This is a genomic window from Mycolicibacterium sphagni, assembly GCF_002250655.1.
GTDB lineage: Bacteria > Actinomycetota > Actinomycetes > Mycobacteriales > Mycobacteriaceae > Mycobacterium > Mycobacterium sphagni.
The window spans coordinates 115,343-173,013 of the sequence record NZ_NOZR01000008.1 but is presented as its reverse complement, the minus strand read 5'-3'; the positions used below and the strand labels follow the sequence as shown (position 1 = coordinate 173,013).

Annotated in this window: 53 protein-coding genes, 2 tRNA genes and 1 pseudogene (2 of these 56 running past the window's edge); 25 read left to right on the top strand and 31 right to left on the bottom strand. The window is 66.9% G+C overall.

Going from position 1 to position 57,671, the window contains the following annotated elements; translation table 11 throughout:
• Nucleotides 1-408, bottom strand: partial view of a benzoylformate decarboxylase gene (gene mdlC / locus CG716_RS11985; RefSeq protein ID WP_094479713.1) — the 5' end (the start) only. 1,206 nt of this gene lie to the left of the window's left edge; only the first 408 of its 1,614 coding nucleotides appear in the window; its start codon is at nt 406-408; its stop codon lies beyond the left edge, outside the window.
• 203 nt (nt 409-611) lie between these two features.
• Complete coding sequence (locus tag CG716_RS11980; RefSeq protein WP_094479864.1) at nt 612-1,415, bottom strand: alpha/beta hydrolase; 804 nt, start codon at nt 1,413-1,415, stop codon at nt 612-614.
• Nucleotides 1,416-2,033: 618 nt separating this feature from the next.
• On the opposite strand from CG716_RS11980, the gene CG716_RS11975 reads away from it, so the two are divergent.
• From CG716_RS11975 to CG716_RS11960, 3 genes are all read left to right on the top strand, one after another.
• Entirely contained in the window at nt 2,034-3,020 is a 987-nt protein-coding gene (locus CG716_RS11975; RefSeq protein ID WP_094479862.1) for a helix-turn-helix domain-containing protein, read from the top strand.
• Nucleotides 3,021-3,344: 324 nt separating this feature from the next.
• Nucleotides 3,345-3,749: a DUF6841 family protein gene (locus CG716_RS11970; protein ID WP_133066926.1), complete on the top strand. Its 405-nt coding sequence runs from the start codon at nt 3,345-3,347 to the stop codon at nt 3,747-3,749.
• 321 nt (nt 3,750-4,070) lie between these two features.
• Entirely contained in the window at nt 4,071-4,886 is an 816-nt protein-coding gene (locus tag CG716_RS11960; RefSeq protein ID WP_094479707.1) for an alpha/beta hydrolase, read from the top strand.
• A gap of 100 nt (nt 4,887-4,986) precedes the next feature.
• Here CG716_RS11960 and CG716_RS11955 read toward each other — a convergent pair whose 3' ends face one another.
• The 5 genes from CG716_RS11955 to CG716_RS11930 form a co-directional block, all read right to left on the bottom strand.
• A complete protein-coding gene (locus CG716_RS11955; RefSeq protein ID WP_094479705.1) occupies nt 4,987-6,648 on the bottom strand; it encodes an FAD-dependent monooxygenase in 1,662 nt (553 codons plus the stop codon).
• A 1-nt stretch (nt 6,649) separates the two neighbouring features.
• Nucleotides 6,650-7,294: an NAD(P)-dependent oxidoreductase gene (locus tag CG716_RS11950; RefSeq protein ID WP_165774118.1), complete on the bottom strand. Its 645-nt coding sequence runs from the start codon at nt 7,292-7,294 to the stop codon at nt 6,650-6,652.
• 1,115 nt (nt 7,295-8,409) lie between these two features.
• Nucleotides 8,410-8,781, bottom strand: coding sequence for a SpoIIAA family protein (locus CG716_RS11940; RefSeq protein ID WP_094479699.1), 372 nt, complete (start codon nt 8,779-8,781; stop codon nt 8,410-8,412).
• A 26-nt stretch (nt 8,782-8,807) separates the two neighbouring features.
• Entirely contained in the window at nt 8,808-9,215 is a 408-nt protein-coding gene (locus tag CG716_RS11935) for a hypothetical protein (protein WP_094479697.1), read from the bottom strand.
• An 81-nt stretch (nt 9,216-9,296) separates the two neighbouring features.
• Nucleotides 9,297-10,265, bottom strand: coding sequence for a TerC family protein (locus CG716_RS11930; RefSeq protein WP_094479695.1), 969 nt, complete (start codon nt 10,263-10,265; stop codon nt 9,297-9,299).
• A gap of 237 nt (nt 10,266-10,502) precedes the next feature.
• On the opposite strand from CG716_RS11930, the gene CG716_RS11925 reads away from it, so the two are divergent.
• From CG716_RS11925 to CG716_RS11905, 5 genes are all read left to right on the top strand, one after another.
• Nucleotides 10,503-14,408 carry a Pls/PosA family non-ribosomal peptide synthetase gene (locus tag CG716_RS11925; protein ID WP_094479693.1) on the top strand — a complete coding sequence of 1,302 codons (3,906 nt, stop codon included), beginning with the start codon at nt 10,503-10,505 and terminating at the stop codon, nt 14,406-14,408.
• Nucleotides 14,405-15,742 carry a M1 family metallopeptidase gene (locus CG716_RS11920; RefSeq protein ID WP_094479691.1) on the top strand — a complete coding sequence of 446 codons (1,338 nt, stop codon included), beginning with the start codon at nt 14,405-14,407 and terminating at the stop codon, nt 15,740-15,742. Before CG716_RS11925 ends, CG716_RS11920 begins: the two co-directional genes overlap by 4 nt.
• Nucleotides 15,743-15,810: 68 nt before the next feature.
• A complete protein-coding gene (locus CG716_RS11915) occupies nt 15,811-17,025 on the top strand; it encodes a polysaccharide biosynthesis protein (protein ID WP_094479861.1) in 1,215 nt (404 codons plus the stop codon).
• 25 nt (nt 17,026-17,050) lie between these two features.
• Nucleotides 17,051-17,752: a polyprenyl-phospho-N-acetylgalactosaminyl synthase PpgS gene (locus CG716_RS11910; protein WP_094479859.1), complete on the top strand. Its 702-nt coding sequence runs from the start codon at nt 17,051-17,053 to the stop codon at nt 17,750-17,752.
• A complete protein-coding gene (locus CG716_RS11905) occupies nt 17,749-18,087 on the top strand; it encodes a DUF2304 domain-containing protein (protein ID WP_094479689.1) in 339 nt (112 codons plus the stop codon). The genes CG716_RS11910 and CG716_RS11905 overlap by 4 nt, the downstream gene beginning before the upstream one ends.
• Here the strand turns inward: CG716_RS11905 and CG716_RS11900 are convergent.
• Complete coding sequence (locus CG716_RS11900) at nt 18,084-19,025, bottom strand: NAD-dependent epimerase/dehydratase family protein (protein WP_094479857.1); 942 nt, start codon at nt 19,023-19,025, stop codon at nt 18,084-18,086. The genes CG716_RS11905 and CG716_RS11900 overlap by 4 nt on opposite strands.
• On the opposite strand from CG716_RS11900, the gene CG716_RS11895 reads away from it, so the two are divergent.
• On the top strand, nt 18,991-20,856 hold the full coding sequence (locus CG716_RS11895; RefSeq protein ID WP_420093187.1) for a hypothetical protein: 1,866 nt from the start codon (nt 18,991-18,993) through the stop codon (nt 20,854-20,856). The genes CG716_RS11900 and CG716_RS11895 overlap by 35 nt on opposite strands.
• A gap of 27 nt (nt 20,857-20,883) precedes the next feature.
• Nucleotides 20,884-21,249 carry a carboxymuconolactone decarboxylase family protein gene (locus tag CG716_RS11890; RefSeq protein ID WP_094479685.1) on the top strand — a complete coding sequence of 122 codons (366 nt, stop codon included), beginning with the start codon at nt 20,884-20,886 and terminating at the stop codon, nt 21,247-21,249.
• A gap of 3 nt (nt 21,250-21,252) precedes the next feature.
• On the opposite strand, the gene CG716_RS11885 is transcribed toward CG716_RS11890, so the two are convergent.
• Together CG716_RS11885 and CG716_RS11880 are read right to left on the bottom strand one after the other, a co-directional pair.
• Nucleotides 21,253-21,325, bottom strand: a tRNA-Thr gene (locus CG716_RS11885).
• A gap of 30 nt (nt 21,326-21,355) precedes the next feature.
• A complete protein-coding gene (locus CG716_RS11880; protein WP_094479683.1) occupies nt 21,356-22,570 on the bottom strand; it encodes a DNA polymerase III subunit delta' in 1,215 nt (404 codons plus the stop codon).
• A gap of 93 nt (nt 22,571-22,663) precedes the next feature.
• On the opposite strand from CG716_RS11880, the gene CG716_RS11875 reads away from it, so the two are divergent.
• Complete coding sequence (locus CG716_RS11875; RefSeq protein ID WP_094479681.1) at nt 22,664-24,259, top strand: adenylate/guanylate cyclase domain-containing protein; 1,596 nt, start codon at nt 22,664-22,666, stop codon at nt 24,257-24,259.
• Between the two features lie 81 nt (nt 24,260-24,340).
• Here CG716_RS11875 and topA read toward each other — a convergent pair whose 3' ends face one another.
• The 3 genes from topA to CG716_RS11860 all read right to left on the bottom strand — a co-directional run bounded on the left by topA (nt 24,341) and on the right by CG716_RS11860 (nt 28,166).
• Nucleotides 24,341-27,124: a type I DNA topoisomerase gene (gene topA / locus CG716_RS11870; protein ID WP_165774117.1), complete on the bottom strand. Its 2,784-nt coding sequence runs from the start codon at nt 27,122-27,124 to the stop codon at nt 24,341-24,343.
• A gap of 112 nt (nt 27,125-27,236) precedes the next feature.
• Nucleotides 27,237-27,815 (bottom strand): hypothetical protein, encoded by a 579-nt coding sequence (locus CG716_RS11865; protein WP_094479677.1) that lies wholly within the window; start codon nt 27,813-27,815, stop codon nt 27,237-27,239.
• 147 nt (nt 27,816-27,962) lie between these two features.
• Nucleotides 27,963-28,166: a cold-shock protein gene (locus CG716_RS11860; protein ID WP_003925183.1), complete on the bottom strand. Its 204-nt coding sequence runs from the start codon at nt 28,164-28,166 to the stop codon at nt 27,963-27,965.
• A gap of 291 nt (nt 28,167-28,457) precedes the next feature.
• Between CG716_RS11860 and CG716_RS11855 the strand changes: the two genes are divergently transcribed.
• Nucleotides 28,458-30,785, top strand: coding sequence for a DNA 3'-5' helicase SftH (locus tag CG716_RS11855; protein WP_094479675.1), 2,328 nt, complete (start codon nt 28,458-28,460; stop codon nt 30,783-30,785).
• 234 nt (nt 30,786-31,019) lie between these two features.
• Nucleotides 31,020-32,027 carry a PAS domain-containing protein gene (locus CG716_RS11850; protein WP_094479673.1) on the top strand — a complete coding sequence of 336 codons (1,008 nt, stop codon included), beginning with the start codon at nt 31,020-31,022 and terminating at the stop codon, nt 32,025-32,027.
• Here the strand turns inward: CG716_RS11850 and CG716_RS11845 are convergent.
• The 7 genes from CG716_RS11845 to ssd are packed head-to-tail and all read right to left on the bottom strand — an operon-like array spanning nt 32,024 to nt 36,481.
• A complete protein-coding gene (locus CG716_RS11845; protein ID WP_234817815.1) occupies nt 32,024-32,404 on the bottom strand; it encodes an Rv3654c family TadE-like protein in 381 nt (126 codons plus the stop codon). The two genes, CG716_RS11850 and CG716_RS11845, sit on opposite strands and share 4 nt — an antisense overlap.
• On the bottom strand, nt 32,355-32,645 hold the full coding sequence (locus CG716_RS11840) for a TadE family type IV pilus minor pilin (protein WP_207760649.1): 291 nt from the start codon (nt 32,643-32,645) through the stop codon (nt 32,355-32,357). The genes CG716_RS11845 and CG716_RS11840 overlap by 50 nt, the downstream gene beginning before the upstream one ends.
• Before the next feature lie 35 nt (nt 32,646-32,680).
• Nucleotides 32,681-32,884 carry a DUF4244 domain-containing protein gene (locus CG716_RS11835; RefSeq protein WP_165774125.1) on the bottom strand — a complete coding sequence of 68 codons (204 nt, stop codon included), beginning with the start codon at nt 32,882-32,884 and terminating at the stop codon, nt 32,681-32,683.
• 15 nt (nt 32,885-32,899) lie between these two features.
• A complete protein-coding gene (locus tag CG716_RS11830; protein WP_207760648.1) occupies nt 32,900-33,478 on the bottom strand; it encodes a type II secretion system F family protein in 579 nt (192 codons plus the stop codon).
• The gene (locus tag CG716_RS11825) at nt 33,475-34,254 is read right to left on the bottom strand and encodes a type II secretion system F family protein (protein ID WP_234817814.1); all 780 of its coding nucleotides are present in this window, start codon (nt 34,252-34,254) and stop codon (nt 33,475-33,477) included. The genes CG716_RS11830 and CG716_RS11825 overlap by 4 nt, the downstream gene beginning before the upstream one ends.
• On the bottom strand, nt 34,251-35,417 hold the full coding sequence (locus CG716_RS11820; RefSeq protein ID WP_094479669.1) for a TadA family conjugal transfer-associated ATPase: 1,167 nt from the start codon (nt 35,415-35,417) through the stop codon (nt 34,251-34,253). The genes CG716_RS11825 and CG716_RS11820 overlap by 4 nt, the downstream gene beginning before the upstream one ends.
• Complete coding sequence (gene ssd, locus CG716_RS11815; protein ID WP_094479667.1) at nt 35,414-36,481, bottom strand: septum site-determining protein Ssd; 1,068 nt, start codon at nt 36,479-36,481, stop codon at nt 35,414-35,416. The genes CG716_RS11820 and ssd overlap by 4 nt, the downstream gene beginning before the upstream one ends.
• A gap of 493 nt (nt 36,482-36,974) precedes the next feature.
• Between ssd and CG716_RS11810 the strand changes: the two genes are divergently transcribed.
• Nucleotides 36,975-37,778, top strand: coding sequence for an HAD-IB family hydrolase (locus CG716_RS11810; protein WP_094479665.1), 804 nt, complete (start codon nt 36,975-36,977; stop codon nt 37,776-37,778).
• 367 nt (nt 37,779-38,145) lie between these two features.
• Here the strand turns inward: CG716_RS11810 and CG716_RS11800 are convergent, their stop codons facing one another.
• On the bottom strand, nt 38,146-38,892 hold the full coding sequence (locus CG716_RS11800) for a Fic family protein (RefSeq protein ID WP_094479663.1): 747 nt from the start codon (nt 38,890-38,892) through the stop codon (nt 38,146-38,148).
• A gap of 108 nt (nt 38,893-39,000) precedes the next feature.
• On the opposite strand from CG716_RS11800, the gene acs reads away from it, so the two are divergent.
• Entirely contained in the window at nt 39,001-40,989 is a 1,989-nt protein-coding gene (gene acs, locus CG716_RS11795; RefSeq protein ID WP_207760656.1) for an acetate--CoA ligase, read from the top strand.
• Nucleotides 40,990-41,011: 22 nt separating this feature from the next.
• Here acs and CG716_RS11790 read toward each other — a convergent pair whose 3' ends face one another.
• Nucleotides 41,012-41,722: a S1 family peptidase gene (locus tag CG716_RS11790; protein WP_094479845.1), complete on the bottom strand. Its 711-nt coding sequence runs from the start codon at nt 41,720-41,722 to the stop codon at nt 41,012-41,014.
• 170 nt (nt 41,723-41,892) lie between these two features.
• On the opposite strand from CG716_RS11790, the gene CG716_RS11785 reads away from it, so the two are divergent.
• A complete protein-coding gene (locus tag CG716_RS11785; RefSeq protein ID WP_094479661.1) occupies nt 41,893-42,399 on the top strand; it encodes a phage holin family protein in 507 nt (168 codons plus the stop codon).
• Nucleotides 42,399-43,355 carry an alpha/beta fold hydrolase gene (locus CG716_RS11780; RefSeq protein ID WP_094479659.1) on the top strand — a complete coding sequence of 319 codons (957 nt, stop codon included), beginning with the start codon at nt 42,399-42,401 and terminating at the stop codon, nt 43,353-43,355. The genes CG716_RS11785 and CG716_RS11780 overlap by 1 nt, the downstream gene beginning before the upstream one ends.
• Here the strand turns inward: CG716_RS11780 and marP are convergent.
• Genes marP through nth form a run of 4 tightly spaced genes read right to left on the bottom strand, consistent with a single transcriptional unit; the run spans nt 43,348 to nt 46,805 of the window.
• Nucleotides 43,348-44,535: an acid resistance serine protease MarP gene (gene marP, locus CG716_RS11775; protein WP_094479657.1), complete on the bottom strand. Its 1,188-nt coding sequence runs from the start codon at nt 44,533-44,535 to the stop codon at nt 43,348-43,350. The two genes, CG716_RS11780 and marP, sit on opposite strands and share 8 nt — an antisense overlap.
• Nucleotides 44,532-45,305, bottom strand: coding sequence for an NUDIX hydrolase (locus tag CG716_RS11770; protein ID WP_094479655.1), 774 nt, complete (start codon nt 45,303-45,305; stop codon nt 44,532-44,534). The genes marP and CG716_RS11770 overlap by 4 nt, the downstream gene beginning before the upstream one ends.
• 23 nt (nt 45,306-45,328) lie before the next feature.
• A complete protein-coding gene (locus CG716_RS11765; protein WP_094479653.1) occupies nt 45,329-45,970 on the bottom strand; it encodes a TlpA family protein disulfide reductase in 642 nt (213 codons plus the stop codon).
• Between the two features lie 22 nt (nt 45,971-45,992).
• Entirely contained in the window at nt 45,993-46,805 is an 813-nt protein-coding gene (nth, locus tag CG716_RS11760; RefSeq protein WP_420093186.1) for an endonuclease III, read from the bottom strand.
• A 93-nt stretch (nt 46,806-46,898) separates the two neighbouring features.
• Between nth and CG716_RS11755 the strand changes: the two genes are divergently transcribed.
• Together CG716_RS11755 and crp are read left to right on the top strand one after the other, a co-directional pair.
• Nucleotides 46,899-47,198, top strand: a complete 300-nt coding sequence (locus CG716_RS11755) for a hypothetical protein (protein WP_094479649.1) — start codon at nt 46,899-46,901, stop codon at nt 47,196-47,198.
• 101 nt (nt 47,199-47,299) lie between these two features.
• Nucleotides 47,300-47,974, top strand: coding sequence for a cAMP-activated global transcriptional regulator CRP (crp, locus tag CG716_RS11750; protein WP_005138643.1), 675 nt, complete (start codon nt 47,300-47,302; stop codon nt 47,972-47,974).
• Here the strand turns inward: crp and CG716_RS11745 are convergent.
• Genes CG716_RS11745 through CG716_RS11735 form a run of 3 tightly spaced genes read right to left on the bottom strand, consistent with a single transcriptional unit; the run spans nt 47,971 to nt 49,416 of the window.
• A complete protein-coding gene (locus CG716_RS11745) occupies nt 47,971-48,741 on the bottom strand; it encodes an MBL fold metallo-hydrolase (RefSeq protein ID WP_207760655.1) in 771 nt (256 codons plus the stop codon). The genes crp and CG716_RS11745 overlap by 4 nt on opposite strands.
• 25 nt (nt 48,742-48,766) lie before the next feature.
• Nucleotides 48,767-49,258: a RidA family protein gene (locus tag CG716_RS11740; RefSeq protein ID WP_094479645.1), complete on the bottom strand. Its 492-nt coding sequence runs from the start codon at nt 49,256-49,258 to the stop codon at nt 48,767-48,769.
• Nucleotides 49,255-49,416, bottom strand: coding sequence for a Sp36 family protein (locus CG716_RS11735; protein ID WP_005138621.1), 162 nt, complete (start codon nt 49,414-49,416; stop codon nt 49,255-49,257). The genes CG716_RS11740 and CG716_RS11735 overlap by 4 nt, the downstream gene beginning before the upstream one ends.
• Nucleotides 49,417-49,478: 62 nt before the next feature.
• On the opposite strand from CG716_RS11735, the gene bagA reads away from it, so the two are divergent.
• Together bagA and bagB are read left to right on the top strand one after the other, a co-directional pair.
• Nucleotides 49,479-50,501 (top strand): ATPase BagA, encoded by a 1,023-nt coding sequence (gene bagA, locus CG716_RS11730; protein ID WP_094479643.1) that lies wholly within the window; start codon nt 49,479-49,481, stop codon nt 50,499-50,501.
• The gene (gene bagB / locus CG716_RS11725; RefSeq protein ID WP_094479641.1) at nt 50,502-51,635 is read left to right on the top strand and encodes an ATPase BagB; all 1,134 of its coding nucleotides are present in this window, start codon (nt 50,502-50,504) and stop codon (nt 51,633-51,635) included.
• A gap of 61 nt (nt 51,636-51,696) precedes the next feature.
• Here the strand turns inward: bagB and CG716_RS11720 are convergent, their stop codons facing one another.
• Nucleotides 51,697-52,050, bottom strand: coding sequence for a WhiB family transcriptional regulator (locus CG716_RS11720; RefSeq protein ID WP_094479639.1), 354 nt, complete (start codon nt 52,048-52,050; stop codon nt 51,697-51,699).
• A 292-nt stretch (nt 52,051-52,342) separates the two neighbouring features.
• Between CG716_RS11720 and ponA2 the strand changes: the two genes are divergently transcribed.
• The 4 genes from ponA2 (at nt 52,343) to CG716_RS11700 (ending at nt 57,271) form a co-directional block, all read left to right on the top strand.
• On the top strand, nt 52,343-54,778 hold the full coding sequence (gene ponA2 / locus CG716_RS11715) for a transglycosylase/D,D-transpeptidase PonA2 (protein WP_094479637.1): 2,436 nt from the start codon (nt 52,343-52,345) through the stop codon (nt 54,776-54,778).
• 74 nt (nt 54,779-54,852) lie between these two features.
• Nucleotides 54,853-55,809 (top strand): metallophosphoesterase, encoded by a 957-nt coding sequence (locus tag CG716_RS11710; protein WP_094479635.1) that lies wholly within the window; start codon nt 54,853-54,855, stop codon nt 55,807-55,809.
• Between the two features lie 25 nt (nt 55,810-55,834).
• Nucleotides 55,835-56,953, top strand: a complete 1,119-nt coding sequence (gene cds1 / locus CG716_RS11705; RefSeq protein ID WP_094479633.1) for an L-cysteine desulfhydrase Cds1 — start codon at nt 55,835-55,837, stop codon at nt 56,951-56,953.
• 244 nt (nt 56,954-57,197) lie between these two features.
• Nucleotides 57,198-57,271 (top strand) — tRNA-Pro (locus CG716_RS11700).
• A gap of 209 nt (nt 57,272-57,480) precedes the next feature.
• On the opposite strand, the pseudogene CG716_RS31325 reads toward CG716_RS11700, so the two are convergent.
• Nucleotides 57,481-57,671 (bottom strand): annotated as a pseudogene (locus CG716_RS31325) (tyrosine-type recombinase/integrase); its annotated part runs 238 nt beyond the window's last position; the annotation flags it as partial.

The window sequence follows — 57,671 nt, the reverse complement described above, 5'->3', positions numbered from 1 at the left end:
CTGCGCGCGCTTGGGTTCATAGGCCCACTTCACCCACGGCTGCGGCAGAAGAGTCTCGTCAGGGTTGCTCAAATATGGTTCGCACAGCACCATTTCGCGGGTCTGCTGACCGGCGGTGACGATCAGTGGCGTGTTGCCCTTGAACGCCGCCACCAGGCTGCCCATCGCGTTTCCGGTGCCCGCGGCGGTATGGACGTTGACCAGGGCGGGTTTGCCGGTCGACTGGGCGAAGCCGTCGGCCATGGCCACCACCGAGGCCTCCTGCAGCCCCAGCACATAGGTGAAATCGTCGGGAAAGTCCTTCAAGAACGTCTGCTCGGTGGAACCCGGGTTGCCGAACACCGTCGTCAGCCCGAGAGTACGGAGCAGATCGTAGGTGACCTCGTGGACGGATTTCTGGTCAGACATCGGTTTGCCCTTCCGTCGTGGATCGAGTGGCTGCGTGCTGCACCGTGCTAATCCCGGCGATCCCATCGTGCCGTTCGGTGGACGGGTTATCGCGACGCTAGTGCGCCCAGCGGGCCTGGATGCGCTCATGGGTGCACGGTTTGTGCGTTCTCGTGCACGAGTCGGCGGCTGCAGACGAACACCAAGGCCATCGGTCCGTCGGCTCAGAGCCCCTGGTGGCCGAGGAATTCCACGACGGTGTCAGCGATTTCACGCCATCCGTGGTCGATGGGCAGAGAATGGCCGCGTCGGTCGAAGATGGCGAGTTGGGTGACCCCGCTGTTGCGGCGTTGAATCTTGTAGGCCGAGTACACAGCCGCAGCAGGCACTGTGCGGTCGGTGCTGCCGGCGATCATCAGTAGGGGTCCACGTTCGCTACGGGTGTCCACAGTGGTGTCCCGATGGATTGCGAGGTTGGCCAGCATCGCCTGCCGCAGCGCCACAGCGGGTGCGGGGATGCTGAAGGCGTGAAAGAGCCGGTCCGATTCGGCTCGCGATAGAGCGCTGGCGACGTTGTGGTGGTAGCTCCCGGCGGTGTGCGTCCAAGTCTTGGTCCGAAGTGCGCGCTGGCCGCAAGACTTGACGGCGATACGGGTTTGGGCGAGCGACACCCGAAGGACCCCGGGGAACGGGGCGGGTTCCATGGCAACGGCGGCTCGGGCGAATCCTCGCCCGAGCAGGCGTTGTGCGATCAGCCCACCGACACAGTGCCCGACCACCACCGGCGTTGCGGGCAGGTCGGCGATGATGGCCTGGTAATGCTCGGCGATGGCGCCGATCCGGTAATCGTTCATCGCCTCTGGGTGGCGACGCGTCTCCAGCACAGTGGCGGCCTCACCGGGCCACCTCGGCGCAATCGCCGGGTAGCCGGCCGCGTCGAACAACTCAACCCAGTTCTCCCAGCCGCTGGAATGCATCCACAACCCGTGGATGAGCACCACCGGCGTGGGTGGCGCCTGAGCCGACATGCGCACCTCCCCCGCGGGTGACGCAAGCTCGGCCCCGATGGCATCGATCCGCTGCCGCTGCCGTGAACGTAAGCCAATCAATGCGTGGCGGTGTGCGCGGTAGTGCACGACATACGCCAACTTGCGCACAGAAGCCTGTGAGCGCATCGCTCAACCGTCCCCCGCTAGCCCTGCGGTTTTATATTGACGCTGAGAGGGTCCATGGTGACCGCCAGTGTTCATGGTTTTCAGCCGGCGCTTCCGCGACGCCTGCGGAATCACTCCCCGCGATTGGCGTCACCTGGCCGGGCGCAACGACCACACCACAGAGAGTGGGTGGTGCTGCCCAGCAGCATGTCCCGTCTGTGCGTCGCGCTCACGTAGGGACATGGCATGAAGACACCATCTGGCGCCAGATTGGGTGAAGTCCGCCCGGCACCGAAGGAATGGTTGGCATAAAGTCGCCCAGTACCGGACGGTGGGGCGATGTCGCCCCGATGGCCCATGTCTGTCAACTAGTGCACAGAACGCTGTGGACCGACGGCGGCCCGCGCGCGTGGTCCGGGTTCTGGATTTAGGGTGTGACGTCAGAGGTCGATGATCGTCGGCGCAGTCTGTGGCGGCTACGACAGGATGCACATGGCGGTAGTGCTTGACACCGATGAGCTGCCCGAGGCCGATCGCGCCGACGCGGTGATGTCCGCGATGAACGAATCCTTCGTGGCAACCTACGTCCCCCCCGAAAACCCCGCAGCGACCGTCTCGGCCCGCATGGAAGTGTGGGACTTTGGCTCCACCAGCATCTTCCGATCGGCGATGTCGGGGCAACGCCTCATACGCACCGCCAAACGCACGCGGAGCCACCCGTCGTCTACATTGTCCCTGGCCGTGCAGCAGATCGGTGAGTCGGTGTTCGATCAGGCTGGGGAGCAGCGGATCCTCGACACAGGGTCGCTTCTCGTGCACGATGACAACTCGCCGTATGAGTACAGCTGGACAGGTCTCGGCGCCTGCACATGCTTGTTCGTTCGCCTTGACGACCTGGGACTCCCTGCCGATCTGATCCGCGACGCCGGTACCCGCCTGCGCGCCAGCCCGATCTACAACTTGATGGTGGACCACGTCCTCGGGATGACCCGCAACGCCGATGCACTGAGCGCAGACCCCGCGGCCGCTGCGCTGGGGGTTGTCAGCATCGAGCTTGCCCGGGCGTTGGTGGCATCGGCCGCCCACGACACCCGCCACCGCCGCGACGCCATGGCCGCTACCCTGCTCACACAGATCCGCGCCTACGTCGGAAAGCACCTTGCGAACCCCGGTCTTACGCCAGCCATCATCGCTGCGGCGCATCATATCTCGGTCCGCCACCTCTACAAGCTGTGCGCCGGCGCTGACTTCAGTCTGCATGACTGGATCACCACCCAGCGGCTGGAAGGAGCTCGCAACGAACTCGCCGGCCTGGAGAGCCGACACCGCTCCATAGCTATGGTCGCCCAACGCTGGGGGTTCTCCAACCCGACGCACTTCAGCCGCCGCTTCCGCGACGCCTACGGAATCACCCCGCGCGACTGGCGCCGGCTGGCCGGCCGCGACGATGTCGCAGAGGACTCCTCGTCCAAGGCCTGAGCACACTGGTGTCATGCTTGCGCACAATCCGCCCGACCTAGATTCGTCGACCGCTACCCGGAAGTAAAACGGCTGCGCAAGAACACAATCCGGAACTGGTAAATAGTCTCGACACCTTCACCACCGCCAACGGGCACACAGACCTTAAGGCCCGACCGAGCCCTGAGCGAGTCCGTTCTAGGCCGTGCACGGATCGGATGAAAGCGTGCACAAACGATCGGATCCCGGCGCCATCGCCGATCTAGCGTGTGGGACGGACCCGGCTTTGCACAGTTGTGACTGGCCGCGACGGTGAATGAAACGAAGCGACCAGGAGTGGACCTGATGAGCCAAGACGACGATGCCCAAGAGATCACGGCCCGCTACCGCGCGTATTGCGACGCCTGCCAAAGCGCCCAATTGGACAAGGTGCCGTCCTTCTGGGGGCTTCCAGCCCTGTTCGTCGTCGACACCGGAGCATCCGAGATCATCAACACCGTCCTGAACACACCGGATGAGCTGATCGCCTTGTACAGCAAAGAATTCGGCGCATCAACTGGCGTGGACCGAACCGTCATCGATAGCAGCGAGGTGGTGTTCTACGGGGAGCGGCTCGCAACGATCAAGACGTCATTGCGTCACTTGGCCGGCAACACATTGCACGACACCCAGGACGCCATCTACGGCTGCCGCAAGTTCGACGGGGAGTGGCGCTTCGTCTCTCATCTCAGCGTCGAAGTCACGCAGTGAGGCCAGATCCACTTGCGGCTCATCTACGGCGGCATGGGCGTAGTCACCACCACCGGGGCCGACACCATCGGCGCCGACCGAGGTGCAGACGACTGCCGATGCGCTGGGCAGGCACGACCGGGTGATCAGGGTCGTCGGTGACAACGCCCAAGAGTCCACCGCCGGGCAACTGGTAGCCGCCGCCCAAGATCAATTCGGCCGCCTCGATGGGGCGTTGATCAGCGTGGGCGGTTCTTCTAACTCGCGGCTGCGGAGCACCTTGATGGGCAGTTGCAGGCAAGTATTTCGACTCCAAAACCATGCAGTGGAAGGGAACAAGAAATGAGCACTTCATCCGTCAAGGCCAACCCCGTGATCTTCATCCACGGCCTGTGGATCCACTCCAGCGCGTGGCAGCCCTGGATGGAGCTCTTTACCGAGCGCGGTTACACAGCCTCGGCGCCCGGCTGGCCCGGCGACAGTGAAACGGTCGCCACGACAAGGGAAAACGCCGATGACCTCAACGATGTGGGCATCGCGCAGATCGTTGACCACTATGCCGAATTGATAGGGGCGGGAAAACACGAGGTCAAACCGATCATCGTTGGTCACTCGTTCGGCGGCCTGATCGCCCAAGAATTGCTCGCGAATGGACATGCTGTCGCCGCCGTCGCGATCGACCCAGCGCCCATCAAGGGAGTCACGGCACTCCCCCTGGTGCAACTGCGCTCAGCGTTTCCCGTCCTGGGCAACCCCGCAAACCGACACCGCACCGTGGCGTTGAGCGCCAAGCAATTTCAGTACGCGTTCGGCAACACCCTCAGCGAGGACGAGTCCAACGAACTGCACGACCGCTGGACCATTCCAGGGCCCGGGCGCCCCCTGTTCGAAGACGCCACCGCCAACTTCTCCAAGCACTCACCAGCCAAGGTCGACACCCACCTGGTAGACCGAGGACCATTGCTGTTGACGTCTGGCACCGAGGATCACACCGTGCCGCTGAAGGTCACCAAAGAGGTGTATGCCCTGTATGCCAAGGGCAAGTCCGACACCGACTTTCACGAGTTCGAGGGCCGCGGCCATTCCCTGACAATCGACAACGGATGGCGAGACGTCGCCGAGGTCACGTTAGACTGGCTCGCCAGTAAGGGATTCTGAACGAACACAAGCGATAGCCGATACATCCGCTCGCGAGCGCGACACCGGCGGCGACTCCTTGGGGAGAGACGTACTGCAGGAGTTACCGCCTGGCCGCGCGTCAACTGCCGACGAAATGCCGTTTCACGTAGTCCATCAAGTCTGACTCGTCAGTGGCGGGACCGACGAACGCGAGGTAGCCGTCGGGCCTGACGAGATACAGACCAGCTGATCGTGCGCCGTAGGTTGCGTGCGTCCCCACTTGAGGATCGCGCAACACGATCACGTCCTGGCACACAACGTCAGACATTCCTTCGGCGACGACGAGCAGTGCACGAAGCAATCCTCGACTACGCGATTGTGTTCGCCGTGCCAGGTCGGCCAATGCGTTCGCATCGCCACATCCACTGTGCCCCTGGAAGATCAACAGCCGGAACTCGGTAGACTGGAAATAATTGAACAACGAGGTCGGATGCCCAGACTGATCGAGGACGACGCCATCAGGCGCGCGGTCACCAGCCTGAGGGCCGGTCCCGGCGCGATCATGCTGCTCGGAGAGCACCGACGACCGATAGTTGACACCCAGTTGCGAGCCGCGCTGCAACGCGGCGTCGAGGACTCGCTCACGTAGCGAAGCGTGGCTCAGCAGTGGGAACGCCAGATGGTTCATCAGAAACTCCGCGACCGGATTGTGCGACATCACCAGTCGCTGATTGATGTCGGTTTCCTTCAGCACCTGACGTGCGACGGGAAGTCGTTCGGCTTCGTAGGTGTCGAGCAATCCCTCGGGTGCCCCGCGTTGGATCACCATCGCCAGCTTCCACGCGAGGTTGTAGCTGTCCTGCATGCCGGTGTTGAGTCCTTGCCCACCCACCGGACTGTGAATATGAGCCGCGTCGCCCGCAATCAACACGTGGCCCTTCCGGTAGTGCTCGACCATCCGGTGATGGACGCGGAAGTTGGACAGCCACAACGGTTCGCCGATTTCGATGCTGGTGTCGTGGCCCCGGTCGGCGAGTAGACGTTGGAAGACCTCGACCGATGCCTGCGGCACCTGGTCGGCCGCATCGGTGTCGACTGCGGCCAACAGCCTCCAGACCCCGGGTTCACGAAACGGGATGGCGGCGAGCAGGCCCTCGTCGTTCAGCCATAGCATCGCCAGCCCATCGGGAAGATCCCCGCGCAGATGGACATCGGCCAGGATCAGGTTCTGCGGGTACTGCGCGCCCTCGAAGGCCAGGTCGAGCCGCTTGCGCACCACGCTGTGCGGCCCATCGCAACCCACCAGCCAGCGAGCTGTGATGTGTTCCAACGAGTTCGCCTGCGGACCGGCCACATCGGCGACGACACCGTCTGCGGTCTCGTCGAAGCCGAGTAGCTCACGGCCGCATTCGACGCCGCCGCCGAGTGCGGTGAGTTTCGCGCGCAGCACAGCCTCGATCACTGCTTGATTGACGATGGCGACGCGAGGAAAGGGCTGATCGGCTCGTGCGGACGGCACCGCCATCTCCAGCCGAGCGACCTCGGCCCCGTGGCGCATCACCAGGACTCCGCGGACGGGGTTGGCCCCCGCCAGTACCTGCTCGGCCACACCGAGCGAGTCCAGCACCTCAATCGAACGCGGCTGTAAGCCGTTGGCGCGGGACGTGTTCGGGAATTCGGTGAGCTTGTCGACGAGCCTGCAGGCGATCTGACGTCGGCGCAGTTCACAGGCCATCATGAGCCCGACCGGACCTGCACCGACGATGAGTACGTCGGTATTGCTGGAAGTGGGAGCACCCATGCTAAGTCCCTTTTCCTGGTCCGATGATCGCGATGCCACGGTGGTGAAGGGGATCGTGGACCTCCGCGAGCATGAAGTCGGCGACGTCGGCGCGGCTGATCCTGGGCATGCCGTGCAGTGTCAGGGCTTCGCCGTGGCGGTAGATACCCGTTCGGGGGCCGTCGGTGAGCGACGGCGGATACACAATGGTCCAGTCGAGATCGCTGGCCACCAGAAAGTCTTCAGCCCGGGCCTTATCGGTCCCGATGGCTCGCCCGACCGTTCGGAACGCCAACCGGAACGACCGCGGTGCGTGATCGGCGCTGCGCCCGACGCCGAGCGCGGACAGCAAGACGACCCGGTTCACCCCCTGCGCCGACATCGCCGGAATCAGAGCGTCGATGGTGGCACGCATCAAATCAGTCGACAGAATCGAGCGTGTTGCCTTCGGCCCCAGCGCGCACAGCACCGCGTCGACGCCGTCAAGTGCTGCAGTCAGGGCCACTTGGTCAGTGGCATCGCCGGCAATCCACTGCAGTCGTGGATTCGTCGCTGCCCCAGCGCTCGGATGCCGGGTCAGGGCCGCGACCGTGTCATCCCGCGCGAGGGCCTGGGCGATGAGTTGGGCGCCGGTTCGTCCCGTCGCACCCAGCACGAGCAGCTTCATCGCTGCTGCGGCAACGTCGCAGCTTCTGGATCTGCTCGACGACCGGGTGGTTGTCGCGCCGGACGCGGCCGACAGTCGAAGTAGTTGCCGCCTCGGTCCGATATCTTTGGCATGAATGTCGCCTATCTCGTTGCCATGCAACGGAATTCTGGGTCTTGATCCGTCGCCCATGGCGGCATCGACCGAGCTGCGTCCCGCACGGTGGACATCGTGACAATCCAATCTCTCGCGCCAAGTCCTCCCGGGATCATTGAGCGACGCTAGCGCGACGGGCCACCCACCGGTCCGTTCGTTGGTGCACATTTCTTGCGTTCTAGTGCACGAGTGCGCGGCCCGTAATCGCGTGCGGCTCCACCACCCACTAGCCCCCGTCCAGCGCTATGGAAAAGTCATCCGGCTACCGGGTCTTCGTGTCGCATCTCAGTGTCGAGGTCACCCCCGGTGTGTGCAACGCCGGACCGTTCGGCCCACGTCATCGAGCGACGCTGCCAGATCGCTACCGGGCTCGTCTCACGCAGCACAGCTGTGGGTTTGATTGGTGCGAAGAAAATCGAGGCCGAGGTCTGCTCCACGGCCGGTTTCCGGCCCGAACTGCCTATTGGGGGCGAAGACCTGGCGACATTACGCGCCCCGGATGATGCGCATTGCGAGAGCCATGATTCGTCATCCCTCCCAATTCGATTCACGTTGGTTACGTTCGCCGGGACCCGTCTCCAATCCCGCCAGAATACGAAGTGACGTCAGTGGACCCGCATCGCGCAGCCCCGCCCATTCCCCACTCGCACCCGCCGCCGCACGAAGAAGTCGCGATACTCCTCAGGAATCACCACTGCACATTAGTTCGCCGTAAACCTGTCTGCACGAGCGCCGACGTTGCGCGCGCTCCCTCCACGCACACCGAGGAATCCGGGCTGTGGCGGGCCAACAAGTTCAATGTCTCTGGCGCCCAGAGATATTCGGCGCATCGGTAGCGAACGACACGGTGTCACCGAGAAGGGTGTCATTCGCCGACGAGGCTCCGCGGTACCCTTTGCCCCGTCTTGTCTCGTCGGACCTCGGACGGGTCTGACGAATCGGTGGCCACAGGGTGGTGGCGAGTTCGTCGGAGCGGGTAGCTAGCCAGCCGCCCACTGTTTGGCGCGTTCGAGATCGGCAAGACCGAACACCTCGAGCTCGCCTGGCACCAACCACCCCACCAGGTGAATGGTGTGCACCACCCACTCCTTGTCGCTGACCACCGCGACGCGCTTGAAGTCGGCGTGCCGGCTGAACAGGGCCCCCAGGCCCAGCTTGAGGTCTTCGACCAGCCCGCCAGGACCGAAGCCCTCGTAATCGGAATCGATGACCTCCACGATCCTGATGTCCTCGCCGGCCTTCAGCAGGTCGGCCATCGCGGGCTTGAATGCCTTCAGGTCGTCGCCGCTCACCCGACCCGACACCTTGATGCCGGTCACCCCTGCTGGCACGTCCGCAAGTACTTCGATCATCTGCCCCAGCGTAGGCGCGGGGGAGCTCAGGCGGCCGAGATCCGCAATCGATCCTGGATGCGGCTCAGCGCGGCGTGCGCCCACCGATGCTGGTCGTCGTCACCGACCGGGATCAGGGTGACGCCGTCGGCCACCCCGGCGACGAAGAGGTCGGCGACCAGGCCGGCGAGCCCGTCGACCGTTCCGGCATAGCGCACGCCCGCGTCGCCCTCGTGCTCGGAGATCACCGCCAGCGCGGTGCGCGGGTCGTCGGCGACCGACACCGCGAGATCGAGGACGACGGCGACGTCAGCGGGCAGCCTGCGGCGGCGCCGTGCGGCCTCCTGCAGATCGGGGGCACTCAACCGCACCACCGGGCGCTCGCCCTCGGTCAATTCCGTCAACTCCGTCCAGGCACCGTCGGTCTCGGCGATGAACACCCGCAACTCCGGCATGTCCGCCACGCTAAGGCCACGGGCGAACACCGGCAACGGTTGCAGTCACGCGGACCCGAATCCCGATGAAAGTCCGGTTGCTCAGCGTTTGTCGATCACTTTGGTCTTGATCAGGCTGGCAACCATCGTCAGGAACAACGTCAACACGATGACGGCCAGGCTCAGCAGCGTCGGAATCTGCGGGACGCTGACGTGCTCACCGCCGTTGATGAACGCCAGCTCGTTCTCGTGCAGCGCATGCAGAACCAGCTTGACGCCGATGAAGAACAGAATGAAAGCCAGCCCCTGCGACAGGTAGACCAGCCGGTTGAGCAGATCTCCGAGCAGGAAGTACAACTGGCGCAAGCCCATCAGCGCGAACAGGTTGGCCGTGAACACGATGTAGGGCTCGCGAGTCAGGCCGTAGATCGCCGGGATGGAATCCAGCGCGAACAACAGGTCGGTGGTGCCCAGCGCAACGATGACCAGAAACACCGGGGTCATCAGCCGCCTGCCGCCCTCTTTGAGGTAGAGCTTCAGGCCATCCCAGTTGTCGGTGGTCTTGAAGTGCTTCCTGGCCAGCCGCACCACAACGTTCTCGGCTTCGTCGTCGTGCCCAGTGTTGCGAGCCAGCCTGACGGAGGTGTACACCAGGAACGCGCCGAAGATGTAGAAGATCCACGAAAACTGCTGGATGGCAACGGCGCCCAGCGCGATGAAGATGCCCCGGAAGATCAGGGCCAGCACGATGCCGACGAGCAGCGCCTGCTGTTGATAGACCTTCGGCACTTTGAAGCTGGCCATGATGATGATGAAGATGAACAGGTTGTCCACCGACAGGCTGTATTCGGTGAGCCAGCCGGCGTAGAACTCCAGGCCGAACTGCGCGCCGTGGAAGTTCCACACCCACAGGCCGAACGCGATGGCCAGGCCGACGTAGAACGACAGATAGATCGCGCACTCGCGCATCGTGGGTTCGTGCGGGCGGCGGGCGATGAAGATGATGTCGAACAGCAGAACGGCCACCGTCACGCCGATGGTGACCAACCACTCGAGCGCTGAAACATTCATGGGAGACCTCCGGGCGTCAAGAAACGTCCGAGGTCTCTTCCACCGCCGAAGCGGCCCGCGGTACCGGACGGCCAGCGTTGGCCGCCGTGGTGACGACACCGCGACGAAGGAATACTCCCCTCTTCCCCCGCAGTCTTTCAGGTCAGCGCGGCCCGCAGCAAACCGGGCGCAGGATCGACCGGCCACCGGCCGCGTCCCGCACCCCGATGTCAACTGCGCGGCCTAGGATCCACAGTCGTGGCGACGCCGGAGATTCCCCCGCAGTACCTGCTATCGGAGCAGGCGCCACCCCCACGCACCCTCATCGACATCCTCTACGACACCGCCAATCGCTACCCCGAGGCAGCGGCCATCGACGACGGCGCGGTGCAGCTCACCTACGCCGAGCTGATCGCCGACATCGAGGAGAGCGTCGAGTGGCTGGCCGCGCGTGGCATCGGCCGTGGCGACCGGATCGGTATCCGGATGCCGTCCGGCAGTTACGCGCTGTACGTGGCGATCCTGTCGACGCTGGCGGCCGGGGCCGCTTACGTCCCGGTGGACGCCGACGATCCCGACGAGCGGGCCGAGCTGGTGTTCGGTGAGGCCGGTGTGGTCGCCATCATCACCGAGGCCGGCCTGACCCGCGGTCCGGGCTCCTCGCGCGGCTGGCGGGCCACCGCGCCGTTGGGCCGCGATGACGCCTGGATCATCTTCACCTCAGGATCGACGGGAACCCCCAAGGGCGTGGCGGTGACGCACCGCAACGCGGCGGCGTTCGTCGACGCTGAAGCGCGGATGTTCCTGAAGCACAGCCCGATCTGCCCCGGCGATCGAGTACTGGCCGGCCTGTCGGTGGCGTTCGACGCCTCGTGCGAGGAGATGTGGCTGGCCTGGCGGTACGGCGCGTGCCTGGTGCCGGCACCGCGCGCCCTGGTGCGCAGCGGGATGGACCTCGGGCCGTGGCTGGTGTCGCGGGACATCACCGTGGTGTCCACGGTGCCTACGCTGGCCGCGCTGTGGCCGGCCGAGGCGCTGGAGGCGGTGCGGCTGTTGATCTTCGGCGGCGAGGCGTGCCCGCCCGAACTGGCCGAGCGCCTCGCGGTCGAGGGACGCGAGGTGTGGAACACCTATGGACCGACCGAAGCGACGGTGGTGTCCAGCGCGGCGCGGCTCGACGGCCAAAGCGCGGTCAGCATCGGCCGTCCGCTGCCGGGCTGGGACCTGGCCGTCGTCGACAAGGAAGGGGCTCCGGTCGCTCTCGGCGAGGTCGGCGAGCTGGTGATCGGCGGGGTCGGCCTGGCGCGCTACCTGGACCCGGAGAAGGACGCCGAGAAGTACGCACCGATGCCGTCGCTGCAATGGGCGCGCGCCTACCGCAGCGGTGATCTGGTCCGGCTGGAGGACGACGGGCTGTACTTCCAGGGCCGCGCTGACGATCAGGTCAAGGTCGGTGGGCGCCGCATCGAACTCGGCGAGGTCGACTCGGCTCTGGTGAACCTGCCCGGTGTCAGCGGCGGGGCGGCCGCGGTGCGGCGCACCGCCAGCGGCACCCCGATGCTGGTCGGCTATATCGCCAGCGCAGATCCGGATTTCGACCTCGCCGCCGCCCGCGTCCACCTCGCCGCGAGCCTGCCCGCTGCCCTGGTGCCACGGCTGGTGTTGCTCGACGAACTGCCCACCCGGACCTCGGGCAAGGTCGATCGCGCCGCGCTGCCCTGGCCGCCGCCGGGCTACCAGGACAAAGAGCCTGATCTGGGTGGCACCATGGGCTGGCTGGCCGGGCTGTGGCGCGACGTCCTGGGTGCGGTGGTGGACGGCCCGGAGGCGGATTTCTTCGCCCTCGGTGGCGGCTCGCTCTCGGCAGCGCAGCTGGTGGCCGCACTGCGGGAGCGCTACCCCCAGCTGACCGTCGCCCAGCTCTACGACCATCCCCGGTTGGGATCGCTGGCCGAGTTCCTCGACGAGCTCGCCCCCGCGGTCGCGGTCACCCCGCGCGACGTCGACCCCACGCCGGTGACCACGCAGGCAGCACAGGTGCTGCTGTCGGTTCCGCTGGCGACCCTGACCGGCCTGCAGTGGGTGACGTGGCTGGCTCTGGTCAACAATGTGGCCGCCGCCGTGCATCCGTTGCCGTGGCTGGTGGCAGTCAACTGGTGGTGGGTGGTGGCGGCCTTCGTCTTGTTCGTCACCCCGATCGGGCGGATGGGCATCGCGGTGCTGGGCGCGCGGATGTTGTTGTCGGGCCTCGAGCAGGGCACCTACCGCCGCGGCGGATCGGAGCATCTGCGGGTGTGGCTGGCCGAACGGCTGGCCGACGCCAGCGGCGCGGAGAACCTGGCGGGCGCACCGTGGCTGGTGTATTACGCACGGGCGCTGGGTAACAAGGTCGGCAAAGGCGTGGATCTGCACTCGGCGCCTCCGGTGACCGGGATGATGCGCCTGGGCCACCGGGTGTCCATCGAACCGGAGGTCGACCTGACCGGCCATTGGATTGACGGCGACCTCTTCCACGTCGGCCCGATCACTGTCGGCAACGACGCGTCCATCGGGGCCCGTACCACCTTGTTTCCCGGCGCGGTCATCGGCAAGAACGCCGATGTGGCGCCCGGCTCGGGTGTCGTCGGCAGGGTCAAGAACGGGCAGTTCTGGAAGGGTTCACCGGCGGTGAAGTCCGGCAAAGCCCGCCACCCATGGCCCGAATACCGGCCCCCGCGGGCCGCCCACTGGGTCGCCATGTACGGCGTGACGTCAATGCTGCTGGGCTCGGTGCCATTGGTGTCGCTGGGAGTCGGTCTGGCCGTGTTGGTGTGGCCGGCACGACACAGCGCGACGCTGATGTCGGCGATCGGTGCCGCCGCACCGTGGATCCCGGTGGCCGCACTGGCCGCGCTCGCCGTGTACGCCGGGGTCACGGTGTTGGGGGTCCGCATCCTGGCGCTCGGCCTGCGCGAGGGCTACCACCCGGTGCGCAGCCGGATCGGTTGGCAGCTGTGGGCCACCGAACGCCTGATGGACGCCGCCCGCAACTACTTGTTTCCCGTGTACGCCAGCCTGCTCACCCCGTGGTGGTTGCGGCTCCTCGGCGCGAAAGTAGGCCGCAATACCGAGATCTCGACCGCGCTGCTGACCCCGAAGTTCACCGTCGTCGAAGACGGCGCCTTCCTGGCCGACGACACCATGGTCGCCTCCTATGAACTCGGCGGCGGCTGGATCCACGTGGCCAAGGCCACCGTCGGCAAGCGGGCGTTCCTGGGCAACTCCGGCATCACCCAGCCCGGCCGCCGGGTGCCCGACGACGGTCTGGTCGCCGTCCTCTCGGCGACGCCGCACAAAGCCAAGGCCGGTTCGTCATGGCTGGGCAGCCCGCCGATCCGGTTGCGCCGCCACGCCGACGAAGCCGACGCATCGCTGACCTACAGCCCGCCGCTGCGGCTGAAGGTGTTCCGCTCGGCGGTCGAAACGTGCCGGCTCATCCCGGTGATCGTCAGCTTTGCGATCGGGGTCGCGGTGTTGATCGCGTTCCAGGCGCTGGCGTACAAGTTCAACTACGGCTGGGCCGCCCTGGCCGGTGGCATCGTGTTGCTGACCGCGGGCGCGCTGGCCGGCGGCATCGCCGTGGCCGCCAAATGGCTTGTGGTGGGCCGGATCCGGAGTGGTGAACAACCACTGTGGTCGTCGTTTGTCTGGCGCAACGAAGTGTCGGATACTTTCGTCGAAACCGTGGCCGGGCCGTGGTTCGCCCGCGCGGCCAGCGGCACGCCGGTGATGAACCTGTGGTTGCGGGCGCTGGGCGCGACGATCGGCCGCGGTGTGTGGTGCGAGACGTATTGGCTGCCTGAGGCGGATCTGGTGACATTGCAGCGTGCCAGCACCGTCAACCGCGGCTGCGTGGTGCAGACGCATCTGTTCCACGATCGGATCATGCGGATGGACACCGTGGTGCTCGACGAGGGCGCCACGCTGGGACCGCATTGCGTGGCCTTGCCCGCCGCCAAGCTCGGCGCGGGCGCCACCGTCGGCCCAGCGTCGCTGGTGATGCGCGGCGACGTGGTGCCGCCGTCGACCCGCTGGCAAGGCAATCCCATTGCACCCTGGGTGATTTCGCGGAAGAAGTCTCGGGACGCCGGCAGCACGGGTAAACCCGAGGACAGCGCCGCGTGAAACATCCCGCCAAGAAGGCCGCCAAAAAAGGCGGCCCACCCGTCATCGACCCGTATCTGCCCAACAACGGCAACTTCGGCTACCGGGTGTCGCGCTACGAATTGGACCTGGAGTACAAGGTCGCGATCAACCGGCTCACCGGCACCGCCACCATCACCGCCGCAACGCTGGCCTCGCTGAAAACATTCACCCTGGACCTGTCCGACGCGCTGTCGGTGACGAAGGTGACAGTCAACGGCCGTCGCCCAGCCCATTTCAGCTCCTCGAACGGAAAGTTGCATATCGCGTTGTCCGCGCCGCTGCCGGCCGGCGCGGCGATGTCGATCAGTGTGCGCTACGGCGGATCGCCGCGGCCAATCCGAAGTTATTGGGGCGAAGTCGGTTTCGAGGAGCTGTCGAACGGCGTGCTGGTCGCCGGGCAACCGAACGGAGCCGCGTCGTGGTTTCCGTGCGATGACCATCCCAGCGCGAAGGCCAGCTATCGCATCCAGATCAGCACCGACAGCCCGTATCGCGCGGTGGCCAATGGCGAACTGGTGTCGCGGCGGGTCCGTGCCGCGCACACCGTGTGGACCTATGAGCAGCCGGAGCCGACGTCGACCTATCTGGTGACCTTGCAGATCGGCATGTACGGTGCCAACAGACTGCCCAAAGAGAAGGTGCCGATGCAGGGGGTCCTACCGGATCGCTTGCGCGCCAACTTCGCCCACGACTTCGGGCGCCAGCCGCAGATGATGAAGCTGTTCGTCAAACTGTTCGGCCCCTACCCGCTGAGCAACGGCTATACCGTCGTGGTGACCGATGATGATCTCGAGATACCACTTGAGGCACAAGGCATTTCGATCTTCGGCGCCAATCATTGTGACGGCAGCCGCCGTTCTGAACGCCTGATCGCCCACGAACTGGCCCACCAGTGGTTCGGCAACAGCGTCACGGTGCGACGCTGGCGCGACATCTGGCTGCACGAGGGATTCGCCTGCTACGCCGAATGGTTGTGGTCGGAGAATTCCGGCGGCCAGACCGCCGACCAGTGGGCGCGCCACTACCACTCGAAGCTGGCCTCGGCACCACAGAACCTGCTGCTGGCCGATCCAGGACCGCGCGACATGTTCGACGACCGGGTCTACAAGCGCGGCGCACTCACGCTGCATGTGCTGCGCCGCACCATCGGCGACGACAAGTTCTTTGCGCTGCTCCGGGATTGGACCAACCGTTACCAGCACAGCACCGTGGTGACCGACGACTTCACCGGCCTTGCCGCCAACTACGCCGACGAATCGCTGCGTCCGCTGTGGAACGCATGGCTGTTCTCGACCGGGGTGCCGAAGCTGTGACCGACGCGGGCGCCTCCTTCGAGGCGCTGAGCGCCACCGGAGCCCATCCGATCAACGGGACCGGGGCGATGACCCGCGGCACGGTGGTCCGGGTCGGGGCGGCAACCGCGATCTCGGCGCTGTGCGGCTACGCCGTGCTGTATTTGGCCGCCCGCGCACTGAATCCGGCTGGCTTCTCGGTGTTCGGGGTGTTCTGGGGGGCGTTCGGACTGGTCAACGGCGCGGCGTACGGGCTGCTGCAAGAGGCCACCCGGGAAGTGCGGGCCGCGCACTACGTCGACATCGTCGACGGGCCCCGCGCCCATCCCATGCGGGTGGCCACGGGCGTCGGCGTGGTCGCCGTCATCGTCATGGCGGCCACGTCCCCGCTGTGGGCACCGCACGTGTTCAGCGAATCCCGCCCGTTGTCGGTCGCGCTGCTCTGCGTGGGCCTGGCCGGATTCTGTCTCCATGCAACGCTTTTGGGGTTGCTCGCCGGCACCGGACGGTGGGGCGGCTACGGGGCGCTGATGGTCGTCGACGCCGTGATGCGGGTGGTGGTTGCCGCGCTGGCCTTCGCGGTGGGCTGGGGGCTCAACGGTTTCCTCTGGGCCACGGTGGCCGGCGCGGCGGGATGGCTACTGGTGCTGGCGGTCTCGCCGGGGGCGCGCGCCGCGGCGGAGCTGCGCACACCGGGCGACACCGCGACCTTCCTGCGCGGCGCGGCCCACTCGATCGCCGCTGCCGGCGCGAGCGCGGTGCTCGTCATGGGGTTCCCGGTGTTACTCAAGGCGACTTCAGGCGGTGAGCTCGGCGCGGCCGGCGGGGTGGTGATCCTGGCGGTGACGCTGACGCGGGCGCCGCTGCTGGTCCCGCTGACCGCGATGCAGGGCAATCTGATCGCGCACTTCGTGGACCACCGCGGGCACCGGCTCAAGGCGCTCATCGCCCCCGCGGCCGTGGTGGTCGGCCTCGGTGCCGTCGGCATCCTGGCCGCCGGACTGCTCGGCCCGTGGCTGATCCGGGTGGCGTTCGGCGACCAGTACGGCCCCGGCGGGGCGCTGCTGGCCTGGCTGACCGGGGGGGCGGTGGCGATCGCCCTGTTGACCGTGACCGGGGCCGCGACGGTGGCGGCCGCCCTGCACCGGGCCTACTCGATCGGCTGGGTGGGGGCAACGGTCGCCTCGACGGCACTGCTGACGCTGCCGCTGAGTCTGACCGATCGCACCGTGGTGGCGCTGCTGTGCGGGCCGCTGGTCGGAATAGCCGTCCATTTGGCAGCGCTGGCCCGCGCCGCGCGCTGAACCCACGGTGAACGGCGTGTACCTTGTGGTCATCGACACGCCTTACCCCGACGCCTGGATCATCGTGCCGGCGTTCAACGAAGCGACGGTCATCGGTGACGTCATCGCTGACCTGCGCCAAGTCTTCGACCACGTGGTCTGCGTCGATGACGGCAGCAAGGACGACACGGCCGATATCGCGCTGCGCGCCGGCGCCCATGTGGTGCGGCATCCGGTGAATCTCGGGCAGGGCGCAGCGATCCAGACCGGCGTGGAATACGCGCGTAGCCAACCCGGCGCTGCGGTGTTCGTCACCTTCGATGCCGACGGGCAGCACCGCGTCAAGGATGTCCTCGTGATGATCGACCGGCTGTCCAAGGGCGACGTCGACGTCGTGATCGGCACCCGGTTCGCCGGCTCCACCGTCAGCCAGACCCCGCCACTGAAGCGGCTGGTCCTGCGCACCGCGGCGCGGCTGAGCCGGAGCAGTCAGCGGCTGCGGCTGACCGACGCGCACAACGGGCTGCGGGTGTTCAACAAGACCGTCGCCGACAATCTCAGCCTCACGATGAACGGGATGAGCCACGCAGGAGAGTTCATTGCGCTGATCGTCGAAAACCACTGGCGGGTAGCCGAAGAGCCGGTCGAGATTCTCTACACCGAGTACTCGATGTCCAAGGGGCAGCCGTTGCTCAACGGCATCAACATCGTCTTCGACGGGTTTCTACGCGGAAAGATGCGCCGATGAACTGGATCCAGGTGTTGCTGATCGCGGCGGTGGTCGCGCTGCTGGTCTACCTGCTGCGGTCGCGCACCAACGCCAAGGCCAAGGCGTGGGTCAAGGTCGGTTACGTGCTGTTCGTGATCCTCGCGATCTACGCGATCCTGCGGCCGGATGACACCACCGTGCTGGCCAATTGGCTGGGGGTGCGGCGCGGTGCCGACCTGATCACCTACGCACTGATCATCGCGTTCGTGTTCACGACGATGAGCACGTATCTGCGGTTCAAGGAACTCGAACTGAAGTACGCCCGGCTGGCGCGTGCCGTCGCGCTGGACGGTGCGCGCACTCCGGACCGTTAGGCCTGCTGGCCTCGGAAGTACTCGACGGTGCGGCTGATGCCCTCTTCGAGGCGCACCCGCGGACGCCAGCCCAGCACCATCTCGGCTTTGCGGACATCCAGGCACGACCGCTTCAGGTCGCCCAGCCGCGCCGGCGCGATCTCCGGGGCGTCCGGCGCGCCGACCACCTTGGCGACCACCGTGTGCAACTCCCGGTCGCTGGTCTCCACCCCGGTGCCGACGTTGAACCGTTGCCCACACCCAGCCGCGCCGGCGGCCCGGACGAAAGCGTCGACGACGTCGTCGACAAAGACATAGTCGCGGGTGTTCGACCCGTCGCCATAGACCTTGGTTGACCGTCTGGCGAGCATCGCACTGGCGAAGATCGCAACGACCCCAGCCTCGCCGTGCGGGTCTTGCCGCGGGCCGTACACGTTGGACGGCGCGATGAATGAGCAGTCCAGGCCATAGAGGTGGCGGAAGGTGTTCAGGTAGATCTCCCCGGCGACCTTGCCGGCGGCATAGGGCGAGGCGGGATCGACCGGGGCGGTCTCGTTGGTCGGGTAGCTCGTCGGCACGCCGTAGATCGAGCCGCCCGAGGAGGTGTGGACGATCTTGCGGACGCCCGTCCGCCGGGCCGCCTCGGCCAGCCGCACGGTGCCGACGACGTTCACCTCGGCGTCGAACTCAGGTTCCTCCACCGAACGACGCACGTCGATCTGGGCAGCCAGGTGGTGCACGACTTCCGGTTTGTACTGCTTGAACAGGCCGATCAGATCCGCATCGGCGATATCAGCCTTGGCGAACTGGAAGCCGTCGTTGGCGGTGGCTCCCCGCAGGTTCTCGGTGCGGCCCCGGCTCAGATCGTCGAGCCCGATGACGGTGTGGCCGTCGGCGAGCAGGCGGTCAACCAGCGTGGAGCCAATGAAGCCGGCAGCGCCCGTGACCAGTACCTGCATGTCGGCCACCCTACCGAGAGCCCGTACAGTCGAGCCGATGGCAGTTCCGACCCGTGTGGCGCGCATGCCACCGGTCGCGGTGGCGGCCGTCATTCTCATCGCCGTCCAGTTGGTGGTCCGGGCGGTCTTGGGGTTCGGCGGCTACTTCTACTGGGATGACCTGATCCTGATCGGCCGGGCCGGCACTCAGAGCCTGCTGTCCCCGGCGTATCTGTTCGACGACCATGACGGCCACGTGATGCCTGGTGCGTTCCTGGTGGCCGGCGTCATCACCCGACTCGCCCCGCTGGTGTGGGCGTGGCCGGCCGTCAGCCTGGTGGTCTTGCAGCTGCTGGTGTCGCTGTCGGTCCTGCGGGCGCTGCACGTGATCCTGGGTTGGCGTCCGGTGTTGTTGATTCCCTTGTGTTTCGCCCTGTTCACTCCGCTGGGCGTGCCTGGATTCGCCTGGTGGGCGGCGGCACTGAACTCGCTGCCGATGCTGGCCGCGCTGGCCTGGGTGTGTGCCGACGCGATTCTGTTGGTGCGCACCGGCAGTCACCGCTATGCCGTTACCGGGGTGCTCGTGTACCTGGGCGCACTGCTGTTCTTCGAGAAGTCCGCCGTCATCCCGTTCGTGGCATTCGCGGTGGCCGCGCTGCTCGGCTACCTGCAGGGCGACGGCGCCGCGGTGCGCACGGTCTGGCGTCGCGGCCTGCGATTCTGGGTGGCCGCGCTGGCGCTCACGGCGGCGTGGGTCGGCGTCTACCTACTGGTGGTCGACCACCGGCGGTGGAGTTCAGATCTGGCGATGACGTGGGATCTGTTGCGCCGCTCGGTCACTCACGGGATCGTGCCCGGACTGGTCGGCGGTCCATGGGAGTGGCAGCGGTGGGCTCCGGCCTCACCCTGGGCGGTCCCGCCGGTGTCGGTGATGGCGCTGGGGTGGCTGGCGTTGGCCGCGGTCCTGGTGGTGTCGCTGGTGCGCAAACAGCGCATCGGCCTGGTCTGGCTGGTGGCGGCGGGGTATGCGCTGGCCTGCCAGGTCCCGATCTATCTGCTGCGCTCGTCGAAGTTCACGGCTCTCGAATTGGCCCAGACCCTGCGGTACTTCCCCGATCTCGTGATCGTGCTCACGCTGCTGGCCGCGGTCGGGTTCTGCGCACCCAACCGTGCCGGGTCGACCTGGCTGGACGCATCCCGCGCCCGCACCGCGGTGGTGAGCATCTCGGTGCTGGCATTCGCGGCCAGCAGCCTGTATTCGACCTCGACGTTCCTCAGCAGCTGGAAGGACAACCCGGCACAGCCCTACCTGCAGAACGCGATTCGCGGGCTGGCGCAGGCGCGGGCCTCCTCGTCGGCTCCCCTGCTCGACCAGGAGGTCGACCCGCTGGTGATGCAGCGCGTCGCCTATCCAGAGAACCTGGCCAGCCACATGTTCGCCCTGATCCGGGACAGACCCGAATTCGCCAAGTACACAACGCAATTGCGCATGCTCGATTCCAGCGGACGACTGGTGGACGCCAACGTCACCTGGACGCGCACCATCGTGATAGGCCCGGTGCCGGGGTGCGGCTATTTCGTGCAGCCGGACGCCGCGGTGCAGATGCCGCTGGACGGGCCCCTGCTGCCCGCGGAGTGGACGGCCGAGATCAACTACCTGGCCAACAGCGAGGGTTCGATGCTGATGTCGTTGACCGAAGGACCGGCGACCAAGGTGCCCGTGCATCCCGGGCTGAACCGCGTCTTCGTCCGGCTGTCCGGGGCCGGCGACGCGATCACGGTGCGGGCGACGACGGCCGCGCTGTCGCTGTGCCTGGCGTCGGGCCCGGTCGGGTATCTGGCGCCGCACTGATCCACCCGGTGTGCCAAAGTAGTTTGCATGTCTAACTTGCGTGAGGATGGTCTACGCGTTTTCCGGGAGATGCTGCCCGGGACGCTGCCCGACGGCGACGTCGAATTCGGCGGCTTCGCCCCCGAACTGATGGATATCGGCGTGGAGAGCGTGTTCGGCCGGCTGTGGACCCGCGAAGGGCTCAGCCGCCGCGACCGGAGCCTGGTGACGCTGGGCATTTTGATCGCCCTGCGAGCCACCGAGGAGATGAAGGCGCACTTCCGGATCGCCAAGCAGAACGGTTTGTCCGACGACGAGCTTGCCGAGGTGATCTATCACGCGAGCGGCTACGCCGGCTTCCCGGCCGCGGCCACGGCCCGAAACATCGCTGCCGAGGAACTCGGCAAGACATAGCGGAGCCACCTAGGAGAATCGAACTCCTGACCTATTCATTACGAGTGAATCGCTCTACCGACTGAGCTAAGGTGGCGCGGCCCTTCGCCAGGGCCGAGCAGTGAGTCTACAGGTCCGAACGAAGTGCTTGACCCACGGTCGCCACCAGCGCATCGACGGCGAATTTGGGCTTGACGTTGGTGGCCAGGGCCTCGCGGCACTCCAGAACCGCCTCGATACAGCGCAGCAGCCGCTCCGGGGAGGCGTGTGCGGCCAGGGCCGCCACCCGCTCGGCCATATCGGGATGACTCGGCGCGACCGCGCCCGCCCCACTGGCCACCAGCAGGGCGTCGCGGAAGTACGTGGCCAAATCGATCAGCGCCCGATCCAGGGCGTCGCGCGAGGCCCGGGTCTGGCGGGATTTCTGCCGCCGTTCGAGATCCTTGAGCGCCCCCGCGGATCCGCGCAGCGCGCCAGCGGCACCCTTCCCGGTGCCGCCAGCGCCAAGGGCGGTGCGCAGCTCCTCCGTTTCGGCCTCGTCACGCCCGACGTTGAGTGCCTTCGCTTCAGCCTCCGCAGCGGCCACCAGCTCTTCTGCGGCTGCATAGGCCCGCGACGGGGTTGCGGCGTCGCGGGCCAGGCTCAGCGCCCTGGTACGCCGATCGCGCGCATCGGGATCGGTGGCCAGCCGCCGGGCTCGGCCGACGTGACCGCCGCTGATCGACGCCGCCCATTGCGCGTCGCCCTCCGACAGCCCGTCGTTGTCGACCAGCACCTGCGCGATCGCGGCGGTCGGCGGCGTCACCAGCGCCACATGCCGACATCGCGACCGCAGGGTGATCGCGATGTCCTCGGGGTCCACCGACGGTGCACAGAGCAGGAACACGGTCGACGGCGGTGGCTCCTCCACGACTTTGAGCAACGCGTTCCCCGCCCCCTCGGTGAGACGGTCGGCATCCTCGACCACGACGATCTGCCAGCGGCCGGTGCTAGGCCGCCGCGACGCGATCTGCACGATGTTGCGCATCTCGTCGACGCCGATCGACAGGCCCTCGGGAATGATGCGCCGGACGTCGCCGTGGGTGCCGGCCATCGTCGTCGTGCAGGCCCGGCACTCCCCGCACCCCGGAGTGCCGTCAGCAGAACACTGCAGCGCGGCGGCGAAGCACTGCGCGGCCACCGAACGCCCTGAACCGGGCGGTCCGGTAATCAGCCACGCATGTGTCATGGTCCCGGTCGTCAGCGCATCGTGAGCGGAATCACCCCGCGCAGCCCGTGCGGCACCCACGAGCTCTGCTTCCACGGCGCTCTGGCCGACCAGCCGACTGAAAACTCCGGACATCGCCTCAAACACTAGTGCCCAGCAACGACACAACCACCGCCCACCGGGTCATGAAGGTGCAGATCGGTCGCCCTGTACCGATACGGTGGGCTGGTGACCACCGCGCAGCTCAGCCCGGGGCGAATCAGTGGGTTCGTCCGGTGGGTTGCGCGCACTCCGTGGCCGGTGTTCTTGCTGGGCATGCTGCAGGCCGACATCATCGGAGCCCTGCTCGTATTGGGCTTTTTGCGGTTCGGTCTGCCGCCCTCGGATCGGGTCATATTGCAGGATCTACCGACGCCGAACCTGGTCGTCTTCCTGAGTTACCTCTTCATTTCGTTCACCGTGGGCGCAATCATCAGCCTGAGGTTGCTCATCCCGGTGTTCCGCTGGCAACGCCGTGACGCACTGCTGGCCGAGGATGTCCCGGCCGTCACCGAACATGCGCGGCTGCGGGCGCTGCGGATGCCCGTCTACCGCTCGGCGATCAGCATGACCAACTGGGTGCTCGGCGCGGTGGTGTTCATCGCCGCCAGCTGGCCGGTGGCCAGCCGCGCCGCACCCGTGCTGGCGGTGGCCACCCTGCTCGGCGCCACTGCCACGTCGATCATCGGGTATCTGCAATCCGAGCGGGTCCTGCGGCCGGTCGCGGTCGCCGCGTTGCGCGGCGGTGTGCCGGACAAGTTCCACCGCCCCGGCGTCATCCAGCGGCTGGTGCTGACCTGGCTGCTGTCCACTGGGGTGCCGCTGCTGGCCATCGTGCTCTCGATCGTGGCCAGCAAGTTCTCGCTGCTGGCGGCGTCCGCCGACGCGCTGTTCACGCCGATCCTGCTGATGGCGGTCGCCGCGCTGGTGATCGGGCTGGCCGGCAATGTGCTGGCGGCCATGTCGATCGCCGACCCGCTGCGGCAGCTGCGCTGGGCGCTCGGGGAGGTTCAGCGCGGCAACTACAACGCCCACATGCAGATCTATGACGCCAGCGAGCTCGGCCTGCTGCAAGCCGGCTTCAACGACATGGTCCGGGATCTGAGCGAACGGCAGCGACTGCGCGACCTGTTCGGCCGCTACGTCGGTGAAGACGTCGCCCGGCGAGCCCTGGAGCGCGGCACCGAGCTCGGCGGCCAGGAACGCGATGTCGCGGTGCTGTTCGTCGACCTGGTGGGCTCGACCCAGCTAGCCGCCTCACGGCCGCCGAGCGAGGTCGTGAGCATGCTCAATGAGTTCTTCCGGGTGGTGGTCGACACCGTCAAGAAGCATGGCGGCTTCGTCAACAAGTTCCAGGGCGACGCGGCGCTGTGCATTTTCGGTGCGCCGATCGAGCACCCCGACGCCTCCGGCGCAGCGCTGGCGGCCTCCCGAGAGCTGCACGACGAACTTGTCGGGGTGCTGGGCCAGACCGATTTCGGCATCGGAGTGTCGGCCGGGCGAGCGATCGCCGGGCACATCGGCGCGCAGGCCCGGTTCGAGTACACCGTCATCGGCGACCCGGTCAACGAAGCCGCCCGACTGACCGAACTGGCCAAGATCGAGGGCGGCCACGTGCTGGCGTCGGCGATCGCGGTCAGCGGTGCGCTGGATGCTGAAGCGTTGTGCTGGAACGTCGGTGAGATCGTCGAACTGCGCGGCCGGCGGGCACCGACGCAGCTGGCCCGTCCCATGAACCTGATACAGCCCAGTCAGCGAAGTGAAAGCCAAAGCGTCAACGGCTAGACGTCGAGATCGACGAAATGCCTTGATTTACGCCTACTTTCGTGCCCGTTCTGCCGGTTCGGGCGCCGGTGGCGCAAGAGGTCAGGCCTTCTTCGCGGGGGCCTTCTTGCGCGTGGCCTTCTTCGCGGGCGCCTTCTTCTTGACAGGGCCGCGGGCCCGGCGGTCGGCGAGCAGCTCCGAAGCCCGCTCGTCGGTGATACTCAGGACGTCGTCACCCTTGCGCAGGCTGGCATTGGTCTCACCGTCGGTGACGTACGGCCCAAATCGGCCGTCCTTGATCACCATTGGGTTGCCGGACGCCTGATCGACACCCAGCTCGCGCAGCGGCGGCGTGGCGGCGCCTTGCCTGCCACGGCGTTTGGGCTCGGCGTAGATCTTCAACGCCTCTTCGAGGGTGATCTCGAAGATCTGGTCCTCGGTCGCTAGCGAGCGAGAGTCGGTGCCGCGCTTGAGATAAGGCCCGTAGCGGCCGTTCTGCGCGGTGATCTCCTCGCCATTGGCGGGATCCACACCGACCACCCGCGGCAGCGAAATCAGTTTGAGCGCATCCTCGAGCGTAACGGTCTGCAGGTCCATCGACCGCAGCAGTGAACCGGTGCGCGGCTTCGGGCCGGTCGGCTTCTTGCCCTTCTTGGCGCCAACACCCGGATCATCGTCCGGCGGCGGCGGCAGCACCTCGGTGACGTAGGGCCCGTAGCGGCCGTCCTTGGCCACGATCTCATGACCGGTCTCCGGGTCCACACCGAGCGACCGTCCCTCTTGCGGTGTGGCAAAGAGGGTTTCGGCCAACTCCAGAGTCAGCTCGTCGGGCGTGATCTCGTCGTTGAGGTTGGCGCGCTGCGGCTTGAGCTCACCCTCCTCATCGGTGATCATGCGCTCCAGGTACGGGCCGTTCTTGCCCACCCGAACCACGATCGACCGGCCCTGCTCGTCATCAAAGAGCTTGATGGAGTTGACTTCTCGAGCATCGATACCCTCGAGATTCACGCCGACCAGCTTCTTAAGGCCGCCGGCCCGGGCGATCGAGTCCGCCACCCCGTGCTCGCCACCGAAGTAGAAGTTGCTCAGCCAGTTGGTGCGCTGCTCCTGGCCCGAGGCAATCTCGTCGAGCTCGTCTTCCATGGCGGCGGTGAAGTCGTAGTCCACCAGGCGCCCGAAGTGCTGCTCGAGCAGCCCTGTGACGGCGAACGCGACCCAGGACGGCACCAGGGCGCTGCCCTTCTTGTGGACGTAACCACGGTCCTGGATCGTCTTGATGATCGAGGAATACGTTGAGGGACGGCCGATTCCAAGTTCCTCGAGCGCCTTGATCAGCGAGGCCTCGGTATAGCGGGCCGGCGGATTCGTGGCGTGCCCGTCGGCGTTGAGCCGGGTGGCGTCCACGCGCTGGCCCTGACGAAGCTGCGGCAGCCGGCTCTCGGCGTCGTCGGCTTCGCCGCCGGCCAGCTCGTCGACAGTCTCGACATAGGCCTTGAGGAAGCCGGGGAAGGTGATGGTGCGGCCGCTGGCGGCGAAGGTGACCTGCTGTCCACCGGCGGCCTGGCCGTTGATCCGCAGGCTCAGCGTGGTACCGCGGGCGTCGGCCATCTGGGAGGCCACGGTGCGCTGCCAGATCAGCTCGTAGAGCCGGAACTCGTCGTTGTCCAGCTCGCGATGCAGAGCGCCGGGGGTGGCGAACGTGTCGCCGGCGGGCCGAATGGCCTCGTGCGCCTCCTGGGCGTTCTTGACCTTGCGGGTGTACTGCCGCGGCGAGGGGTGCACGTACTCGTCGCCGTAGAGCTGGCGGGCCTGCGTCTGGGCGGCGTTGATGGCCGACTGCGACAGCGTCGTCGAGTCGGTACGCATATAGGTGATGTAGCCGTTCTCGTACAGCCGCTGCGCGACGCTCATCGTGCGCTCGGAGGAGAACCGCAGCTTGCGGCCCGCCTCCTGCTGCAGCGTGGAGGTCATGAAGGGCGGATACGGCTTGCGGGTGTAGGGCTTCTCCTCCACCGAGCCGACGGTCAGACTGGCAGCCCGCAGCCCGGTGGCCAGCGAGCCCGCCGCCGCCTCGTCGAGCACCACCACCTCGTCGGGCTTGCGGACCACACCGAGGGAATCGAAGTCCCGGCCGGTGGCCACACGCTTGCTGTCGACGTTGACCAGCCTCGCGGTGAACCGCGGTGGGGTCGCGTTGGGGTCTGAGACGCTCGCGTCGAGCTCAGCGATCACATCCCAGTAGGAGGCGCTGCGGAAAGCCATCCGATCGCGCTCACGCTGAACGATGATGCGGGTGGCGACGGACTGCACCCGGCCCGCCGACAACTTCGGCGCCACCTTCTTCCACAGCACGGGGCTGACCTCGTAGCCGTATAGCCGGTCGAGGATGCGGCGGGTCTCCTGCGCGTCGACGAGGTCGTTGTCCAGGTCGCGGGGATTCTCCGCGGCCGCCAGGATCGCCGGCTCGGTGATCTCATGGAACACCATCCGCTTGACCGGTACGCGGGGCTTGAGGGTCTCCAGAAGGTGCCAGGCGATGGCCTCGCCCTCCCGGTCACCGTCGGTGGCCAGATAGAGCTCGTCTACATCTTTCAGCAGGCCCTTGAGTTCGGTGACCGTGCTCTTTTTATCCGGGCTGACGATGTAGAGCGGCTCGAAGTTGTCCTCGACGTTGACGCCCAGGCGGGCCCACGACTCGGATTTGTACTTGGCCGGCACGTCAGCGGCGTTGCGCGGCAGGTCACGAATGTGGCCGCGGGACGATTCGACGATGTAGTTGGAGCCCAGGTAGCCGGCGATCTTGCGCGCTTTGGTGGGCGACTCGACGATGACGAGCCGCCGGACGTTGCCGTTTCGGTTGCCGCTCACACGGCCGTCGTCAGCCAACTGCGCTTACGCTCCACTTCTGTCTCCCCCACAGGTACCCCCAACCCGCGGGCACCTGACAATTTCGCACTCAAGCCCGGTCAACGCAAACCGACCCTCGCAGGGGAATGTCTCAGATCCTGGGCCACGCTGACAACGCTTCCGTCTGATTGGGGGGTTCCCCGACTGTCTCTACCAGGCGCGATAACCGCCGGCGACCACTGATTCTCAGGGCCGGACGGGCGCCTCGAGTGCCGATCAAGGTTGGTGCGATCCCTATCCTCATTAACGCCGATGCCAACGGTGAATGGGTGTCGGGAGCGTGCGGGTCCAAACCCAGCAGGTAGCGGTCGGCATCCGGAACCCCGGCGGCCAGCGTCCAGGCCCGCAGCTCACGCGCTCCGGGCAGCCATTGGCGCGGCACCGTCTTGACCGCCCCCCTGGTCCAGTTGGCGGCGATACCCAACAGTCGCGCATCGACAGCGGTGCGTACCAGCGGGTTGTCCTCGTCGGTGCGGGTGATCTCGGCCTCCAGGCCGGCCTCGGTGATCATGTCGGCCAGCGCGTGCGCGCGCCACACCTCTTCGACGACCACCGACAGCCGGGCCCCGGCGCCGACGATGGCCACCTGTCCAGCCGCCGCGAGCAACCCGGTGAGGTCGGCGACCGCAGGGGGCACCGACTCAGCCGAGAAGAAGGACAGCTGGCTCACGACTCGACAGTAAGGCAGGCAGCGACCAGCAGCCGTGCGGCTGTTGACGGGCGTGGCGAGTCCCCCGAGGGACTGCCATGAACGAAAGCACCCCCGGCGAGACCCGTCACCGGGACGCTCGGGGGTGTTTCGTGATGTCGTTGTTGATCAGATGGAGCGCACGCCAGTGGCTTGCGGTCCCTTGGGGCTCTGACCGACCTCGAACTCGACCCGTTGGTTCTCCTCAAGGGTGCGGAAGCCCGACCCCTGAATTTCCGTGTAGTGGACGAACACATCGGCAGAGCCATCCTCGGGTGCGATGAACCCGAAACCCTTCTCCGCGTTGAACCACTTCACAGTTCCCTGTGGCATCTTTCGTACTTTCCTTCTCTTCCAACCGGGAGCGGCCGACCGAGTTTTCGGCAGACCGGGCCCGTTCCGACCGCCATCCTTCGTGGAGTCGTCGGAACTCACCCGACCTACAGACCCTCGCAGGAACCGCGATCGCAACGTCGATCCTGCGAGTGTTTGGAACACGAACACAGAAGCTGCGACCGCCCTTATCCAATCATGTCCGAGGCTCTTGCGACAGTCTCGGTGCTACTAACTGATGAACAATTCGATACGGGGCTGTAGATATTTTTCGGAAAGGGCTGATTTCAAATGGTGAGTTTTGGCGGCGAGCTGCTTAGTGCGGCCGTCACCGGCGCCGAATCGTCCCCTGAGGCACTGCGCCACGTCGCCGAACTGCCCGCCCGCCAAGCCGCCGGAGCGGACTGGCCTGCCTGGGCTGATCCAGATGTGCTCCGCGCGTTCCATGATCACGGAATTCCCCGGCCGTGGTCGCATCAGGTCCAAGCTGCCGACCTCGCCCACTCTCGCCATCACGTGGTAATCAGCACCGGTACCGCATCGGGTAAGTCGCTGGCGTTTCAATTGCCGATCATGGATTCGCTGGCACGTGATCCGCGTGCCAGGGCGCTTTATTTGTCGCCCACCAAAGCGCTCGGTCACGACCAATTACGAACCGCCCATTCATTGACCGCCGCCGTGCCCGCCCTGGCCGATGCGGCGCCGACATCCTACGACGGCGACACGCCAACCGAGGTGCGCAGATTCGCCCGCGAACGCTCGCGGTGGCTGTTCTCCAACCCGGACATGATCCACCTGTCGCTGCTGCGTAACCATGCGCGATGGGCCGTGTTCCTGCGTGGCTTGCGCTACATCGTGGTCGACGAATGCCATTACTACCGAGGGATTTTCGGCTCCAACGTGGCGATGGTTTTGCGCCGGCTGCTGCGCCTGTGTGAACGCTACGCGCCGGCGTCCGGCCCAGGGCCGACGGTCATCTTCGCCAGCGCCACCACCGCCGCGCCGGGTGAGACCGCGGCGGAGCTGATCGGGCACCCGGTGGCGGCGGTGACCGAAGACGGGTCACCGCACGGCGCGCGAACGGTGGCGTTGTGGGAGCCCGCGTTGCGCACCGACCTACTGGGCGAGAACGGGGCGCCGGTGCGACGTTCGGCCGGTGCGGAAGCCGCTCGGATGATGGCCGATTTGGTTGCTGAGGGTGCGCGAACCTTGACATTCGTCCGGTCGCGGCGCGGTGCGGAGTTGACGGCACTGGGCGCGCGGGACCGCCTGGCGGACATCGCGCCCCAACTGCAGGACACCGTGGCGTCCTACCGGGCCGGCTATCTGGCCGAGGACCGGCGCGTGCTGGAACGCGCGCTCGCCGATGGTGAACTGCGCGGGCTCGCGACGACGAACGCACTCGAGTTGGGCATCGACATCGCCGGGCTCGATGCGGTTCTCCTGGCGGGCTTCCCCGGGACGGTCGCCTCGTTCTGGCAGCAGGCCGGGCGCTCGGGGCGGCGGGGCCAGAGTGCACTGGTAGTGCTGATCGCACGAGACGACCCACTGGACACCTATCTGGTGCATCATCCGGAGGCGCTGCTGGACAAGCCGGTCGAGCGGGTCGTCATCGACCCGGCGAACCCGTACGTGCTGGGTCCCCAGCTGCTCTGCGCCGCAACGGAAATGCCGCTGGACGAGGCCGAGGTGCGGCGCTGGGAGGCTGAAGCGGTGGCCGCCGAGCTGGTCGACGACGGATTGCTGCGCCGGCGCGGCGGCAAGTATTTCCCGGCTGCGGGGCTGGATCCGCATCCGGCAGTGGACATCCGCGGTTCGGCCGGCGGGCAGATCGCGATCGTCGAGGCCGATACCGGCCGGATGCTGGGCAGCGCCGGTGCCGATCAGGCCCCGGCCACCGTGCACCCCGGTGCGGTCTATCTCCACCAGGGTGAGAGTTACGTCGTCGACTCATTGAGCTTCGAAGACGGGGTGGCGTTCGTGCACGCTGAGGATCCCGGCTACGCGACCTTCGCCCGCGAGGTCACTGATATCGCGGTAACCGGCCCCGGGGAGCGGACGAACTACGACGCGGTGACGCTGGGCCTCGTCCCGGTCTCGGTGACCCACCGAGTGATCGGCTACCTGCGCCGCCGGTTGTCCGGAGAGGTCATCGACTTCGTCGAGCTCGACATGCCCGAGCACTGCCTGCCCACCACCGCGGTGATGTACACCATCACGCTGGAAGCGTTGTCGGACAGTGGCATCGAATTTTCCCGTGTACCCGGCTCATTGCACGCGGCCGAGCATGCCGCGATCGGCTTGCTGCCGCTGGTCGCCAGTTGCGACCGCGGCGACATCGGCGGTGTGTCCACGGCCATCGGCGCCGACGGATTGCCGACGGTATTCGTCTACGACGGGCACCCCGGCGGGGCGGGTTTCGCCGAGCGCGGTTACCGATTGGCCAGCACATGGTTGGGCGCCACCGCCGCGGCCATCGAAGCGTGTGAATGCCCGCAGGGCTGCCCGTCATGCGTACAGTCGCCCAAGTGCGGCAACGGAAATGACCCGTTGGACAAGGCCGGTGCGGTTCGAGTCCTCAACCTCGTACTCGCCCAGCTCGCCGGGGGCGGTGCCTGATCGTCGTGGTGACCGGACCCCTCGAACGGTCGACACCTGCGATGTGAGCACGCCATACGGACTGACAGGCGCCCCACACTGCTGGAGGCGTAGCGAAAATACCCAACCGGCGCGGCGCTTGCAAGGAAATCGACAGTGTCGCGGTTTGCTACGCGGAACTGTTGGGGTCCACCTGCGGATTCTTGCGGCCCGCATCCTCAGGTCAGCCCAAGGTGGCGCCATTAAACTGAGACTATGACCCACGATTGGCTGCTCGTGGAGACGCTGGGCACCGAACCCGTGGTGGTTGCTCAGGGCCGGCAGATGAAGAACCTGGTGCCGCTGACGATCTACTTGCGACGCAGTCCGCATCTGGCGGCGATCCAGACCGCTATCGCCGAAACGATGACGACAGGCAAGAGCCTGGCCAGCATCACCCCGAAAAGCGATCGGGTGATCCGGACCGAGCCGGTGCGGATGTCCGACGGGCGGATGCACGGGGTGCACATGTGGATCGGGCCTGCAGATGTGCAGCCGCCGGAACGGCCGATACCGGGACCGCTGAAGTGGGATATCACGGTCGGTATCGCCACCGATACCGTCGAATCGCTGGTGAACGCCGGCAGGGATCCCACGCAGGCACCGACCCACGACATTGCGTTCGCCGAGGATCTTCCTGTCCGGAGCTTCAACAGTGACGAGTCCAGCGTGCTGGCCTTGGCCAAGGACGAGGCTCCTGGCCGAACATATTGCACCACTTGGACTTTCACTGACAGCGGTGAGGTCATTCGGACAGGGTTCGTGGCGCGCACTGCCATTGAGGAAGTCGACGACGGTACTGGGCATCTGATCGCCCGCGCGATGAACCTGCGTTGCGGTGTGGACGACGACAGCCTGCCACCCGACCAGGTGGCGCAACGGGTCCTCGACAGCCTCTCGCAGACGGGCGTGCACCGCGCACTTGTGGACCTCAGCAACTGGCAGCTGCTGAAGTGGCTGGACGACCCGTGCCCGTACTACGACTGGCGCCATAGCATCCAGTTCCACCCCGACGACCGCGATGAGCTGATCCCGATGGCCGAAGAGTTCGAAACCGGCAGCACCAGCCGTGTGTTGCGGCTGCCTGGCATCGGCAGCGGTTGGGTGCCGATGCATGTCACCGTCAACCGCATGGAGGTCGACAACCACGTCTTCGCCGGGCTGATCACTCTGCGGCTGCCCACTGACACTGAGCTGGCCGAGGCCAAGCTGACGAACAGTTAGCCGACCGGCCCGGCCCGCGCCGCGGCATGGGCCCGGCCGCCGAGTAACCGGCCTGTCGCCACGACGACGCCGACCACGACGTCGAGTTCGTCGACGTCGCAGCTGCTCAGCGCCGCGCCCATGGCGCGGCTCACCGCCGCTGCTTGCCGACACGCACTCTCGCTGCCGTGCGGCAACCACATGGCCGCGGCCAGCGCGGCCATGTCCGCACTGGCCTGCGCACGGTGTCGCGCCACCACCGCACTGCCGATCTGCACTCCGGCCAGGGTGATCGCCACCAGGGCGGCGATCAGGATTGCCGCCAAAATGGTGGCGGCACCGGCGTCGTCACGGGCCAGGCTCAACGGCCGCAACGGCGTCGGCTCTGATGACGACACCGGGCAGCAGCCGCGAATGGCCGCTGACCGTCGCGACGACGAAGCCGCCGTCGCGACGCAACTGCAGCGTTGCACCCGCGGGCCCGACCCCGCGGGCCGCCACCCCCGCGCCCGTCTCGTCGCCGCGAGCGGCCAACCGGGCCGCCTCCCGAGCGGCGTCGATGCAGCGAACCTGCATCGCCACCGCGGTGAGTCCGGCGGCGCAGGCGACGAGAACCACCACCAGCGCGGCGATGGCCAAAGCGGCCTCGACCGTGGCGAAACCGCCCGCACCGGTTAAACGTTCGTGTTGAGTGCGCGATTGATGATGTTGGTCAGAGCGCCGACGATCGAATCCCCGGTGACCACGCTGTACAGGATGGCGCCGAATGCGGCGGCGGCGATGGTACCGATCGCATACTCGACCGTCGACATCCCCGCGTCGTCGACAGCCACGAACAGAATCCGCGCCTTCAGCTGTCGAATCTTGTTGGTGAACACCACTTTTACTCCCCTTCACAGTATTACTGACGAGAACACATCGCCGGCCAACCCGGCCACCACGGGCACGATGCCCAGGCAGATGAATGCAGGCAGGAAGCACAGCCCCAGCGGCCCGGCGATCAGCACCGAGGCCCGTTCGGCGGCCGCAGCGGCGGCGTGGCCGGCGTCCTGGCGTGATTGTTCGGCGAGTTCGGTGACCCCTTGCGCCAATGCACTTCCCGACGATGCCGACCGCCGCGCCAGCCGTGCCAGCGCGTCACTGCCGTCGTCCGCCGATGCGGCCGGTGGGGACCAGGCGTTGTCCGGGTCGGCGCCCAGTGCCAACAGGTCCGCCGCTCGGCGCAATACCGCACTGAGCCCCTCGGGTGCAGACGGTGCTGTCGCCAACGCAGCGGCGGCCACCGACATTCCGGCGGACAGACACACCGCGAACACGTCGAGCGCCGACGCGGCGGCCAGCGGATCGCCGCGGACCCCGCGGCAACTGGCAGGCGCAACGCGCACCGAGCCCAATCCGATCCTGCGTCGTATGGCGACCGGGCCCGGCGCGCACAGCAGCGCGACCGCCAATAGCAGTGCGGCACAGCTCATGTCAGTAGCCCATCGGTGATGCGATCGGACCAGACCAGCCCCGCGCACACCAGCACCGTGCCCACGATCAGCAACCAGCCACCGGCCCCGCCGCCGAGGAGGAACGCGACTGGACGCGCGCCGATCAACTCCCCGAGCAGTACACCCAGGAGCGGCAACCCCGCCAGGATCGTCGCGGTTGCCCGCGCGCCGGCCAGGCTGGCCTGGACCCGGGCGGCGAACCGCTGTCGTTCGACGATGTCGCGCTGCGCGGCGCGGATCAACGCCGCCATCGCCAGGCCATGATCGGCCGCCAATTGCCAACACACCGCGAGCCTTTCCCACTGCGCGGGGACAGACGTCGAGGCTGCCAGAGCGCGTAGACCGGCGCCGACATCGGCACCTAGGACCGCCCGGGCGGCGACCGCGCGCAGGGCGACGCCGATCAGGCCGTCGGCCTCGCCGGCCGCGATCGCGAAGGCACGCACCGGATGTGCGCCGACCCGCAACTCACCGACCAGAGTCTCCAGCGCGGCCGCCAGGGTCTGGCCGGCGCGATCGCGAACTCGGTCCCGGTGACGGCGGCGCCGTCGGGTGACCAGCGTGGCGGCCAGCGCCGCCGTGGCGAGTAGCACAGTCGGCGGCAACATCACCGCGACGACAGCGGCACCGGCCACCGATAGCACTGTGGGGAAACGTTTTCGCGGTGTCACCAGACCCAGCCGCCAACGCGGAGGCGGGGGCGCGGCCAGCGCAGCGATGGCCAATAACGCGGCCGCCAACGGTATCCCGTTCACGGCCTGCGCCGTTCGTCGATCAGAGCGCGTAACTGCTCTTGCCCGCCTTGGCGCCCTCGATCAGCGTGCCACGCGGTGACGGCGTGCACGCCGCCGGTGTCCACGCGGCTCAGCACCGCGATCTCGTCGAGTCGCCGGGCACCCTCGACGCTTCGGCCCACATGGACCACGACCTGGACCGCCGCGGCCAGCTGACTGTGCAGCGCCGCGCGGTCGAGGCCGCCCAAGGCGGCCAGCGCCTCCAGCCGCGCAGGCACCTCGGCCGGACTATTCGCGTGCACCGTTCCGGCCCCGCCGTCGTGGCCGGTGTTCAGCGCCGCGAGCAGATCGACGACCTCGGCACCCCGCACCTCGCCCACGACGATCCGGTCCGGCCGCATCCGCAACGCCTGCCGGACCAGTTGGCGCATCGTGACTTCACCGGCGCCTTCCACGTTGGCTGCCCGGGCCACCAGTCGCACCAGGTGAGGATGGGGCGGTGCGAGTTCGGAAGCGTCTTCCACACAGACGATCCGCTCGCTGCCGGCGACCGCGCCGAGCATCGCCGCCAACAACGTTGTCTTCCCGGCCCCGGTTCCCCCGGAGACAAGGAATGCCAACCGCGCCTCGATGATGCCGGCGATCAGCTCGGCGGCCTCCGACGCGATCGCACCCGCCGCGATCAAGGTGGCGAGGTCCTGGGTGGCCGGCCGAAGCACCCGCAGCGACAAGCAGGTTCCGCCTGCGGCGACCGGGGGCAGAACGGCGTGCAGACGTACCGAGAACTCACCGGTGCCCACGCCGCTCAGCTGCCCGTCGACCCACGGCTGCGCATCGTCCAAGCGCCGGCCGGCGGCCACTGCGAGCCGTTGGGCCAGCCGTCGCACCGCGGCCTCATCGGCGAAACGCACCGAGCTGAGCCGCAGTCCGGAGCCGTCATCGACCCACACCGCATCCGGGGCCGTGACCAAGACGTCGGTGGTTCCCGGCACGCGCAGCAAGGGCTCCAGCAATCCCGCCCCGGTCAATTCGGTCTGCAGCACCCGCAGATTGGTCAGCACCTCAGTGTCACCGAGCACTCCGCCGGACTCGGCCCGAATCGCGGCCGCCACCGCAGCCGGCCGCAACGAGGACGACTCGGCGGCCAGTCGTTCCCTGACCCGTTCGACCAGCGAGTCGCTCATGCGGTCCGCGCTTGGGTAGCGGGCGGCAACAGCGTGAGGACCGCGCGGGCGGCCGCACCGAGCGGGGACCGCCGCCGCAGCCGCAAGCCGCCGTGCTCGAGGCGTTCGGCCAGCATCGGTTCAGGTCGCATCGCGGCCAGCAGCGGCAGTCCCACCGCCTTTGCAGCCTCGACCGCTCGCAGGCCGCCGGGGGCAGGCCCGCGAATCACGAGTCCGATGTTCGGGTTGATGTCGCGAAGCTCAGGGGCCATCGCCGAAGCGGCCGCGACGCCGCGGACGTCGCACGTGGCGATCAACGCCACCAGATCGGAGCCGTCCAGGGTTGCGGTAGCTGCCGACGTCATTCGCCGCGGTAGATCACAGATCACAAGCGCGCCGCCGCGCCGGCCCGCGTCGATCACCGCATCAACGGCGCCGGCATCCAGTTGGTGGCCGTGCCGCGCACCGGACAGGACGCTGACGCCCTGGTGATTCGGCAACGCGTTACGGACGGCGGCCCACGCCAGCCGGCCTCCCTGCAGACTCAGATCCGGCCAGCGCAGCCCCGGCGCCGACTCGGTTCCGGCGAGTAAGTCGATCCCGCCACCCCATGGATCGAGGTCGATGAGCAGTGACCCCGACGCGACCAGTGCGAGCGCGGTCGCGAACGTCGAGGCCCCTGCGCCACCGCGACCGCCCGTCACGGCGATCACCCGACCGGCACGCGGCCCTTCCAGCGCTGCATCGGCGGCGTCGGCGAGATGCCGAACCAACTCGCCGTCATGGGCTGGAACTGCACAAACGTGCCGAGCGCCGATGGCCATCGCGGCCGCCCAGGTCGAACTCTCCGGTTCGGCCGGGCAGATCAGGATCACACCCTCCCGCCGGGGCAGGCCGTCTCGCGCGCACTCCCGGGCCGATTCTTCGTCCAGCAGGATCGCAATCGCGGCCTGCCAAGCCTTGCGGGTCGGCGGCGCACAGCCTGGTACGGCTCTGAGCCCGGCAGCCGCGGCGACCCGATCAACCTGCTCGCGTAGGTCGGCATCGGCGGCAAGTGTCAGTACCGCACCCGGATTGTTTGTCACCCTCCCACCGTGGGATGCGCCGGCGCACCGCGCCAGGGGTCATCGGCGTAACTGGGGATGAATGCCGGTCTGGGGACAGACGGCAGCGTCCGAAGAGTGGCGCCGGCGGCAAAATGGGTACACAAAAAACGATCCCGGCAACGTTTCTGAAGTTTGCCGGGATCGACGAGAATTATTACTGGAGAAAAGGGACGACCCCCGCCAGGGGGGGAGGAGGCGAGGGTCGTCGTGTATCAGCCCCGGGGGGTCGGGCTGATGCACACCCGGCCATAAGCCGAGTAATACTCACTATACACACGACGTTGCCGAGTCGCGCAAGTGTTGCTACCACTTCAAAACCATGTATTCGCTGTGAAAATGCAGGGTGTGACACGTGGCTTGGCCTGCCACTTTGCGCTCGCCCCAGGACCCGGGGTGGCGCCGCCCCTATCCTGGGTGCGTGACCGTCCCTACCTCGGCCGACGAGCAGCTAGTCGAACCTCGGCCAAGGCCGGTGCCCGGCGCTCTGTCGCGCACCGCGGCCTTCTTCGATCTCGACAAGACCGTCATTGCCAAGTCAAGCACGCTTGCTTTCAGCAAACCCTTCTTCGATCAGGGCCTGCTCAACAGACGGGCCGTACTCAAGTCCAGCTACGCCCAGTTCCTGTTTCTGATGTCCGGCGCCGATCATGACCAGATGGACCGGATGCGCTCCTACGTCACCGCGATGTGCGCCGGCTGGGACGTCGAGCAGGTGCGGGCCATCGTCACCGAGACCCTGCACGACATCGTCGACCCCCTGGTCTTCGCGGAAGCCGCTGAGCTGATCGCCGACCATCGGCTGTGCGGTCGCGACGTCGTGATCGTCTCGGCTTCAGGTGAAGAGATCGTCGCCCCGATCGCCCGCGCGCTGGGCGCCACCCACGCGATGGGCACCCGCATGGTGGCCGAGGACGGCAGGTACACCGGCGAAGTCGCTTTCTACTGCTACGGCGAGGCCAAGGCAGCGGCGATCCGAGAACTCGCTGCGCTGGAGGGCTACTCGCTCGAACATTGCTACGCCTACTCGGACTCGATCACCGACCTGCCGATGCTGCAGTCGGTCGGGCACCCGAGTGTGGTCAATCCCGACCGCGCGTTGCGGAAGGAAGCCGCGGCACAGGGCTGGCCGGTGCTCGCCTTCTCGCGGCCGGTGCCGTTGCGGGACCGGATTTCGGCGCCGTCTGGGGCGGCGGTGGCCACCACCGCCGCGCTGGGAATCAGCGCGCTGGCCGCCGGTGCGTTGACCTACTCGGTGTTACGGCGCTTGGCCTTCTAGCGACCAATCCGTTGCCGTTTTCCCCTTGCTGTGATGGGGGTCACGGAGTACAAAGGAAGCACGGACGCCTGGCAAGGCCAAGATAGCGCCGGAAGAGAAGGCACTATCTCCCAACCCAAGCGGCCCAGCACGGTTCCCGGCACCCACGCGGAGCACGCCGCGATAATGGCAGAAGTGTTGCGGGCCTGCGTAATTGCGAAAAGCGGACGGACATAACGACCCCTTGGGTGGGGTTGTCAACGAAGCGCAACGCAAAAGCGCCGAGGTCAACCCACGCAGCCCACCAGGCACGCTTGGTAACCAGGTGACCGTGCTAGCGGGCGGCGAGCCGAAGACATTCGGATCGCCGCCCGCTTCGCTGCGCGGCCTATTTCGCGGCAGCTTCCGCGATCGACATCGCCTCTCGCGCACCGTCTTCCAACGCCTGACAGCACATCAGCAGCCAATCTCCGACGGACTGCGGGTCGCCGGTCGCGAATGCGCGAGCACGCGACTGATACTCCTCGGCACGGCGCATCCAGAACACCTCGGGCACCCCGAGCCCATGTGGGTCGAGCCCGGAGGCCATCGTGACAAGGCGCGACACCGCACGGGCCACGATGCCGTCCCCGGCTCCGAACGGGGCCAGGGTCAGAAGTTCTCCGTGAGCGACGGCGGCCAGGACCGGCGCCGGCGCACCGCTTCCCCCGGTCACCAAACGGGTGACCAGATCCAGCCGCGCGGCCACCTCCGGAATCTCTCGCGGGCGGCCAAGCCGGTTCTCCTCGATGAGGTCTGCCGCCGCCAGCGCGTGCAGCCGCGCCAGGGCTTGCAGCGGAGCCCGCTGCCACACCCCCACGAGATTGGTGGTCCCACCCTCCAGGGCTTGGCCGACCCGCAGCGCGCCGGCCAGGACCGGATCGTTGGGTTCGACACCGGAGCCATCCAGTTGCACCGCACCCCCATCGAGCGCAGAAGACGAGCGCGCGCCACGGATAGCAGACTCGGCCGCGGTGACGGGCCAGTTCCGCAGATTCGTGCGATGTCGATGCGCCTTGGCCAATGCATCCCGCGCGGCCTCGGCGGCGGCGGCCACCCCGTTCAGATCCAGCAGCGGAGCCAGAAGATCACTCACGTTCGGTCACGCTATCCGCGGCGGCACGGCCGTCACTAACCGGGTAGTCGGGTGCTGTTCGGCGCGCGAGAGGAACCGCCCGCCGACGAATGTGACGCGCCAACGCCGATGCAACCTTCGGTGACTACGCTCACAGACATGACCGAGGCGCACACCGAAGTTCTGACCTCCTACCCACCGTCGGCGGACTTCGCCGCCGCTGCCAACGCGACTGCCGCGCTCTACGACGAGGCCGAGGCAGACCGGCTGGCGTTCTGGGCCGAACAGGCCCACCGGCTGTCATGGGATACGCCGTTCACCGAGGTACTCGACTGGTCACAGGCTCCGTTCGCGAAGTGGTTCGTGGGCGGCAAGCTCAACGTCGCCTACAACTGCGTGGATCGGCACGTCGAGGCCGGCAACGGCGACCGGGTCGCAATCCACTGGGAAGGTGAACCGGTCGGCGACTCGCGCGTGCTCACCTACGCCCAACTCAAGGACGAGGTCTGCAAGGCGGCCAACGCGTTGACCGAACTGGGTCTGGTCGCCGGCGATCGGGTGGCCATCTACATGCCGATGGTTCCCGAGGCCATCGTGGCGATGCTGGCCTGCGCACGCCTGGGTGTGATGCACAGCGTCGTCTTCGCCGGGTTCTCCGCTACGGCCCTTCGGGCCCGGATCGAAGACGCCGAAGCCAAGCTGGTGATCACCACCGACGGTCAGTACCGGCGCGGAAATGCGGTATCACTCAAGGAAGCTGTCGACGAGGCGGTCAAGGGTCAGGATTGTGTGCAGCACGTCCTGGTGGTGCGCCGCACCGGTATCGACGTCGATTGGACCGACGGCCGCGACCTGTGGTGGCACGAAAAGGTCGACGCAGCGTCCACCGAGCACACCCCCGAGGCGTTCGACGCTGAACAGCCCCTGTTCCTGCTGTACACCTCCGGCACCACGGGCAAGCCCAAAGGCATCATCCACACGTCGGGTGGTTATCTGACGCAGGCGTCCTACACCCACTTCAATGTCTTCGACATCAAAACGGATACCGACATCTATTGGTGCACAGCCGATATCGGCTGGGTCACCGGCCACACGTACATCGTCTACGGCCCGCTGTCCAACGGCGCGACCCAGGTGGTCTACGAAGGCACCCCGGCTTCCCCGGATGAGCACCGCCACTTCCAGGTCATCGAAAAATACGGTGTGACAATCTATTACACCGCTCCGACGCTGATCCGGACGTTCATGAAGTGGGGCCGCGAGATTGCATTCGCCCATGACCTGTCCAGCCTGCGGCTGCTTGGGTCGGTCGGCGAACCGATCAACCCTGAGGCCTGGCGCTGGTACCGGTTGGTATTCGGCGCCGATGCAACGCCCATCGTGGACACCTGGTGGCAGACCGAGACCGGGGCGGCGATGATCTCGCCGCTGCCCGGCGTGACGGACTGCAAGCCGGGATCGGCGATGCGCCCGCTGCCGGGCATCTCGGCCAAAATCGTCGATGACGACGGAAATGAGTTGCAGCCCAGCTCCGATCACGGTGAACACCTCACCGGATACCTCGTGCTGGACAAGCCGTGGCCGTCGATGCTGCGCGGCATCTGGGGTGACCCCGAGCGGTTCAAGGAAACCTATTGGGCGCGCTTCGCCGAACAGGGCTGGTATTTCGCCGGCGACGGCGCACGCTATGGCAGCGACGGCGAGGTGTGGGTGCTGGGCCGCATCGACGACGTGATGAACATCGCGGGACACCGGATTTCGACAGCCGAGGTGGAGTCCGCGCTCGTCGGGCATGCCGGTGTCGCCGAGGCCGCCGTCGTAGGTGCCTCCGACGACACCACCGGGCAGGCGATCTGCGCCTTCGTCATCCTCAAGGCGCACCATGCCGAGATGTCGAACGAGCAGATGGTCGATGAGCTGCGCGCCGAGGTGGCCCGCGAGATCTCCCCGATCGCCAAACCTCGCGAAATCCATGTGGTGCCAGAGCTGCCCAAGACCCGTAGCGGCAAGATCATGCGCCGGCTGTTACGAGACGTCGCGGAGGGACGAGAGCTCGGCGACACGTCGACTCTGGTGGATCCCACGGTGTTCGAGGCGATCCGGGCCGGCAAGAGCTAGTCGGTTCTCGTCCGTTCAACCCCTAGGACGCCAGCGCGTCCTGGGTCGGCACGAACCCCGTGCCGGGGCGGTTCTTGCCGGCGATGTCACCCAGGATGGCGTTGATCGACATCGTCACCGCGGGCGTGTGCAACGGGATGAACTTGATGACGCAGGTCGGCAGGTCTTGACTGAACGCGCCGTGAATCATCCCGACCAGCTTGTTGTCGACCGTCACCGGCGCACCCGAGTCCCCCGGCTGACCGCATACCTGGTTGACGATCGTGCCCGGATCCTGTCCCGGACCCCAGGTGACGCCACAGGAGTAGCCGGTGGTGCGGCCCAGCTTGCAGGCGACCTCTCCGAACGTCGGGTCGGGGCCGATACCGTCGATCACGAAGCCCTTGTAGTTCGATACCGGCTGCACCTTCGCGGGATCGAAGCGGATCACCGCGTAGTCGAGACCGTCGTTGCCTGCGACCATGGTGCCGATCACACCGTCGCCCTGGCGATCCTCGGACGCGACCTGGGCACCGGGACCGCCGCAGTGCGCGGAGGTGAACCCGATGAGCGCGCCGGTGTTGTCGGTTCCGATGGACGTCAGCGTGCAGTAGGTATCGCCGTTGACCACGATGCCCGCCCCGCCGCCCATCGGCACCTTGCCGTCGGCTGCGGCGGCCGGCGCCAGAGCGAGGACAAGCGCACAAACAGCATTGAATGCAGTGAAGGCGCTGCCTACCGCCCCCGCTTTCAGCCGTACACGCTGCGCGGTCGTCACTGGCAACCTCCATCAACAGTCCAGCCGGACAGGGCGAGTCTAACTTGGCCACACCCGCAACTTGCGTAACAGGTCAGTGGGTATCCGGCCGCGCGCTCGGCATGGCAACATGAACCGCGACGACAGCGAACAGTTGGAGGACAGCCGTGAGCAATGGCGATCGCACGAACGGGGTGCCCACCACCGTTACCTCGATCCCGCTGGTGGACCCGAACGCGGTACCAGCCAATCCCTCCATCGGCGACCTGGTCAAGGACGCCACCGCCCAGGTGTCCACCCTGGTGCGCGCCGAGGTCGAGCTGGCCAAGGCCGAGATCACACGTGACGTGAAGAAGGGCCTGACCGGCAGCGTCTTCTTCATCCTCGCGCTGGTCGTGCTGTTCTACTCGACGTTCTTCCTGTTCTTCTTCCTGGCCGAGCTGCTCGACACCTGGCTGTGGCGCTGGGTGGCGTTCTTGATCGTGTTCCTGCTGATGGTGGCCACCACCGCGGTGTTCGCCCTGCTGGGTTACCTCAAGGTGCGTCGCATCCGCGGTCCGCAGCAGACCATCGAATCGGTGGGTGGGCTCCGGGACGCGCTGACGCCCGGCCACGACAAGGCCGCCGATAAGGTCATCGGCGCCACGCCGCCCAAAGACCCGTCGGGCTGGTAATGCCACAACCGGATCCGTCGGTCACCCGCATCGCGGGGCCGTGGCGTCATTTCCTCGTCCACGCCAACGGAATTCGGTTCCATTGCGTCGAAGCAAACAACGGCGCCGACTCGGCGGCGGGCGCGTCGCGGCCTCTCGTGATTCTGCTGCACGGCTTCGGTTCTTTCTGGTGGTCGTGGCGGCACCAACTGCGGTTTCTGACCGGTGTCCGGGTGGTGGCCGTCGACCTGCGCGGCTACGGCGGCAGCGACAAACCGCCCCGCGGCTACGACGGCTGGACGCTGGCCGGTGACACCGCAGGGCTGATCCGCGCGCTCGGCCATAATTCAGCCACCCTGGTGGGCCACGCCGACGGCGGGCTGGTCTGCTGGGCCACCTCGGTGCTGCACTCGCGGGCGGTGCGGGCCATCGCGCTCGTGAGCTCACCACACCCGGTTGCACTGCGGACTTCGGCACTGACCCGGCGCGACCAGGGCCGAGCGCTGCTGCCGAACCTGCTGCGCTATCAGGTGCCAGTGTTGCCCGAGCGGGCGCTCACTCGGGACAACGCCGATCTGCTCGAGCGTCTGGTGCGCAGCCGGGCGTCTGAGAAATGGCTCGCTTCCGAAGACTTTTCAGAATCCATCTCACACATGCGGAGCGCCATCCAGATCCCGTCAGCGGCGCATTCCGCGCTGGAATACCAACGCTGGGCGGTGCGCAGCCAATTACGCAACGAGGGTTGGCGATTCATGAAATCGATGGACCGCCAGCTTGACGTCCCGCTGCTACACCTGCGCGGGGACGGCGACCCGTACGTGCTCGCCGACCCGGTGGGCCGCACCCAGCATTACGCGCCGCGCGGCCGGTTCGTGTCCGTCTCCGGCGTCGGGCACTTCGCCCACGAGGAGGCCCCCGACGAGGTCAACGAACACCTGCGGCGGTTCCTCGATCAGGTGTACAACCCGATCAGGTGACGCAGGCCCCGGTGGGCACCTTTGCGGTGTTGCCGATCTTGGACAGCTGGCGCGACACCTCATTGGCGGTCATTACGAACCCAGTGTCGTTGTCGTCGACCGCCGCGCCGAACACCACGCCGAGTACCTGACCGGCCCGGTTGATCATCGGTCCGCCGGAATTACCTTGGCGCACAGTGCCTCTGATGGTGTACACCTCACGGTTGACCGTTGTCGTCCGATAGATGTCGGGCCCGTTGAGCTCGATGGTCTCCCGCACCCGCGCCGGAGTGGCCGCGAAATCGCCGCCGCCGGGGTAACCGAGCACCACCGCGTCGGTGCCCGACTTGGCCGCCTGGTCGGCGAAGACCAGCGGGCGCTGAGGCAGGTTCGGCACGTCCAGGATCGAAATGTCCTCGTTGGGGTCATAAGAGACGACTGTCGCGTCGTACGTCTGCCCCTCGGCCTCCACAGTGACGGTGTCGGAGCCGGCGACGACGTGCGCATTGGACATCACCCGGTTTGGTGCGATCACGAAACCGGTGCCCTCCAAGACCTTTTGGCAGCCCGGGGCGACACCGCGAATCTTCACCACACTGGGCTTGGCGTTGGCCACGACCAGGCTGTCGGCCAGTGATGCGTCCGGGGCATCCACCGCCTGAATGGGAGTCCGGCCGAAGGGCTGCAAGACGTCAGGCAGCCCGGAGGTGCGCAGCAGCGCCGACATTCGCTTGGGCACCGCCTTGAGCCACTCGGGCGCGTACTTGTCCACTTCGGCAAGCACTTTCGAGCCGCGGGTGGCTGCCGCCAGGTTGGGTTGGTCCGAGGACGTCAGCGGGCTGGCCAGCAGCCAGGCCGCGACCATCACCACCACCAGCTGCAGCACCACGCCGATCACCGAGTCGACGGTGCGCACCGCACGATTGCGGATCGCGCCGCGCACCGCGCGGCCCAGCACTACACCGGCGACCTCACCGATGACCACCAGCGCCAGGATCAAAAACAGTGCGGCAAACAACTTGCCGCGCGGCGAGCTGATGTGGCTGACGATATGCGGGGCCAGCATCACGCCGGCGATCGCGCCGAGCACCACACCCACGAACGACATCAGTGAGCCCAACGCGCCGGACCGCCAGCCTGAGATGGCCGCGACGAACGCGACAGCCAGCACGGCGATGTCCAGCCATTGCGAACTCGTCACAGGGACTCCTCACTGCTTCCCACGAGCGCCATCGCCTCGTCCAGCCCCCGGACATCGTCGGCATTCCACGGTTGCGACCAGCCGGCCACGTCGAGCATCGCAGAGATTACGTGGCCGGTGAATCCCCAGACCAACATCTGATTAAGCACGAATGCCGGTCCGGCGAAGCCGGGACCCGCGTCGGTGCGGTACACCATCAGCCGATTCTCAGGATTGACGAAGGCACGCACAGGAACCCGCGCCACGATCGCCGTCTCGGCCCGGTCGACAACGGCCACCGGCCCCGGATCCGGCGAGTAGGCGAGCACCGGCACGACGTGAAAACCCGAGGGCGGGATGAACATTCGCTCCAGTGTGGCCAGCGGATGCAGGCGACCCGGGTCAATACCGGTCTCTTCCTGGGCTTCTCGCAGCGCGGTGGCGACCGGACCGTCATCGCCGGGATCGGCCGCGCCGCCGGGGAAAGCGGCCTGCCCGGCGTGGTGGCGCAGGGTGCCTGCCCGCACCGTCAGCAGTAGGTCGGCGTCGGGCAGCCCCCCGGCCACAGGATCGGAATTCGCGCCGGAGAACAGCACCAGCACCGCCGCGTCTCGCCCTTTGCCGGCCGCCTTCGCATCGACAACGGCGGCGAGGAACTCAGGTGGCACCTTCCGCCGGTAGGCCTGCGGCACCTGGTCGAGGTTGTCGACCAGCGGAGCGAGCCACCGCGGCCGGTTTTCCGGGGCGAGCGCGGTCGGTCCCGCCGAGCGGGAGGAACCCCAAGAGGTCACCGGCGCGTCTCTCTCATCTGTCGTCACTGCAATGCATTCTTCACCGCGGCGGCGATCTCGTCGGCACTGGTGAACGCTTGCGGCAGGATTTTGGCAACGCTACCGTCCGCCCGCAGCACCACCGTCGCGGGCATCACATTGGGCACACCCAAGGCCGCGGCGATGCGGCGTTGACCGTCCTGAAACGTGGGTAGCCGCACGCCCAAGTCGGCCAGCCGCAGCAGCGCCGCCGCCTCGTTCTCGTCCTGGTGCACTGTCACCACAGCGATGTCCGTACCTATTCGGCGCTGGTAGTCCGCCATCGCCGGCAACTCCTCGGCGCACGGCGCGCACCAGTAGGCCCACAGGTTGAGCACCACCGGCCGGCCAGCCAGTGCCCGGGCCACATCCACATTCGCGCCGTCAGCGGCACACTCGACGATGATGCCGCGCAGGTCCTTCGGGCCCGGGTTGTCGGCCGCGACTGGGCACGGCGGCAGGTCGGCGCGCTGCCGCGGCCCGGCCAGCGCCTCGGGCGTGTCGGCGTCGCGGTGGGTCCGCGCGACCTGTGCACTCGGCTCACCCCGGGTTCGGGACGGGCTGTCGTCGATAGAGGCGACCAGGGCCGTGACCAACGCCGCCATCACGGCGAGCACCACCAGCGTCCAACGCGTCGACGTCGTCATCAGTACAGAGCCGGCCGAGAAGTCAGAGCCCGGCCAGCGCCAGCAGATGCTCGGCCTCAGGACCCTTCACCAGCGGCGCGGCGACGAGTGGATCGGTGGGACCGAGCCCGAACGACGGGCAGTCTTTGGCCAGCACGCATACGCCGCACGCGGGTTTACGGGCATGGCAGACGCGGCGGCCATGAAAGATGACGCGATGGCTCAGTAGCGTCCATTCACTGCGCTCGATCAATTCGCCGACGACGCGCTCGACCTTCACCGGATCCTCTTCGGCGGTCCAGCGCCAGCGTCGGACAAGCCGGCCGAAGTGGGTGTCCACGGTGATGCCGGGGATGTCGAACGCGTTGCCCAGCACGACGTTGGCGGTCTTGCGGCCGATGCCGGGCAGCGTCACCAGCTCGTCCAACGTCGCGGGCACCTCGCCGTCGAACCGCTCAACAAGCTCCTGGCCCAGACGCATCAACGAGTTGGCCTTGTTGCGGTAGAAGCCGGTCGGCCGGATCAGTTCCTCGACCTCGGCGCGATCGGCCTGCGCGTAATCCCGGGCCGTGCGGTACCTCTTGAACAGTGCCGGGGTGGTGAGGTTGACCCGCTTGTCGGTGGACTGCGCCGACAGGATGGTCGCGACGGTCAGCTCCAGCGGATTGGTGAAATCCAGCTCGCAGTACACATGCGGAAAAGCCGTGGCCAGCGTGCGATTCATCCGGCGGGCGCGCCGGATGAGACCGAGATGCGTTTCCGAGTCCCACTTCTTTGAATCCGCCGTCGCGGGGGCTGGCGTCTTCACGGCGCCCCCGGCGGGCTTGCGCCTGGTTGACGGGCTGTCCGTGGTCACGATGCAAGGGTACTGAGGGGGTCCGTCAAGCCGCGGACTGACCGGTGACAATTTGTAATCCCGCTGAGACCTTGCGCGTGTTTACTAACCCCCGTGACCTGGTTGCTCGCGGTGTGTGTCCCCGGGCTTTTGATGCTTTCGACCTTCGGGTTGCAGCGCCTTGAAGAGGCGTTGGACACCGAGCGCGCCGCCGCCGACGACGTCACCAAATATCTGGAGCAGGCCGCCAGAAAGGCGCTTCCACCGGCTACGCCAAGGGCCGAAACCCAGCATCGACGCGTCGAGGTGCATTCCCGCCTCGGCGATGACGAGCCCGGTTTGCCCACGCATCCGTTTGCGCACGCACGGCCCAATCCGCAATTTCACCGGACTCAGTACGCCAATCGTGTGTAGCGTTGGCACGTCGAAAGACCGGCAACCACTAGACTGACAAAGCCCAGCAACAGAGCTGGCCTGCGCATTTCACATCATCGAAGAGTTTAAAGAGGGGCGACGTGGACGAGATCCTGGCGAGGGCCGGAATCTTCCAGGGAGTTGAACCCAGTGCGGTTTCCGCGCTGACCAAACAGCTTCAGCCGGTGGACTTCCCGCGTGGACACACAGTCTTCGCCGAAGGCGAGCCGGGTGATCGGCTGTACATCATCATCTCCGGCAAGGTGAAGATCGGGCGCCGTTCCCCGGACGGGCGGGAAAACCTGCTGACAATCATGGGTCCGTCGGACATGTTCGGCGAGCTGTCGATTTTCGACCCGGGTCCGCGGACCTCGAGCGCCACCACCATCACCGAGGTGCGCGCCGTGTCGATGGACCGAGACGCGCTGCGGGCATGGATCGCCGACCGCCCTGAGATCGCCGAGCAGCTGCTCCGCGTGTTGGCCCGCCGCCTGCGTCGTACCAACAACAATCTCGCCGATCTGATCTTCACCGACGTCCCCGGTCGTGTCGCCAAGCAGCTGCTGCAGCTGGCTCAGCGCTTCGGCACGCAGGAGGGCGGCGCGCTGCGGGTCACCCACGACCTCACCCAAGAGGAGATCGCCCAGCTGGTGGGTGCATCGCGCGAGACGGTGAACAAGGCGCTGGCCGACTTCGCCCACCGCGGGTGGATTCGCCTGGAGGGCAAGAGCGTGCTGATCAGCGACTCGGAACGTCTCGCAAGGCGCGCGCGCTAGTTCCGTAGGTAGTCGAGTTGGGCGCGCACCGATTTCTCGGCGGCGTCCCATAGCTTCTCGTCGACGTCGGTATAGACGTGCTCGACGACTTGGCGGGCAGTGGCGTCCTCACCGATCGCCTGTAGGGCGTGGCGCACCTGGTCGAGCCGCTCCTCGCGGTGCGCCAGGTACATGGCGGTCACGGCTTCCAGGTCGTCGAGGTCGGGTCCGTGTCCGGGCAACACCGTGCGCCGCCCCAACCCCTGCAGCCGGCGCAGTGATTCCAGGTATTGGATGAGGCTGCCGTCCTCGTCGTCGATGACGGTGGTGCCCCTGCCGAGCACGGTGTCGGCGGTCAGTACCGCATCGTCGACCAGAAACGACAGCGAGTCGGCGGTGTGGCCCGGGGTAGCCAGCACGGTGATTCGCAGCCCGGCGGCGTCGATGACCTCGCCGTCGGTCAGCGGGCCGCCCAGGCCGCGCAGGAACCCACTGCCCACCGAGCGGACCGTGGCGCCGGTCAAGTCCACGAGCTTGTCGATACCACCAGTGTGGTCCTCGTGCTTGTGGCTGATCAGCACCAGCGGGATCTTGCCGAGCGCGGCCAGTCGGGCGATGTGTTCGTCGTCGTCGGGGCCCGGGTCGACGATCACCATCTCGTCGCTACCGGGACCCTTGAGCACCCAGGTGTTGGTGCCGTCCAGCGTCATGATGTTCGGGTTGTTGCAGAGTAAGACGGAGGCCGTATCGGTAACCGGCCTCAGGATCCCGTAGGCGGGATGGGCGATCACGCCGCTTCGGCGCAATCGTCGCTCACGCGACCTCGACGATGAGCTCGATCTCCACCGGAGCATCCAGCGGCAGCTCGGACACCCCGACCGCCGACCGCGCGTGGGCGCCGGCCTCGCCGAAGACCTCGCCGAGGAACTCCGAGGCTCCGTTGATGACGCCGGGCTGACCGGTGAAGCCGGGTGCCGATGCGACGAAACCGACCACCTTGACCACCTGGGTCACGTTGTCCAGTCCCACCAGCGCGTCGATGGCGGCCAAGGCGTTCAGCGCGCACAGCCGAGCGGCGTCGCGAGCGTCTTCCGCGGCGACGTCGGCACCGACCTTGCCGGTGTGGATCAGGCTGCCCGCCTCGATGGGAAGCTGTCCGGCGGTGTAGACGAGATTGCCGGTGCGCACCGCCGGAACGTAGGCGGCCAGCGGTTTGACGACCGTTGGCAGTGCCAGGCCGAGGTCAGCGAGTCGCGCGGTGGCCTTCCCCGAGTCGCTCCGCTCCTGCCCGCCGGAAGCGCTCACTTAGGCCGCTTCAGGTAAGCGACGTGCTGCTCTCCGGTAGGGCCGGGCAGGACCGCGACCAGTTCCCAGCCGTCAGCGCCCCACTGGTCGAGGATTTGCTTGGTCGCGTGGGTCAGCAACGGCACCGTCGCGTATTCCCATGTGGTCGGTTGGCTCATGGCCGAAGCTTATCGCTCGGCACCAATCCCGCAGGGGCCCGCAGGGGCTTGGCTAGCATGCTCTGATGGCGACCACACCGAGCGACGGCAGCTCCCTGGCCTGGCCTTCCCGGCTGACCAAGGCCCGCTTGCACTTTGTGACCGGCAAGGGCGGCACCGGTAAGACCACGGTGGCCGCCGCGCTGGCACTGACACTGGCCGCCGGAGGGCGCAAGGTCCTTCTCGTGGAAGTTGAAGGGCGCCAAGGCATTGCGCAATTGTTCGACGTGCCACCGTTGCCTTACGAGGAACTGAAGATCGCGACAGCCGAGGGCGGCGGGCACGTCAACGCGCTGGCCGTCGACATCGAGGCGGCGTTCATGGAATACCTCGAGATGTTCTACAACCTGGGTCTGGCCGGCCGGGCGATGCGCCGGATCGGCGCCATCGAGTTCGCGACGACCATTGCACCCGGCCTGCGTGACGTGTTGCTGACCGGCAAGATCAAGGAGTCGGTGGTGCGGCAGGACCGCAACAAGAAGCCGGCCTACGACGCGATCGTGGTCGACTCTCCCCCGACGGGGCGCATCGCCCGATTCCTCGACGTCACCAAGGCTGTCTCGGACCTGGCCAAGGGCGGCCCGGTGCACTCACAGGCCGACGGTGTGGTCAAGCTCCTGCATTCTGATCAGACCGCGATCCATCTGGTCACCCTGCTGGAGGCGCTGCCCATCCAGGAGACCATCGAGGCCATCGAGGAACTCAAGGGGCTCGGCCTGCCCATCGGCAGTGTGATCGTCAACCGCAACATTCCGCCGTTCTTGCCGCCCGCCGACCTCGCCAAGGCCGCCGAGGGTGACATCGACGCCGACGCGGTGCGTGCCGGACTGGCCCGGGTGGGAATCTCCTTGCCGGATGCCGACTTCGCCGGACTGCTGACCGAGACCATCGAGCACGCCAGCCGCATCCGGGCCCGCACCGAGAGCGCCGAGCAACTTGATCAATTGAAGGTCGCGCGGCTGGAGCTGCCGACAATCGCCGACGGCGTGGATCTGGGAAGTTTGTACGAACTGGCGGAAACGCTTGCAGAGCAAGGGGTCAGGTAGATGAGTGGCGCACCGCCAGCACTCGACATGAAGTCGATACTGGAAGACAGGTCCAACCGGGTCGTGGTGTGCTGCGGCGCGGGCGGGGTCGGCAAGACCACCACCGCGGCGGCGATGGCCCTGCGTGCAGCCGAATACGGCCGCAGCGTGGTGGTGCTGACGATCGACCCGGCCAAGCGGCTGGCACAGGCGTTGGGAATCAAGGAACTTGGCAATTCGCCGCAGCGCGTTCCACTGGCTCCTGAGGTGTCCGGCGAGCTGCACGCAATGATGCTCGACATGCGCCGCACGTTCGACGAGATGGTCGTCGAATACTCGGGAAGCGATCGCGCCCAAGCGATTCTGGACAACCAGTTCTATCAGACGGTGGCCACCTCACTGGCCGGCACGCAGGAATACATGGCCATGGAGAAGCTCGGCCAGCTCCTGGGTCAGGACCGCTGGGACCTGGTGGTGGTGGACACCCCGCCGTCGCGCAACGCGCTGGATTTCCTCGACGCCCCCAAACGGCTGGGCAGTTTCATGGACGGCCGGCTCTGGCGGCTGCTGCTGGCGCCAGGACGCGGCTTCGGCCGGCTGGTGACCGGCGTCGTCGGGCTGGCGATGAAGGCCATGTCGACGATCCTGGGTTCCCAGATGCTCTCGGACGCTTCGGCGTTCGTCCAGTCCCTGGATTCGACGTTCGGCGGTTTCCGGGAGAAGGCCGACCGCACCTACGAGTTGCTCAAGCGGCGCGGCACCCAGTTCGTGGTGGTCTCGGCGGCCGAGCCCGACGCGCTTCGAGAGGCGTCATTCTTCGTCGATCGGCTCTCGGCGGAGAACATGCCCCTGGCCGGGCTGATCCTCAACCGGACCCATCCGACGCTGTCCGAGCTGACCGTGGAACGCGCCGTCGACGGTGTCGCGGCATTGGAAGCCAGCGAGGACAACAACGGGGACCAGCTCGCCGCAGCGGTATTGACAATTCACGCCGACCGGGCGCAGACCGCCAAGCGGGAAATCCGGCTGCTTTCGCGATTCACTGGTGCCAACCCGCACGTTCCGGTGGTCGGCGTGCCCTCGCTGCCGTTCGACGTGTCCGATCTGGATGCCCTGCAGGCGATCGCCGATCAGATTACGGGAGAGACCGCATAACGAACGCGGTCGATGAGCCGTCGGGGTCCGACTTGGCGCCTCCGGCGCCGGGGCTCGAAAGTTAGCTAACGCTGCGGTGCTTGCGCTGCGCGGCGAAGAATTCCGCCCACGACACGACCTCGGGGTGCTGCTTGAGCAAAGCGCGGCGCTGACGCTCGGTCATGCCGCCCCAAACACCGAACTCAACCCGGTTGTCCAGCGCGTCGGCGCCGCACTCCGCCATCACCGGGCAGTGACGACAAATCACCGCGGCTTTGCGCTGCGCCGCACCGCGGACAAACAGCTCGTCGGGGTCCGTTGACCGGCACAAAGCCCTCGAAACCCACGCAATCCGAGCTTCGCCTTCCGCTGCGTGGACTGAACCATTCAAGAGTGCTGCGCTTGGCTTGCGGCAAGCAGTCCGAATACCTGACACCGACGATCCCCTTCGTCCGGCCGCTCACGCGGCTAAACAATCTTCTGGTGTAGGCCGCGTATGCGATCTACGCCACATCACGACTCCGAGTGTTACCTGAATCGCACTGTCTGTTTAAGTTAGGTGGTCAGGTATCTTTTGCGCAACAGTTAGATCTCAGGTTTTTTGGGACGACCGTGCAGACCGATCATGAACTGGCATTTTCTGACCCCGCCGTAAATAGCCTTCGATATGATCGGCCCGCGAGGGGACGCCCCGCAAGAGCTTCCGGCGCCTAGTTACTCTGTAACCCATGTCGGAACGCCCGCCGGCCGGGGCCACGATCATCAAGCTGGCCTGGTGCTGCCTATTGGCCAGCGTGATCCTTGCGGCGCTCCTGTTTCCCGTGGTCGGTGGCGTCGGGCTGATTTCCAACCGGGCCTCCGATGTGGTGGCCAACGGCTCGGCCCAACTGGTTGAGGGCGAAGTGCCCGCAGTCACGACGATGGTGGACGCCAAGGGCAACCCGATTGCGTGGCTCTACTCGCAGCGCCGCTTCGAGGTCCCCAGCGACAAAATCGCCGACACGATGAAACTGGCAATCGTCTCCATCGAGGACAAGCGGTTTGCCGAACATAACGGTGTCGACTGGAAGGGCACCCTGACGGGGCTGGCCGGGTATGCCTCCGGCGACCTCGACACCCGCGGTGGATCGACCATCGAGCAGCAGTATGTGAAGAACTACCAGCTGCTGGTGATCGCCCAGACTGACGCCGAGAAGCGCGCGGCCGTGGAGACCACCCCGGCCCGCAAGCTGCGTGAGATCCGGATGGCGCTCACCCTCGACAAGACGTTCACCAAGCCGGAGATTCTGACGCGCTATCTGAACCTGGTCAGCTTCGGCAACGGCGCCTTCGGAATTCAGGACGCCGCACAGACCTATTTCGGCGTCGACGCCTCGCAGCTCAACTGGCAGCAGGCCGCACTGCTGGCCGGGATGGTGCAGTCGACGAGCACCCTGAACCCGTATACCAACCCCGACGGCGCGCTGGCCCGCCGCAATCTCGTGCTCGACACGATGATCGACAACGTGCCCGACAAGGCCGACGAGCTGCGTGCCGCCAAGCAGCAGCCGCTGGGCATACTGCCGCAGCCCAACGAGTTGCCGCGGGGCTGTATCGCCGCCGGCGACCGGGCGTTCTTCTGCGACTACGTACAGGAGTTTCTAGCCCGAGCCGGTATCAGTAAGGACCAACTCGCCAAGGGTGGCTACCTCATCAAGACCACGCTGGACCCCGACGTCCAGAACTCGGTCAAGTCAGCCGTCGATACCTTCGCCGCCCCCGACATCCAGGGCATCGCGAGCGTGATGAGCGTCGTGCTACCCGGTAAGACCGCTCACCCGGTGGTCGCGATGGTCAGCAACCGGACCTACGGACTGAACTCCGCGGTCGGGGAAACCATGCAGCCGCAACCGTTTTCGCTTGCCGGCGACGGCGCCGGGTCGATCTTCAAGATCTTCACCACGGCTGCCGCGCTCGATATGGGGATGGGCATCAGCGCCAATCTGGATGCCCCGGTGCGGTTCGAGGCCAAGGGTCTGGGCAGCGGTGGGGCCAAGGGTTGCCCGAAAGACACCTGGTGCGTGCAGAACGCGGGTAATTATCGCGGCTCGATGAGCGTCACCGACGCGCTGGCCACCTCCCCGAATACCGCCTTCGCCAAGCTCATCTCACAGGTGGGCGTGCAGCGGACTGTCGATATGGCGGTCAAGCTAGGTCTACGCTCCTACGCCGAGCCGGGCACCGCGCGCCCCTACGACCCGGACAGCAACGAGAGTCTCGCCGACTTCATCAAGCGGCAGAACATCGGCTCGTTCACCCTGGGCCCGATTCAGGTGAATGCGCTCGAGTTGTCCAATGTGGCGGCCACCCTGGCCTCCGGTGGCACATGGTGCCCGCCGAACCCGATCGACAAGCTCTACGACCGCAATGGCAACGAGGTGTCGGTGACCACCGAGACCTGCGACCAGGTCGTACCCGAGGGGCTGGCCAACACGCTGTCCAACGCGCTGAGCAAGGATGCGGTCAGCGGCACCGCGGCCGGCTCGGCCAGCTCGGCGGGCTGGAATCTGCCGGTGTCCGGCAAGACCGGCACCACTGAGGCACACCGCTCGTCGGGCTTTGTCGGCTACACCAACCACTACGCGGCGGCCGAATACATCTACGACGATTCCCCCACGCCGTCGGACCTGTGCTCGTGGCCGCTACGGCAATGCGGCGACGGAAACCTCTACGGCGGCAACGAACCCGCCAAGACGTGGTTCACCGCCATGAAGCCGATCGCCCAGAGCTTCGGCGACATCGCACTCCCACCGACCGATCCGCGTTACGTCGACGGCGCCCCCGGCTCGCGGGTGCCCAGTGTCGCGGGCCTACCGCAGGGTTCAGCGCGGGACCGGCTCAAAGACGCCGGATTCCAGGTCGCCGACCAGGCGAACCCGGTCAACAGCGTGGCACCCGCCGGCGAGGTGGTCGGCACGTCGCCCACCGGGCAGACCGTCCCTGGCTCGATCATCACCATCCAGGTCAGTAACGGAATCCCGCCGGCACCGCCGCCACCGCCGCCGGGTGCACCGCCGATACCGGGTCTGGACGGCGCCCCGTTCGGCCAGACGGTCGTCGAGATTCCCGGGCTACCGCCGATTACGGTCCCGCTGCTGGCTCCGCCGGCACCGCCGCCACCGTGACGCGGGCGCATTGTCAGGATTTCGCAACATGCTCGACCCAATGAAGGTTTGCGGCTACCAGTATTCTGGCCGCTATGGCTGTGCCGTCCGCAGTGAAGTCGTCCGCCCTCGTGGCCGCCGGCTCGGCCGCGCTTGCGCTCGGCTACGCCACGGTGATCGAGCGCAACGCGTTCGTCGTGCGCGAAGTGACCATGCCGGTGCTCTCGCCGGGCTCCACGCCGCTGCGCGTGCTGCACCTCAGCGATATCCACATGCGCCCGACGCAGCGGCACAAGCAGGCCTGGCTGCGCGACCTGGCCCGCTGGGAGCCCGACCTGGTGGTCAACACCGGCGACAACCTGTCGCACCCCAAGGCGGTGCCCGCGGTGGTGCAGGCGGTCGGTGACCTGCTCTCGGTGCCGGGCGTCTTCGTCTTCGGCAGCAACGACTACTTCGCCCCGAAGCTGAAGAACCCGGCCAAATACCTCTACGACGGCGACAGTCGCGTCCATGGCAAGCCGCTGCCGTGGCAGGACCTGCGAGCCGCGTTCACCGAACGCGGCTGGCTGGACCTGACGCACAACCGGCGCGACTTCGAGGTTGCCGGCCTGACGATCGCCGCCGCCGGCGTCGACGACCCCCATCTGGGTCGGGACCGCTACGACACCATCGCCGGCCCGGCCAACCGGACGGCCAACCTCACCCTCGGCGTCACCCATGCGCCCTATACCCGGGTGCTGGATCGCTTCGCCGCTGACGGCTATCAACTGATCATGGCGGGGCACACCCACGGCGGGCAGCTATGCCTGCCGTTCTACGGAGCCATCGTCACCAACTGCGACCTGGACCGGTCCCGGGCCAAGGGCGCCTCCCGATGGGGTGCTGACACCGCGTTGCACGTGTCGGCGGGCATCGGCACCGGGCCGTTCGCACCGTTCCGGTTCTGCTGCCGCCCGGAGGCCACCCTGCTGACCCTGGTGGCCTCGCCGACCGGCGGGCACGACGAGACCCGAAACGTGGTGCGCTCCAGCCCGACCGCCTCGATGCGGTGAGCCCGGCCTGCTGTCCCAACCGGCGATGACCACCGTCGCCGCCCACCCCCAGCCCCGCGGCTGGGTAGACAACGCCATTCGACTGATCGAAGCGGACAGCCGTCGCAGCGCCGACACGCATCTGTTGCGTTACCCGCTGCCGATGTCATGGGGTGGCGGCGCGGACATCGCGCTGTACCTCAAGGACGAATCCACGCACATCACCGGCAGCCTCAAGCATCGGCTGGCGCGCTCACTGTTTCTCTATGGGCTCTGCAACGGCCGGATCGACGAGCGCACCACCGTCGTCGAGGCGTCCTCGGGGTCGACGGCGGTGTCGGAGGCGTATTTCGCAGCGCTGCTCGGCTTGCCGTTCATCGCAGTGATGACCGCCTCCACCAGTGCCTCGAAGATCAAGCTGATCGAGGCGCAGGGCGGACGCTGCCACTTCGTCGGCCAACCCGGCGACGTCTATACCGAAGCCCAGCGGATCGCCGACGAAACCGGCGGCCACTACCTGGACCAGTTCACCAACGCCGAGCGCGCCACTGACTGGCGGGGCAACAACAACATCGCCGAGTCGATCTACGAGCAGATGAGCGCCGAACGCCATCCGATCCCGAGCTGGATCGTGGTGGGGGCGGGCACCGGTGGCACGAGCGCCACGATGGGGCGCTACATCCGCTACCGGCGCCACCAGACCAAGTTGTGTGTGGTCGACCCGGAGAACTCGGCATTCTTCCCTTCGTACGCCGAAGGCCGCCCCGTCGTCACCGAGATACCGTCACGGATCGAAGGCATCGGCCGCCCCCGGGTAGAGCCGTCGTTCCTGCCCGAAATCGTCGACCGGATGGTCAGCGTGCCCGATTCGGCGTCGATCGCCGCGGCGCATCACGTCTCACGGGTACTGGGACGCCGGGTCGGCCCGTCGACGGGCACCAACGTCTGGGGTGCGTTCGGCGTGCTGGCCGAGATGGTGGCGGCCGGCGTGGGCGGCTCGGTGGTCACCCTGATCGCCGACAGCGGCGACCGCTACGCCGACACGTACTACGACGCCGACTGGTTAGCGGCTCACAACCTCGACCCGAGCGTGTATGCCGGCGCGCTGGCCGAATTCGAACGGTCCTGCGGCTGGGTCTGGTCGGGCTCGTCGACCGCGTCGTAGTCTCCGGTCACGACCAGCCAAAGCGCTGCGAGCAGGAAGAATCCCCCGTACACCACGGCTCCCAAAGCGGTCATCATCCGCTCCACCTTTCACTGCTCGGCGTATCTGTCTCGCCGTCAGTGTGCATAACGCCACCGACATCCCAGATCCATCCCCCGACACGGCGCGAACTTGATGATCACCTGGGCTGATAGGCCGTTTGGCTTCTCACGGGTCACGTGCGATACGCTGTCGTGGCTTCACGCGGGGTGTGGCGCAGCTTGGTAGCGCGCTTCGTTCGGGACGAAGAGGTCGTGGGTTCGAATCCCGCCACCCCGACTCCAGTTGTGGCAGGTAAGAGGCCCCGGTCCAGATTTCTGGTCGGGGTCTTTTTCTGCGCCAGTCCGCAGCTGGTCCGCAGTACGTTGCAGGGCCGCCTCGCGAGCCTTGTCCAGCGCGGCGGAAACGAGCTCCAAGTCATCTGGAAATAGGTCGGCATAGGTGTCCATCGTCAGCACAGCCGATTGATGACCAAGCATCGTCTGCACCGCCTTGGGATTTGCGCCGCCGCTGATCGCAAGCGAGGCGGCAGTATGCCTGAGGTCGTGCGGCGTCACTTTCGGGAAGCCCGGAACCGTTGCCATCAGCCGGTGCACGGCGGGTGCGAAGGTTCGCGGTCGAAAGGTCGACACTCGGAGTACGCCGCCATCGGGAGCGGTGAACACCAAGTCCTCACGAG

Excerpts from the sequence above, each read along its gene's own strand:
- CG716_RS11930 (WP_094479695.1), bottom strand. The coding sequence starts at position 10,265 with ATGAATGTTTCAGCGCTCGAGTGGTTGGTCACCATCGGCGTGACGGTG.
- CG716_RS11980 (WP_094479864.1), bottom strand. The coding sequence starts at position 1,415 with ATGTCGGCTCAGGCGCCACCCACGCCGGTGGTGCTCATCCACGGGTTG.
- bagB (WP_094479641.1), top strand. The coding sequence starts at position 50,502 with ATGAGTGGCGCACCGCCAGCACTCGACATGAAGTCGATACTGGAAGAC.
- CG716_RS11915 (WP_094479861.1), top strand. The coding sequence starts at position 15,811 with ATGACCCGCGGCACGGTGGTCCGGGTCGGGGCGGCAACCGCGATCTCG.
- CG716_RS11830 (WP_207760648.1), bottom strand. The coding sequence starts at position 33,478 with ATGAGCTGTGCCGCACTGCTATTGGCGGTCGCGCTGCTGTGCGCGCCG.
- CG716_RS11940 (WP_094479699.1), bottom strand. The coding sequence starts at position 8,781 with ATGATCGAAGTACTTGCGGACGTGCCAGCAGGGGTGACCGGCATCAAG.
- CG716_RS11975 (WP_094479862.1), top strand. The coding sequence starts at position 2,034 with ATGGCGGTAGTGCTTGACACCGATGAGCTGCCCGAGGCCGATCGCGCC.
- CG716_RS11960 (WP_094479707.1), top strand. The coding sequence starts at position 4,071 with ATGAGCACTTCATCCGTCAAGGCCAACCCCGTGATCTTCATCCACGGC.
- CG716_RS11820 (WP_094479669.1), bottom strand. The coding sequence starts at position 35,417 with ATGAGCGACTCGCTGGTCGAACGGGTCAGGGAACGACTGGCCGCCGAG.
- CG716_RS11950 (WP_165774118.1), bottom strand. The coding sequence starts at position 7,294 with ATGAAGCTGCTCGTGCTGGGTGCGACGGGACGAACCGGCGCCCAACTC.
- CG716_RS11900 (WP_094479857.1), bottom strand. The coding sequence starts at position 19,025 with ATGCAGGTACTGGTCACGGGCGCTGCCGGCTTCATTGGCTCCACGCTG.
- CG716_RS11880 (WP_094479683.1), bottom strand. The coding sequence starts at position 22,570 with ATGTCCGGAGTTTTCAGTCGGCTGGTCGGCCAGAGCGCCGTGGAAGCA.
- CG716_RS11905 (WP_094479689.1), top strand. The coding sequence starts at position 17,749 with ATGAACTGGATCCAGGTGTTGCTGATCGCGGCGGTGGTCGCGCTGCTG.
- acs (WP_207760656.1), top strand. The coding sequence starts at position 39,001 with ATGCAACCTTCGGTGACTACGCTCACAGACATGACCGAGGCGCACACC.
- CG716_RS11935 (WP_094479697.1), bottom strand. The coding sequence starts at position 9,215 with ATGCCGGAGTTGCGGGTGTTCATCGCCGAGACCGACGGTGCCTGGACG.
- CG716_RS11860 (WP_003925183.1), bottom strand. The coding sequence starts at position 28,166 with ATGCCACAGGGAACTGTGAAGTGGTTCAACGCGGAGAAGGGTTTCGGG.
- CG716_RS11890 (WP_094479685.1), top strand. The coding sequence starts at position 20,884 with ATGTCTAACTTGCGTGAGGATGGTCTACGCGTTTTCCGGGAGATGCTG.
- CG716_RS11765 (WP_094479653.1), bottom strand. The coding sequence starts at position 45,970 with ATGACGACGTCGACGCGTTGGACGCTGGTGGTGCTCGCCGTGATGGCG.
- CG716_RS11955 (WP_094479705.1), bottom strand. The coding sequence starts at position 6,648 with ATGGGTGCTCCCACTTCCAGCAATACCGACGTACTCATCGTCGGTGCA.
- CG716_RS11895 (WP_420093187.1), top strand. The coding sequence starts at position 18,991 with ATGAAGCCGGCAGCGCCCGTGACCAGTACCTGCATGTCGGCCACCCTA.
- ponA2 (WP_094479637.1), top strand. The coding sequence starts at position 52,343 with ATGTCGGAACGCCCGCCGGCCGGGGCCACGATCATCAAGCTGGCCTGG.
- CG716_RS11850 (WP_094479673.1), top strand. The coding sequence starts at position 31,020 with ATGACCCACGATTGGCTGCTCGTGGAGACGCTGGGCACCGAACCCGTG.
- CG716_RS11855 (WP_094479675.1), top strand. The coding sequence starts at position 28,458 with ATGGTGAGTTTTGGCGGCGAGCTGCTTAGTGCGGCCGTCACCGGCGCC.
- CG716_RS11710 (WP_094479635.1), top strand. The coding sequence starts at position 54,853 with ATGGCTGTGCCGTCCGCAGTGAAGTCGTCCGCCCTCGTGGCCGCCGGC.
- cds1 (WP_094479633.1), top strand. The coding sequence starts at position 55,835 with ATGACCACCGTCGCCGCCCACCCCCAGCCCCGCGGCTGGGTAGACAAC.
- CG716_RS11970 (WP_133066926.1), top strand. The coding sequence starts at position 3,345 with ATGAGCCAAGACGACGATGCCCAAGAGATCACGGCCCGCTACCGCGCG.
- CG716_RS11780 (WP_094479659.1), top strand. The coding sequence starts at position 42,399 with ATGCCACAACCGGATCCGTCGGTCACCCGCATCGCGGGGCCGTGGCGT.
- CG716_RS11735 (WP_005138621.1), bottom strand. The coding sequence starts at position 49,416 with ATGAGCCAACCGACCACATGGGAATACGCGACGGTGCCGTTGCTGACC.